This is a genomic window from Saccharospirillum alexandrii, from assembly GCF_043641555.1.
Lineage (GTDB): Bacteria > Pseudomonadota > Gammaproteobacteria > Pseudomonadales > Natronospirillaceae > Saccharospirillum > Saccharospirillum alexandrii_A.
Window position 1 is genome coordinate 344875 of the sequence record NZ_JBHZRJ010000002.1, and the last position, 56959, is coordinate 401833.

The 56959-nt window shown below is 56.7% G+C and carries 57 protein-coding genes and 1 tRNA gene (2 of these 58 running past the window's edge); 16 read left to right on the forward strand and 42 right to left on the reverse strand.

Annotated elements, in window-relative coordinates; genetic code table 11:
* Positions 1 to 1196, reverse strand: the 5' portion of a protein-coding gene (locus ACHUE7_RS07455; RefSeq protein ID WP_394169415.1) for a hypothetical protein. It extends 460 nt beyond the left edge of the window; the window shows 1196 of its 1656 coding nt (coding positions 1-1196); it begins with the start codon at positions 1194 to 1196; its stop codon lies off the left edge, out of view.
* A gap of 453 nt (positions 1197 to 1649) precedes the next feature.
* On the opposite strand from ACHUE7_RS07455, the gene nhaB reads away from it, so the two are divergent.
* The 4 genes from nhaB to ACHUE7_RS07475 all read left to right on the forward strand — a co-directional run bounded on the left by nhaB (position 1650) and on the right by ACHUE7_RS07475 (position 6242).
* Positions 1650 to 3161 carry a sodium/proton antiporter NhaB gene (gene nhaB / locus ACHUE7_RS07460; protein ID WP_127555287.1) on the forward strand — a complete coding sequence of 504 codons (1512 nt, stop codon included), beginning with the start codon at positions 1650 to 1652 and terminating at the stop codon, positions 3159 to 3161.
* 72 nt (positions 3162 to 3233) lie between these two features.
* Entirely contained in the window at positions 3234 to 4238 is a 1005-nt protein-coding gene (gene dusA, locus ACHUE7_RS07465) for a tRNA dihydrouridine(20/20a) synthase DusA (RefSeq protein WP_394169416.1), read from the forward strand.
* A 66-nt stretch (positions 4239 to 4304) separates the two neighbouring features.
* Positions 4305 to 5231 carry a transaldolase gene (gene tal / locus ACHUE7_RS07470; protein WP_394169417.1) on the forward strand — a complete coding sequence of 309 codons (927 nt, stop codon included), beginning with the start codon at positions 4305 to 4307 and terminating at the stop codon, positions 5229 to 5231.
* 153 nt (positions 5232 to 5384) lie between these two features.
* Positions 5385 to 6242, forward strand: coding sequence for a DNA replication terminus site-binding protein (locus tag ACHUE7_RS07475; protein ID WP_394169418.1), 858 nt, complete (start codon positions 5385 to 5387; stop codon positions 6240 to 6242).
* Between the two features lie 65 nt (positions 6243 to 6307).
* Here the strand turns inward: ACHUE7_RS07475 and sthA are convergent, their stop codons facing one another.
* The 9 genes from sthA to ACHUE7_RS07520 form a co-directional block, all read right to left on the reverse strand.
* Positions 6308 to 7702, reverse strand: coding sequence for a Si-specific NAD(P)(+) transhydrogenase (gene sthA / locus ACHUE7_RS07480; RefSeq protein ID WP_394169419.1), 1395 nt, complete (start codon positions 7700 to 7702; stop codon positions 6308 to 6310).
* A gap of 49 nt (positions 7703 to 7751) precedes the next feature.
* Positions 7752 to 7994: a (Na+)-NQR maturation NqrM gene (gene nqrM / locus ACHUE7_RS07485; protein ID WP_127555282.1), complete on the reverse strand. Its 243-nt coding sequence runs from the start codon at positions 7992 to 7994 to the stop codon at positions 7752 to 7754.
* A gap of 78 nt (positions 7995 to 8072) precedes the next feature.
* Positions 8073 to 9101: an FAD:protein FMN transferase gene (locus tag ACHUE7_RS07490; protein ID WP_394169420.1), complete on the reverse strand. Its 1029-nt coding sequence runs from the start codon at positions 9099 to 9101 to the stop codon at positions 8073 to 8075.
* A gap of 25 nt (positions 9102 to 9126) precedes the next feature.
* Positions 9127 to 10353, reverse strand: coding sequence for an NADH:ubiquinone reductase (Na(+)-transporting) subunit F (gene nqrF, locus ACHUE7_RS07495; protein ID WP_394169421.1), 1227 nt, complete (start codon positions 10351 to 10353; stop codon positions 9127 to 9129).
* 18 nt (positions 10354 to 10371) lie between these two features.
* Positions 10372 to 10980, reverse strand: a complete 609-nt coding sequence (gene nqrE, locus ACHUE7_RS07500) for an NADH:ubiquinone reductase (Na(+)-transporting) subunit E (RefSeq protein WP_394169422.1) — start codon at positions 10978 to 10980, stop codon at positions 10372 to 10374.
* Positions 10980 to 11639 (reverse strand): NADH:ubiquinone reductase (Na(+)-transporting) subunit D, encoded by a 660-nt coding sequence (locus ACHUE7_RS07505; protein WP_213678006.1) that lies wholly within the window; start codon positions 11637 to 11639, stop codon positions 10980 to 10982. Before ACHUE7_RS07505 ends, nqrE begins: the two co-directional genes overlap by 1 nt.
* 2 nt (positions 11640 to 11641) lie before the next feature.
* Positions 11642 to 12424 carry a Na(+)-translocating NADH-quinone reductase subunit C gene (locus tag ACHUE7_RS07510; RefSeq protein ID WP_394169423.1) on the reverse strand — a complete coding sequence of 261 codons (783 nt, stop codon included), beginning with the start codon at positions 12422 to 12424 and terminating at the stop codon, positions 11642 to 11644.
* Positions 12414 to 13616, reverse strand: a complete 1203-nt coding sequence (locus tag ACHUE7_RS07515) for an NADH:ubiquinone reductase (Na(+)-transporting) subunit B (protein WP_394169424.1) — start codon at positions 13614 to 13616, stop codon at positions 12414 to 12416. The genes ACHUE7_RS07510 and ACHUE7_RS07515 overlap by 11 nt, the downstream gene beginning before the upstream one ends.
* Positions 13617 to 13619: 3 nt before the next feature.
* A complete protein-coding gene (locus ACHUE7_RS07520; protein ID WP_394169425.1) occupies positions 13620 to 14957 on the reverse strand; it encodes a Na(+)-translocating NADH-quinone reductase subunit A in 1338 nt (445 codons plus the stop codon).
* Between the two features lie 338 nt (positions 14958 to 15295).
* Here ACHUE7_RS07520 and mfd point away from each other — a divergent pair, with 338 nt between their 5' ends.
* Both mfd and ACHUE7_RS07530 read left to right on the forward strand, forming a co-directional pair.
* Positions 15296 to 18754 (forward strand): transcription-repair coupling factor, encoded by a 3459-nt coding sequence (gene mfd / locus ACHUE7_RS07525; RefSeq protein ID WP_394169426.1) that lies wholly within the window; start codon positions 15296 to 15298, stop codon positions 18752 to 18754.
* Between the two features lie 8 nt (positions 18755 to 18762).
* Positions 18763 to 19560 carry a CsiV family protein gene (locus tag ACHUE7_RS07530; protein WP_394169427.1) on the forward strand — a complete coding sequence of 266 codons (798 nt, stop codon included), beginning with the start codon at positions 18763 to 18765 and terminating at the stop codon, positions 19558 to 19560.
* A 103-nt stretch (positions 19561 to 19663) separates the two neighbouring features.
* Here ACHUE7_RS07530 and ACHUE7_RS07535 read toward each other — a convergent pair whose 3' ends face one another.
* Complete coding sequence (locus ACHUE7_RS07535) at positions 19664 to 20416, reverse strand: S-methyl-5'-thioinosine phosphorylase (protein WP_394169428.1); 753 nt, start codon at positions 20414 to 20416, stop codon at positions 19664 to 19666.
* 126 nt (positions 20417 to 20542) lie between these two features.
* Positions 20543 to 20618 (reverse strand) — tRNA-Arg (locus ACHUE7_RS07540).
* A gap of 146 nt (positions 20619 to 20764) precedes the next feature.
* Between ACHUE7_RS07540 and ACHUE7_RS07545 the strand changes: the two genes are divergently transcribed.
* The gene (locus ACHUE7_RS07545; protein WP_394169429.1) at positions 20765 to 21310 is read left to right on the forward strand and encodes a YecA/YgfB family protein; all 546 of its coding nucleotides are present in this window, start codon (positions 20765 to 20767) and stop codon (positions 21308 to 21310) included.
* Here the strand turns inward: ACHUE7_RS07545 and ACHUE7_RS07550 are convergent.
* From ACHUE7_RS07550 to ACHUE7_RS07585, 8 genes are all read right to left on the reverse strand, one after another.
* Positions 21307 to 21609 carry a BolA family protein gene (locus ACHUE7_RS07550; protein WP_394169430.1) on the reverse strand — a complete coding sequence of 101 codons (303 nt, stop codon included), beginning with the start codon at positions 21607 to 21609 and terminating at the stop codon, positions 21307 to 21309. The two genes, ACHUE7_RS07545 and ACHUE7_RS07550, sit on opposite strands and share 4 nt — an antisense overlap.
* A gap of 97 nt (positions 21610 to 21706) precedes the next feature.
* Positions 21707 to 22219, reverse strand: a complete 513-nt coding sequence (locus ACHUE7_RS07555) for a 3'-5' exonuclease (protein WP_394169431.1) — start codon at positions 22217 to 22219, stop codon at positions 21707 to 21709.
* Positions 22220 to 22335: 116 nt separating this feature from the next.
* Positions 22336 to 24057 (reverse strand): protein-disulfide reductase DsbD family protein, encoded by a 1722-nt coding sequence (locus ACHUE7_RS07560; protein WP_394169432.1) that lies wholly within the window; start codon positions 24055 to 24057, stop codon positions 22336 to 22338.
* A gap of 37 nt (positions 24058 to 24094) precedes the next feature.
* On the reverse strand, positions 24095 to 24988 hold the full coding sequence (locus ACHUE7_RS07565) for an FAD:protein FMN transferase (RefSeq protein ID WP_394169433.1): 894 nt from the start codon (positions 24986 to 24988) through the stop codon (positions 24095 to 24097).
* A 72-nt stretch (positions 24989 to 25060) separates the two neighbouring features.
* The gene (locus ACHUE7_RS07570) at positions 25061 to 26305 is read right to left on the reverse strand and encodes a DUF3570 domain-containing protein (RefSeq protein ID WP_394169434.1); all 1245 of its coding nucleotides are present in this window, start codon (positions 26303 to 26305) and stop codon (positions 25061 to 25063) included.
* A gap of 9 nt (positions 26306 to 26314) precedes the next feature.
* Complete coding sequence (locus ACHUE7_RS07575; protein WP_394169435.1) at positions 26315 to 26551, reverse strand: DUF4266 domain-containing protein; 237 nt, start codon at positions 26549 to 26551, stop codon at positions 26315 to 26317.
* A 64-nt stretch (positions 26552 to 26615) separates the two neighbouring features.
* On the reverse strand, positions 26616 to 28244 hold the full coding sequence (locus tag ACHUE7_RS07580) for a DUF1501 domain-containing protein (protein WP_394169436.1): 1629 nt from the start codon (positions 28242 to 28244) through the stop codon (positions 26616 to 26618).
* An 11-nt stretch (positions 28245 to 28255) separates the two neighbouring features.
* Positions 28256 to 30700, reverse strand: a complete 2445-nt coding sequence (locus tag ACHUE7_RS07585; protein ID WP_394169437.1) for a c-type cytochrome — start codon at positions 30698 to 30700, stop codon at positions 28256 to 28258.
* Positions 30701 to 30975: 275 nt separating this feature from the next.
* On the opposite strand from ACHUE7_RS07585, the gene ACHUE7_RS07590 reads away from it, so the two are divergent.
* Positions 30976 to 32172: a DesA family fatty acid desaturase gene (locus tag ACHUE7_RS07590; RefSeq protein WP_394169438.1), complete on the forward strand. Its 1197-nt coding sequence runs from the start codon at positions 30976 to 30978 to the stop codon at positions 32170 to 32172.
* Entirely contained in the window at positions 32169 to 32513 is a 345-nt protein-coding gene (locus tag ACHUE7_RS07595) for a hypothetical protein (RefSeq protein WP_394169439.1), read from the forward strand. The genes ACHUE7_RS07590 and ACHUE7_RS07595 overlap by 4 nt, the downstream gene beginning before the upstream one ends.
* Here the strand turns inward: ACHUE7_RS07595 and ACHUE7_RS07600 are convergent.
* Complete coding sequence (locus ACHUE7_RS07600; RefSeq protein WP_394169440.1) at positions 32510 to 33058, reverse strand: sugar O-acetyltransferase; 549 nt, start codon at positions 33056 to 33058, stop codon at positions 32510 to 32512. The two genes, ACHUE7_RS07595 and ACHUE7_RS07600, sit on opposite strands and share 4 nt — an antisense overlap.
* Positions 33059 to 33200: 142 nt before the next feature.
* Between ACHUE7_RS07600 and arsC the strand changes: the two genes are divergently transcribed.
* From arsC to ACHUE7_RS07615, 3 genes are read left to right on the forward strand one after another with little or no spacing between them, the layout of a single operon-like run.
* The gene (gene arsC / locus ACHUE7_RS07605; protein ID WP_181952699.1) at positions 33201 to 33548 is read left to right on the forward strand and encodes an arsenate reductase (glutaredoxin); all 348 of its coding nucleotides are present in this window, start codon (positions 33201 to 33203) and stop codon (positions 33546 to 33548) included.
* Complete coding sequence (gene wrbA, locus ACHUE7_RS07610) at positions 33549 to 34148, forward strand: NAD(P)H:quinone oxidoreductase (RefSeq protein ID WP_394169441.1); 600 nt, start codon at positions 33549 to 33551, stop codon at positions 34146 to 34148.
* Positions 34138 to 34551, forward strand: coding sequence for a hypothetical protein (locus tag ACHUE7_RS07615; RefSeq protein WP_394169442.1), 414 nt, complete (start codon positions 34138 to 34140; stop codon positions 34549 to 34551). Before wrbA ends, ACHUE7_RS07615 begins: the two co-directional genes overlap by 11 nt.
* On the opposite strand, the gene ACHUE7_RS07620 is transcribed toward ACHUE7_RS07615, so the two are convergent.
* Positions 34548 to 35522: a GlxA family transcriptional regulator gene (locus tag ACHUE7_RS07620; RefSeq protein WP_394169443.1), complete on the reverse strand. Its 975-nt coding sequence runs from the start codon at positions 35520 to 35522 to the stop codon at positions 34548 to 34550. The two genes, ACHUE7_RS07615 and ACHUE7_RS07620, sit on opposite strands and share 4 nt — an antisense overlap.
* Positions 35523 to 35657: 135 nt before the next feature.
* Between ACHUE7_RS07620 and ACHUE7_RS07625 the strand changes: the two genes are divergently transcribed.
* The 3 genes from ACHUE7_RS07625 (at position 35658) to ACHUE7_RS07635 (ending at position 39439) form a co-directional block, all read left to right on the forward strand.
* A complete protein-coding gene (locus tag ACHUE7_RS07625; protein WP_394169444.1) occupies positions 35658 to 37499 on the forward strand; it encodes a beta-ketoacyl synthase in 1842 nt (613 codons plus the stop codon).
* A gap of 105 nt (positions 37500 to 37604) precedes the next feature.
* Entirely contained in the window at positions 37605 to 38282 is a 678-nt protein-coding gene (locus ACHUE7_RS07630; protein WP_394169445.1) for a TrmH family RNA methyltransferase, read from the forward strand.
* Complete coding sequence (locus ACHUE7_RS07635) at positions 38279 to 39439, forward strand: cation diffusion facilitator family transporter (RefSeq protein WP_394169446.1); 1161 nt, start codon at positions 38279 to 38281, stop codon at positions 39437 to 39439. Before ACHUE7_RS07630 ends, ACHUE7_RS07635 begins: the two co-directional genes overlap by 4 nt.
* Here ACHUE7_RS07635 and ACHUE7_RS07640 read toward each other — a convergent pair.
* The 11 genes from ACHUE7_RS07640 to ACHUE7_RS07690 form a co-directional block, all read right to left on the reverse strand.
* Complete coding sequence (locus tag ACHUE7_RS07640; protein WP_348475414.1) at positions 39417 to 39800, reverse strand: DUF2914 domain-containing protein; 384 nt, start codon at positions 39798 to 39800, stop codon at positions 39417 to 39419. The two genes, ACHUE7_RS07635 and ACHUE7_RS07640, sit on opposite strands and share 23 nt — an antisense overlap.
* Before the next feature lie 46 nt (positions 39801 to 39846).
* Positions 39847 to 40950 carry a chorismate synthase gene (gene aroC / locus ACHUE7_RS07645; RefSeq protein ID WP_394169447.1) on the reverse strand — a complete coding sequence of 368 codons (1104 nt, stop codon included), beginning with the start codon at positions 40948 to 40950 and terminating at the stop codon, positions 39847 to 39849.
* Positions 40951 to 41082: 132 nt separating this feature from the next.
* Positions 41083 to 42024 (reverse strand): 50S ribosomal protein L3 N(5)-glutamine methyltransferase, encoded by a 942-nt coding sequence (gene prmB, locus ACHUE7_RS07650; RefSeq protein WP_394169448.1) that lies wholly within the window; start codon positions 42022 to 42024, stop codon positions 41083 to 41085.
* A 107-nt stretch (positions 42025 to 42131) separates the two neighbouring features.
* Positions 42132 to 42761, reverse strand: a complete 630-nt coding sequence (locus tag ACHUE7_RS07655) for a methyltransferase domain-containing protein (RefSeq protein ID WP_394169449.1) — start codon at positions 42759 to 42761, stop codon at positions 42132 to 42134.
* 57 nt (positions 42762 to 42818) lie between these two features.
* The gene (locus tag ACHUE7_RS07660) at positions 42819 to 43655 is read right to left on the reverse strand and encodes an alpha/beta fold hydrolase (RefSeq protein ID WP_394169450.1); all 837 of its coding nucleotides are present in this window, start codon (positions 43653 to 43655) and stop codon (positions 42819 to 42821) included.
* Position 43656: 1 nt separating this feature from the next.
* Positions 43657 to 44460, reverse strand: coding sequence for an alpha/beta fold hydrolase (locus ACHUE7_RS07665; RefSeq protein WP_394169451.1), 804 nt, complete (start codon positions 44458 to 44460; stop codon positions 43657 to 43659).
* A 74-nt stretch (positions 44461 to 44534) separates the two neighbouring features.
* Positions 44535 to 44975: a phosphohistidine phosphatase SixA gene (sixA, locus tag ACHUE7_RS07670; protein WP_394169452.1), complete on the reverse strand. Its 441-nt coding sequence runs from the start codon at positions 44973 to 44975 to the stop codon at positions 44535 to 44537.
* Positions 44972 to 45268, reverse strand: a complete 297-nt coding sequence (locus ACHUE7_RS07675) for a DUF4389 domain-containing protein (RefSeq protein WP_394169453.1) — start codon at positions 45266 to 45268, stop codon at positions 44972 to 44974. Before ACHUE7_RS07675 ends, sixA begins: the two co-directional genes overlap by 4 nt.
* Positions 45268 to 46305 (reverse strand): NAD(P)H-dependent glycerol-3-phosphate dehydrogenase, encoded by a 1038-nt coding sequence (locus tag ACHUE7_RS07680; protein ID WP_127555247.1) that lies wholly within the window; start codon positions 46303 to 46305, stop codon positions 45268 to 45270. Before ACHUE7_RS07680 ends, ACHUE7_RS07675 begins: the two co-directional genes overlap by 1 nt.
* 91 nt (positions 46306 to 46396) lie before the next feature.
* Entirely contained in the window at positions 46397 to 46819 is a 423-nt protein-coding gene (locus ACHUE7_RS07685; RefSeq protein WP_246026202.1) for an STAS domain-containing protein, read from the reverse strand.
* Between the two features lie 84 nt (positions 46820 to 46903).
* Positions 46904 to 48088, reverse strand: a complete 1185-nt coding sequence (locus ACHUE7_RS07690; protein WP_394169454.1) for a response regulator — start codon at positions 48086 to 48088, stop codon at positions 46904 to 46906.
* Positions 48089 to 48221: 133 nt separating this feature from the next.
* Here ACHUE7_RS07690 and ACHUE7_RS07695 point away from each other — a divergent pair, with 133 nt between their 5' ends.
* Positions 48222 to 48527 (forward strand): PilZ domain-containing protein, encoded by a 306-nt coding sequence (locus tag ACHUE7_RS07695; protein WP_394169455.1) that lies wholly within the window; start codon positions 48222 to 48224, stop codon positions 48525 to 48527.
* A gap of 25 nt (positions 48528 to 48552) precedes the next feature.
* On the opposite strand, the gene ACHUE7_RS07700 is transcribed toward ACHUE7_RS07695, so the two are convergent.
* The 9 genes from ACHUE7_RS07700 to ACHUE7_RS07740 all read right to left on the reverse strand — a co-directional run.
* The gene (locus ACHUE7_RS07700) at positions 48553 to 49347 is read right to left on the reverse strand and encodes an MlaA family lipoprotein (RefSeq protein WP_394169456.1); all 795 of its coding nucleotides are present in this window, start codon (positions 49345 to 49347) and stop codon (positions 48553 to 48555) included.
* A gap of 9 nt (positions 49348 to 49356) precedes the next feature.
* A complete protein-coding gene (locus tag ACHUE7_RS07705; protein WP_394169457.1) occupies positions 49357 to 49779 on the reverse strand; it encodes a hypothetical protein in 423 nt (140 codons plus the stop codon).
* A 92-nt stretch (positions 49780 to 49871) separates the two neighbouring features.
* Positions 49872 to 50351 carry a chemotaxis protein CheW gene (locus ACHUE7_RS07710; RefSeq protein ID WP_127555241.1) on the reverse strand — a complete coding sequence of 160 codons (480 nt, stop codon included), beginning with the start codon at positions 50349 to 50351 and terminating at the stop codon, positions 49872 to 49874.
* Positions 50352 to 50455: 104 nt separating this feature from the next.
* The gene (locus tag ACHUE7_RS07715) at positions 50456 to 51340 is read right to left on the reverse strand and encodes a chemotaxis protein CheW (protein WP_394169458.1); all 885 of its coding nucleotides are present in this window, start codon (positions 51338 to 51340) and stop codon (positions 50456 to 50458) included.
* Between the two features lie 81 nt (positions 51341 to 51421).
* Positions 51422 to 52192 carry a ParA family protein gene (locus tag ACHUE7_RS07720; RefSeq protein WP_348475429.1) on the reverse strand — a complete coding sequence of 257 codons (771 nt, stop codon included), beginning with the start codon at positions 52190 to 52192 and terminating at the stop codon, positions 51422 to 51424.
* 35 nt (positions 52193 to 52227) lie between these two features.
* Positions 52228 to 53046 carry an OmpA family protein gene (locus ACHUE7_RS07725; RefSeq protein WP_394169459.1) on the reverse strand — a complete coding sequence of 273 codons (819 nt, stop codon included), beginning with the start codon at positions 53044 to 53046 and terminating at the stop codon, positions 52228 to 52230.
* Positions 53043 to 53777: a flagellar motor protein gene (locus tag ACHUE7_RS07730; RefSeq protein ID WP_127555238.1), complete on the reverse strand. Its 735-nt coding sequence runs from the start codon at positions 53775 to 53777 to the stop codon at positions 53043 to 53045. Before ACHUE7_RS07730 ends, ACHUE7_RS07725 begins: the two co-directional genes overlap by 4 nt.
* 118 nt (positions 53778 to 53895) lie before the next feature.
* Positions 53896 to 54942: a protein-glutamate methylesterase/protein-glutamine glutaminase gene (locus tag ACHUE7_RS07735; protein ID WP_394169460.1), complete on the reverse strand. Its 1047-nt coding sequence runs from the start codon at positions 54940 to 54942 to the stop codon at positions 53896 to 53898.
* 166 nt (positions 54943 to 55108) lie between these two features.
* A protein-coding gene (locus ACHUE7_RS07740; protein ID WP_394169461.1) for a chemotaxis protein CheA crosses the window boundary here: on the reverse strand, positions 55109 to 56959 show its 3' portion. It continues 384 nt past the right edge of the window; 1851 of the gene's 2235 nt are visible here — the last part of the coding sequence; its start codon lies beyond the right edge, outside the window; its stop codon occupies positions 55109 to 55111.

Here is a 56959-nt window from a genome sequence, read left to right on the forward strand (position 1 = left end):
AAGACCGCATCGGCTATGGTCAGCAACTGCTCGTTGGAGGGGGCTGCGTTGTCGGCCCAGCCTGCGATCACCTTCGCTTGCTGTTTCAGCACATTTGCCGGGCTTTGCAAGCCCAGCATAACGTACACATCGGCCACTTTGGTCATGCGCTCCTGCAAGGTGCGCGCTGAAAAGCCGCTATCACCGCGCGCCGCCTGATCAACCGTATCCTTGATGACCGATATGTCCTCTTTCAGGGCGTCGGATACACTCGACAGCACACTGCGGCCTGGACTGAACAGGATTTGCCGCTGTTCTTCGAGCATGTCATCGCTCTGCCCCAGGGTGGGCAGCTTGTAAAACTTGGCGACTTGGCGCGCCCTGAGGCTTTCGGCCGGATTCATGGCGAGCAGAAACAGAAATTCTTTCATTAGCGCGAGCGAAGGTTGTTTGCTCAGCGATTTGGGGGCGTGGCTGATCAGGTCTTTCAGATGGCGATCGAGCTGGGCAAACAGCATCTTGCGAGGCCCGGTCATCAGTGCACTGCGGTTGGCCATGGACTCCAGAGCGCCCGAAGCGACCCACCACAGCGGCGCGCAGGGAGCGTTGGCCAGCAGTTGATCAATCCGGTTTAATGCCAGACCCATGTACTTGAAGGCACCCACGGTGCGCTCGCCCCGCAACAGGTGCAACAAACCAGCCTGGTACATATGGCGAAATTTCTTGAGCTGACGAATCTTCTGAGGTGAAAACTCGAAGACTTTGTTGTCTGCCGGTTTGCCGGGTTTGAACGAGAACTGAAAGAAGTGCCCTTCTCCCAGCAAAGTCACACCCCGGGCCCGCCGAAGCTGATTGATGGTGGGCAACAGTACCGCAGGTATGGCTTTTTGGCCGAGGCTTAAAAACTCCAGATAACGGCTCAGGACTACCAGTCCGCCGCTCATGGCGTCCAGTTTCACGCGTACATCGTCGCTATCGACTGAATCACCGGTGGGAATGGCGTTAATCAGCGCATTAAACTCGTCGCACAGGGCGATGGCGCCCTCTTCTTCCAAAACCTGGAAGATGCCCCGCATTTGTCCAATCAGATCCTGTGATTGTTGTAATTGCACCAGATCGCTCGTGTCCGAGCTAAAACTCTCAAGTGCAGACTGCGCTTGCTGCAGCGTGGCTTCAAGCTCGGTCTTGATCGCTTCCTTAGATGTGGCTGTACTCATCGTTCACTAACCTTGTTGCGGGACTCACGTACGGGACGTGATCAACAACCGCCTGCTGCCTTGGCGGCGACTCCGGTGGGTGGCGTTACTGTCCGCCGGTCCTGGCCAATCATCATACTGTTGATCAGCCCGATTGCGCAGTGAACCAGCGAATAACGCATCCCTGCTGCCAGTATACCCAGCAACCACCCATTGCATCAGTGTTCCACACTCAATTTGTTAATAAAAGCACATATTTAGCGTCGATTTCTTAGGTTTTGTCTTAACGGGCAAGGGTTTCATGGCAACATCCGGTGGAATCGGCTTCCTGATTGGCGACCTGTCATTGTTGTTTTCCTACAAGCGGCTTGAATTTCCTGCAGAAACGGGTACTTTGGGCGCGCTTTGCGCGACCCGTACAGGCTATAACAGGGTTGTTGCAATACCGCTTTCACATTACCCGAAGAGCCTCTGATGAACACCTCGCTTAGTCAGTCCTTTGTTAAGAACTTTCTGGGGCACAGCCCCAACTGGTATAAAAAGACCATTGTCGCCTTCCTGGTCATCAACCCCATACTTTTTTTCAGTCTGGGAGACAGCGGGCCCCTGATCGTTGGCTGGATGCTGATTGGCCAGTTCATTTTCACCCTGGCCATGGCATTAAAATGCTATCCGCTACAACCTGGCGGCTTGCTGGCCATTGAAGCCGTTGTCATCGGCCTGACCAGCCCGGAAGTCGTTTACCACGAAGCGGTGACCAACTTCCCGGTGATCATGCTGCTGATGTTCATGGTTGCCGGCATCTACTTCATGAAAGACTTGCTGCTGTTCATTTTCACCAAGCTGTTACTGGGCATTCGCTCCAAAACTCTGCTTTCCCTGATGTTTTGCAGCGCAGCGGCCTTCCTGTCGGCCTTTCTGGATGCCCTGACCGTCACCGCCGTACTGATCAGCGTCGCCGTTGGTTTCTATTCGGTCTACCATAAAGTCGCCTCCGGAAAGCACTTCCACCACGACCACGACCATAATATGGACGAAGGGGTGGAAGACCTGCACCGGGAAGATCTCGACTCGTTCCGGGGCTTTCTGCGCTCTCTGCTGATGCACGGCGCCGTCGGCACCGCGCTGGGCGGTGTTTGCACCCTGGTGGGCGAACCGCAAAACCTGCTGATTGCGCGCATAGCGGGCTGGGACTTTGCAGAGTTCTTTCTCAGAATGGCTCCGGTAACCATGCCGGTGCTGTTCGCAGGCCTGACTACCTGTGTACTGCTCGAGAAGCTCAAATGGTTCGGTTATGGCTCCAAACTGCCCCAGGTCGTGCGCAGCATTCTGGAAGACTATGAGGAGCACCAGCAGGCCAAACGTACCCGCAAAGACGTCGCCAAGCTGATCGTCCAGGGCGTGGTCGCCATCTGGCTGATACTGGGCCTGGCGTTTCATCTTGCTGAAGTGGGTCTGATCGGCCTGAGCGTTATTGTGTTGTTAACAGCGTTCAACGGCATTACCGACGAACACAACATCGGCAAGGCGTTTGAGGAAGCATTGCCATTCACCGCCTTGCTGGTCGTTTTCTTTACCATCGTTGGTGTCATTCACAGTCAGCACCTGTTCGCGCCCATCATCGCCTGGGTACTCAGTCTGCCCATGGATATCCAGCCCGGGATGTTCTTTATTGCCAACGGCTTACTGTCCGCAATCAGCGACAATGTGTTCGTCGCCACGGTATACATCAACGAAGTGAAGCTGGCGCTTGAAGCCGGTGACATCAGCCGTGACCAGTTCAACCTGCTGACGGTTGCGATTAACACCGGTACCAACCTGCCATCGGTCGCCACGCCCAATGGTCAGGCGGCTTTCCTGTTCCTGCTGACGTCAGCCATCTCGCCGCTGGTGCGGCTGTCATACGGCCGGATGGTGGTGATGGCATTCCCTTATGCCGTGGTAATGGCGACTTTTGGTTATATTGGCGTCACATATTGGCTATGATGCGCACCTGAACGTTCTGGCGGGCGCTACCCGGAGTGCCGCCCGCCAGCCTGTCTGACGCTGCCACCGGAGATGAACTTGAGCTACCCACATCGCTTCAGCGTAGCCCCCATGATGGACTGGACGACCAGTGAGTGCCGTCAGTTTCACCGGCTGCTGACGCGCCGTGCCCTGCTTTACACCGAAATGGTTACGACTGGCGCGCTCATTCATGGTCAGCGCGACCGTTTTCTGGCCTATACCGAATCTGAACACCCGCTGGCCCTGCAACTGGGCGGTTCCGATGCACAAGATCTGGCCACCTGCGCTAAAATGGCGGAACAATGGGGCTATGATGAAGTCAACCTGAACGCAGGCTGCCCTTCCGACCGGGTCCAGAATGGCATGATCGGCGCCATACTCATGGCCCACGGCGCTTTGGTCCGCGACGGACTCAAAGCCATGCGCGACGCGGTTTCACTGCCCATCACGCTGAAACATCGCATTGGCATCGACGATTTCGACAGCTACGAATTCCTGCGCGACTTTGTTGGCATCACCGCCGAATCCGGCTGCGACACCTTCATCGTCCACGCACGCAAGGCCATTCTCAGCGGCCTCAGCCCCAAGGAAAACCGGGAGATACCGCCGCTCGACTACGATCGGGTGAGGCAGTTGAAGGCTGATTTCCCTGCCCTGAACATCATTATCAATGGCGGGCTCAAGGATCATGCCGCCTGCCTCTCCCTGCTCGATGAAGGCCTCGATGGTGTCATGCTCGGACGTGAGGCCTACCAGAATCCATTGATTCTGCAATCGGTTGACCCAACCTACTACGATCAGGCTACGGTCCTCCAAACCCAGTCAGAGCTGGTCTCTGCGTACGTGCAATGGGTTGACCATCATCTGCAGCAAGGCAAACCATTGAAATATGCCCTGCGACATACTCTGGGTTTATTTCAGGGGCAGCCGGGGGCACGGCGTTTCCGCCGTGTCTTGAGTGAAGGCATGCACAAACCCGGTGCCAGCCTGGAATTACTGGAGCGGGCACTGTCGGAAGTTGAATTGCTTGATGCTGAACCCCTGGAACACGCCTGACGGGGGCACCAGTACCTATCCCAGCCACCATCACTGGCCCCCGGGGTCAGCAAAAAGAGAGTTGACATGAGCAAACTTGAACAGCTGAAAGAATACACCGTCATCGTCGCAGACACCGGCGAACTCGAGTCCATCAAGAAGTTCAAACCCCAGGACGCAACCACCAACCCCTCGCTGGTATTAAAAGCCGTAGAGAGTGGGCTCTATGACAACCTAATCAAGCGCTGCATGGCTGAATCCAGCGATTTCGATGATGGCATCGACCGGCTGATCACCTCGATCGGTCAGGAAATCCTTCAGGAAGTGCCTGGCTACGTCTCCACAGAAGTCGATGCGCGCCTGTCGTTCGATACTGAGGCTACCCTCGCCAAAGCCCACCGACTGATTGAGCTGTACGAATCAGCAGGCTGGAGCCGTGACCGCATTCTGATCAAGATCGCCAGTACCTGGGAAGGCATTCAGGCCGCTCGAGTCCTGGAAAAAGAGGGCATCCACTGCAACATGACCCTTTTGTTCAGCATGGAACAAGCCCAGGCGTGCGCCGATGCCGGTGCAACCCTGATATCTCCCTTTGTCGGTCGCATTATGGACTGGTACAAAAAAGATACGGGCCAGACCTACACCGGTGAAAACGACCCTGGCGTCATCAGTGTTCGCGAGATCTTCAAGCACTATAAAGAACACGGCTATCCAACCATTGTGATGGGTGCCAGCTTCCGTAACACCGGAGAAATTGAAGCTCTGGCCGGTTGCGATCGCCTGACCATCAGCCCCGCTCTGCTGGAAGAGTTGAGTAACGACAGCGGTGAACTGAAACAAGCTCTGGTCGCACCAGCGGCGACTGGCAAGCAACCGGAAGCGATCAGGGAATCTGATTTCCGCCTGGGCATGAACAATAACCCGATGGCGACCGAGAAACTCGCGGAAGGTATTCGCAAGTTCATTGAAGACCAAATCAAGATGGAAGGCATCATCAAAGCCCACTCAGCCTGATATCACCGGCGGGCCCTCCCGGGCCCGTTTTCCTGTTCCATTAAGACTCATCCTGCACAACCTAATCCCGCCTGTCGGCTCTGACATGAATACCTTGGCAACCCCAGCCACATCCATTATGCTGAAGAACATGCGGTAGATAACGGTATAAGTATGAATGAAAAACAACTCTTTGATGAGTTCGAGCGATTGCGTCGCTCCATTTCTGCATTTTCCCGTTCGGTTCATCAGTACGACAGCGCGCACTGGATTGCGCCCTGGAACGGAGCCGTGCGTGCGCCCGACCTAGAGGATTTGCTGCTGGATCTCTGGTATCAGGACGACCAGGACGGCCGGGAAACTCGGATCTACCCGGGGCTGATTGCCCTGAACCGGGAACAGATTACGCTTGCGGCTGAAGTGAATATCGCCAAAGACCGGTTTCGCAACCGGGTACAGGCGATAAAAACAGCCGATTCCGTTCACTGGCGTGAGCTCCAGGGTCAACTGGCCCGCCGTTACAAGGGTCTGAACGAGGCCCTGGGTCGGGAAGGCCTGACCCGCTTGCACCTGAAACAGGTTTTTCGGCACATTCCTCTGGTGGTAAAACGTCCCGATCGTGTTGGCTTTAGTTGGTACACCAGCGGGCGCTCCATCCAGAAAATCACCAAAAAAGAGGCCTGGGAGCGGTTAATCAAACTCAATACCGAATCGGCACACATCCGCATCCAAATGGAACGCCTGGCTTCATTGCCAGATTCCGAACCCCTGGCCCGTGTGCAGAAACAGGCCCCGGTATTGCGTGCCAACCTGGTCTTTGCCGATGGCCGTCGTAAATCACTGAATGTCTCGCTGCCGCTGTTGTTTCCCAGTCAGGGCATTAATGAACTGCCCGACTTCTCAATCCCCACGGCCACCCCACCCGGCGAACGTCAGCGCCTGGTTCGCAGCGATAACCGGCTGGAAGACGACGCCTTTCTGCCCTCCATTCGCGTTCATCGCTATGTGCAGCCAAAACGAGGGGTTTACTGATTACAGCAACAAAAAAAGCAGCCCTGAGGCTGCTTTTTATTACAGGTCAAACACGGTAATCCGTGTCAGAAAATACGATTCAAGCCGTTCAGTGCCGCCACCCGATAGGCTTCAGCCATTGTCGGGTAATTGAACGTATGCTCGATGAAGTACTGGATGTTATTGCCGCCATTCTTTTGCGCCATAATGGCCTGGCCAATGTGCAGAATTTCAGCAGCCTGGTCGCCGAAACAATGGATCCCCAGCAGTTCGAGCGTATCCCGGTGGAACAATAACTTCAGCATCCCGACGTCTTCACCGGTGATTTGCGCCCGGGCCGTGTCTTTGAAATAGGCTTTACCCACTTCATAAGGCACCTTTGCCTGCGTCAGTTCGCGTTCGGTTTTGCCTACCGACGAAATTTCCGGAATGGTATAAATGCCAGTGGGCACATCGTTAATGTGCCGATAGGTGTTGTTGTCGACGATCACGCCAGAGGCACTGCGACCCTGATCGTACGCTGCACTGGCCAGACTCGGCCAGCCAATAACATCACCTACGGCATAAATGTGCGGCACCGATGTCCGGTAAAACTCATCCACCTCCAGTTGCCCCCGTCTATTGGCGGTCAGACCTGCCGCGGGCATGTTCAGCTTGTCGGTGTTACCAGAACGCCCATTGGCCCACATGAAGGCGTCAGCCTTGATCTTCTTGCCGGAAGCAAGTGTCAGCACAATATGGTCATCGAAACCATCGACACTGACAAATTCCTCATTGTGTCTCACCAATACGCCGTGACCGCGCAAGTGGTAACTCAGGCCATCGGAGATTTCATCATCCATAAAGGCCAGCAGGCGGTCACCCGGATTGATCAGATCCACCTTGCAACCCAGACCGTTGAAGATAGAGGCATACTCACTGCCAATAACACCCGCACCATAAATCACCAGATGCCGGGGTGTTTCTGTGGAGTCGAGAATGGTATCGCTATCGAACAGTCGGGGGTGGTTAAAATCAACTTCGGGTGGCCGGTAAGGCCGCGAACCGGTGGCTACGATGATCTCATGGGCTGTTAGAATATCGGCCTGATCGTCTGAGCGGTCCACCTTGATGGTATGCGGATCGATAAAGCTGGCAACACCGTAATACAGGTCGACGCCGTTGCGGCTATAGAAACGGGCTCGCATCGACACTTGCTTGTCAATGACCCGGTGTGCCGATTCCCTAACCTGACTGTACGACAACCACTTTTGTTCGGATATATGCCGGAACATCGGGCTGCGATTAAATTGCATGACCTGGTTTACCGCATGACGCAGTGCCTTGGATGGTATCGTGCCCTGGTGCGTGCAGTTGCCTCCCACCAGTTGGCGCAGGTCGACAACGGCCACCTTTTTACCCGCTTTTGCAGCGTTCATGGCTGCACTTTCACCGGCAGGTCCACTGCCGATGATCACCAGATCGTATTGTGCTTCCGACATGCTTACTCCTTAGAAACTGTCTGTGCAGGGTGATTACCGATCACCCTTATTACCGGGTTGCGTCGACACCCAGATCAGACAGGGCCTTTTGCCGGGCCGCCTTACGAGCGGACTTGATTTCAGTATCGCACTTGCCTTTATCGCCCCCGCAAACATCACACTCGGCTTCCATACCCACGGCAGCCATGCCACCACAAGAGCCTTTAATCGGCTGACGTCCGAAGATCACGCCCACCGCCATTGCTGCGATCACCAGCAGCATGAATACAAACACAGCGAAAAAGGTCGCCATAAGCACCTCCAATAAGGCCATACCGATTACCGGTTAATCACTCAATCCAGATCCGGTACAAGCCAGGTTTACTGCAGTTTAGTTGCTTTGCTCAAACAGTGCGTCGAATCGCTCGGAAAGGGTTTCCGTATCCCCTTTCCCGTTACGCTGAATCAGGTAGACCGCCAAATCCTGGTCACTGGCTAGCGCCATGGCTGCCTCGGCGCCCATCACCATAAACGCGGTAGCGTAGGCATCGCTTAATACACTGCGCTCACCCATAACGGTCGCGCTGACCAGGTCATGGCGAATAGGATACCCCGTTTGCGGATCCAGGGTGTGGGAGTAGCGCATCCCGTCCTGTTCGAAAAAATTCCGGTAGTCTCCGCTGGTCGCCATGGAACCCTCGGTAACTTCCAGTATTTTATATACCGAGCGGCGTTCACTGTCTGGCGATTCTATGGCAACACGCCATGCCTCACCTTCTGGCTTGGTGCCTGCGAAACGCATCTCTCCACCAATTTCAACCAGATAATTATTGATGCCTCTGGCTTCCAGCATGTCGGCTACCTGGTCTACTGCGTAGCCTTTGGCGATGGCCGACAAATCCAGTTCACGCGGCTCCGTTTTACGCAGCTTGTGGGCGGTACTATCGACTTCAATGGCCCGCCAGCCCACCATAGCCATTGCTGCTTCAATTTCTTCTTCAGACGGAACCTGATCCGTGGTTTCCTTAGGACCAAAGCCCCATAGATTAACCAGCGGCCCAATGGTCGGGTCAAAGGCCCCGTCACTGGCTTCGGCAACCTCGAGTGCCAGACTGACCACTTCGGCCGTCATCGGCGAGACGGCAACCCAGCTATCAACAGGGGCTTCATTGAAGCGGGATACATCAGAGCGCGGCAAATAGGTAGACATGGCGACGTTTACTTCGTCAATGGCCGTTCTTACTTCCCCGTCCAGAGCCCGGGCTTCAGATTCTTTGGCAACAATACTGACGGTGTAACTGGTTCCCATGGAGTAACCGCTGAGCTTGTGAACCTCGGCAGCGCCCCAACCAGAACAGCCTGAGAGCAGCCATGCCATCAGGCACAGCCACACTGCAGGCTTTTTCAAGGCATAAAACATCAATTCTCCAATAGCAGAGCCTGGTTTAGCCGCCAAAGTCGTCAAGCAGGATGTTGTCGCGCTCTACACCCAGATCTTCAAGCATCTTGATGCATGCAGCGTTCATCATCGGAGGACCACACATGTAGTACTCGACGTCTTCTGGCGCCTCATGATCTTTCAGATACTGCTCATAGAGGACGTTATGGATAAAGCCCGTATGGCCCGTCCAGTTGTCTTCCGGCAGCGCATCCGACAAGGCCAGGTGCCACTCGAAATTGTCGTTCTCTTCGGCAAGTGTATCGTACTCTTCCGAATAGAAGGTTTCGCGCAAGCTGCGGGCTCCGTACCAGAAGCTGATCTTGCGCTTTGAATTCAAACGCTTCAGCTGATCAAAAATATGGGACCGCATGGGTGCCATACCCGCACCACCACCAATAAACACCATTTCCGCATCGGTGTCCTTGGCGAAAAACTCGCCAAACGGTCCAAACACGGTGATTTTGTCACCCGGTTTCAGACTGAAAACGTATGAAGACATGATGCCCGGCGGATAGCTCGTTCCCGGTGGTGGAGAGGCGATCCGGATATTGAACTTGACGATGCCCTTCTCTTCCGGGTAATTCGCCATCGAATAGGCCCGGATGGTGGTCTCATTCACCTTGGAAGAGTATTGCCAGACATTGAATTTGTCCCAGTCTGAACGGAAACGTTCTTCAATATCGAAGTCCTTGTAGTGCACTTCATGTGGTGGTGCTTCCAGTTGGACGTAACCGCCGGCCCGGAAATCGACGTTCTCACCTTCAGGCAGTCGCAGCGTCAGCTCTTTAATGAAGGTGGCCACGTTCGGGTTGGATTCAACCGTACACTCCCAACGCTTTACACCGAAGAACTCAGGCTCGACTTCAATTTTCATGTCCTGCTTCACGGCTACCTGGCAAGCCAGGCGCCAGCCTTCACGCAATTCACCCTTGGTGAAATGCTGCTCTTCGGTTGGCAAAGCGGCGCCGCCGCCATCTAGTACTTTGCACTTGCACTGAGCGCAGGTTCCGCCGCCGCCGCAGGCTGAAGACAGGAAAATACCATCATTCGCAAGCGTACCCAGCAGCTTGCTTCCGGCCGGCACGGTAATGGCCTTGTCGGCATCTTCGTTTATTTCGATGGTTACATCACCGCTGCTCACCAGCTTGGAGCGGGCCGACAGAATAACGCCGACCAGCAACAGCACGATTACGGTGAACAGAACAACACCGAGTATAATTTCTGTAGTCATCTGTTCATTCCTTACCGGTTACAGGGAAACGCCCGAGAACGACATAAAGCCAAGAGACATCAGGCCAACGGTGACGAAGGTGATACCCAGACCACGCAAACCCGCTGGCACGTCACTGTATTTCAGCTTCTCCCGAATACCCGCCAGTGCGAGGATCGCAAGCGCCCAGCCCACACCGGCCCCAATGCCATAGACGACCGATTCGCTGAAAGTGTAGTCACGCTCTACCATGAACAGGGAAGCACCCAGGATGGCGCAGTTCACGGTAATCAGTGGCAAAAACACGCCCAGGGCGTTGTACAGTGCCGGAAAATATTTATCGAGCACCATTTCCAGAATCTGGACGATTGCCGCGATAACACCGATGTAGCTCAGGTAACCCAGGAAACTCAGGTCGGCCTCCGGAAAGCCAGCCCAGGCCAGTGCACCTTCACGTAACACGAAGTTAAACAACAGGTTGTTGACCGGCACCGTAATGGTTTGCACGACGATAACGGCAATACCAAGACCAATCGCCGCAGAGACTTTCTTGGACAACGCCAGGAAAGTACACATACCCAGAAAGAAGGCCAGGGCCATGTTTTCGACAAAAACTGCGCGAATAAAGAGGCTAATTAATGCTTCCATTACATGGCCTCCTTCTTGACGTGTGCTTTCATGGTAAAGTCATTTTCCTCAACCTGGTCCTTGTAAACCGTACGCAAGATCCAGATAAAACCACCAATAATAAAGAAGGCACTGGGTGGCAGCAGCAACAAGCCGTTTGGAATGTACCAGCCACCGTTGTTTACCGTGGCCAGAATTTCCACACCGAACAAGCTGCCGGCACCGAGAAACTCACGAATGACTGCTACAAACAGCAACACAACGCTATAGCCCAGTCCGTTGCCAACACCATCGATGAAACTCATGCCTGGCGGATTCTGCATGGCAAAGGCTTCCGCACGCCCCATCACAATGCAGTTGGTGATGATCAGACCGATGAAGACAGACAATTGCTTCGACATTTCGAACGCATAGGCCTTCAAGATCTGATCAACCACGATAACCAGCGAGGCAATAATGGTCATTTGCACAATGATCCGGATACTGCTTGGAATCTGATTGCGAATCATCGAGATAAAGAGGTTTGAAAACGCCGTGACCGACGTCAGTGCTATACACATCACAATGGTGACGTTCACACTGGTGGTGACCGCGAGTGCAGAGCAAATCCCGAGGATTTGCAGGGCAATGGGATTGTTGGCAAAAATAGGTGCCAGTAATACCTTACGTGTCTCAGACATGATCAGGCTTCTCCCGCTTCAAGTTTAGTAAGAAAAGGCTTGAACCCACGCTCGCCCAGCCAGTATTGAATCAGGCTGGTAACGCCGCGGCTGGTCAGCGTTGCACCGCTCAGGCCGTCGACCATGTGCGTCGCTTCCATATCATTGCTGCGGTTGACCGAGCCTTTCTTAACGGCTAATTCAACGCTGCCCTGATCGCCATAAACCTCTTTGCCGATGAACTGCTCTTTCCAGTTGGGGTTATCAACTTCGCCACCCAGCCCAGGAGTTTCAGCATGCTCATAAAACCCGAAACCACGTACCGTGTTGAGGTCACTGTCCAGGGCGATAAAGCCCCACAATGTAGACCACAGGCCATAGCCGCGAACAGGCAGAATCAGGGTTTGCAACTGCCCCTCACTGTCGTTGATCAGGTACACCTCGGTGAACTGCTCGCGACGCTTGATACCGGCAATGTCTTCAGAGGCCGGAATGGCTTCAGACAAGGCCGGGTCCCGAATGGCATCACGTGGTTCGTAGGTCGCGGTATCGAATTCGTCTGAGAACTCACCGGTTTCCAGGTTGATCAGGCGGGTGTCTACCTGTTCGAACTGCTCCTGAACCGAAACCCCATCCTGCAGCAAGCCAGCTGCTGCCAGAATGTTGCGACGCAAGTCCAACTGACGGTTTTCCTGCTGTATCGGTCTTAACGCTACAGCAGCAGTAGAAACGACGATTGCGCAGGCCAGACATACCAGCAAGGCAACCTTGAGAACATTGGTGATGGAGTCTTTGTTACTGGACACGAGCAAGCCTCCGTTTGATGTTTCGCTCAACCACGAAATAGTCGATGGTCGGTGCAAAAATATTGGCGAACAAAATGGCCAGCATAATGCCTTCCGGGAAGGCCGGGTTAACGACGCGAATCAACACCGTCATAACGCCGATCAGAATGCCGAACCAGATTTTACCGGTATTGGTCATGGAGCTCGAAACCGGGTCTGTGGCCATGAACATCATGCCAAAGGCAAAACCACCAATCACCAGGTGCCAGTACCAGGGCAGACCGAACATGGGGTTGGTGTCAGACCCGATCATATTAAACAGGCTCGACAACAAGATCATGCCCACCAGCGTACCCAGTACAATCCGCCAGCTGGCAATACCCATTATCAGCAATACCGCGCCACCAAGCAGAATCATCAGCGTGGACACTTCACCAACAGAGCCCTGCTGAATACCCAGGAAGGCGTCCAACCAGGTCAGGCTGCCCAGCATGCCGTCCACCAGGCCGTTGCTGAACGCGTAGCTCAGCGCCGTTGCGCCCGAAAAACCATCAACGGCTGTCCATACCGCATCGCCCGACATGCTTGCCGGGTAGGCAAAGTACAGGAACGCACGTCCGGTCAGTGCCGGGTTCAGGAAGTTTTTGCCCGTGCCACCAAAGATTTCCTTTCCGACCACCACACCGAAGGTGATACCCAGCGCAACTGCCCATAAAGGCAGCGTTGGCGGACAGATCAGGGCGAACAGTACCGACGTCACGAAGAAGCCTTCGTTGACTTCGTGGCCACGCACCATGGCGAAGGTTACTTCCCAGAAGCCGCCCACAATGAACGTAACCGCATAGATGGGGACAAAATAAGCTGCCCCGTAGATCAGGTTATCCCAGATGCTAGCAGGATCATGACCGGCAAAAAGGCTGATCAGCGCTTCGCGCCAGCCGTCATTGACGGCCATGCCTGCTTCAATGGCGGTGTTGGCCTGGAAGCCAAGGTTCCACATCCCCCAGATCATGGCTGGAAAGGTGCACAGCCATACGGTAATCATGATGCGCTTCAGGTCCATACCATCACGCACGTGAGCCGTGGTGCGGGTAACGGAGTTGGGCATATAGAAAATGGTATCTACCGCTTCATAAAGCGCATACCACTTTTCATACTTGCCGCCTTTTTCAAACAGCGGCGCCATATTGTCTAGCGTTGTACGTAAACCCATGCCTTACCCCTCCAGCTCGATGCGAGTCAGATTTTCCCGCAGGATCGGGCCATATTCATACTTGCCGGCACATACATAGGTGCACAGCGCCAGATCTTCTTCATCCAGCTCCAGTGCGCCCAGCTTTTCCGCCGAATCCAGATCGCCCACAATCAGCGCACGCAGCAGCTGAGTTGGCAGAATATCCAGAGGCATCACCTTCTCATACTGCCCCACCGGAACCATTGCCCGTTCAGAGCCATTAGTGGTGGTGTTGAAATCGAAGGTTTTTCCGCGCATCAGCTTGGACAAATAAATGTTCAGTATCGAATGGCGGTTTTTACCGGCATGCAGGTAATGCAAAATCGGGCGTGCGCGACCTTCGGCCAGCACACTGACCTGAGTGTGATAGCGACCGAGATAGGCGGCTTCTTCAAGCCCACCACGCCCCCCAAATACCGAGCCGGAAATCAGGCGGTTCTCACCCTCTTTCAACTCATCACGGGTCAGTTCGACCAGGGATGCGCCCAGACGTGTCCGAACCAGACGCGGTTCTTTCACCTGAGGACCGGCCAGCGCGACGATACGGTCGGTTGGCAGTACACCGGTAACAATCAATTTGGCCAGGGCAATCACTTCCTGATAACCAATGGTCCATACGACTTTGCCAGCGTGCACAGGGTCGAGGAAGTGGATATGAGTACCAGCATTGCCAGCCGGGTGGACACCGCCGAATTCTTCAACGGAAACCCCTTCAGCCGTGGGAATCTGACTGCCCGGCGCCTTGCACACCCACACCTTGCCCTGAGTGAGCTTGGTCAGCAGTGTCAGGCCTTGAGTAAAAGCGTCGGTATCGGTCGCAATCACTGCTGCCGGATCAGCCGCCAGCGGGTTGGTATCCATCGCCTGTACAAAAATGGCTGTCGGCTCGGAATCGATAGCGGGCACCTTGGAATAGGGCCGTGTCCGAAAAGCGGTCCAGGCGCCTGATTTTACCAGAGTTTCACGCAACGCTTCGGTGCTCAGCGAACTGAACTGATCTGCCGGTGTTGCCTCGAACTGCTCATGGTCGTCGCCATCGAGCTCGATAACCAGAGACTGGAACAGACGGCGCGCACCGCGATTGATGGCCTTAACCAGGCCGGAAGCCGGAGCCGTGTAGACAACCCCTTCGTTTTTCTTGTCGGTGAAGACGGCTTGACCCAGCTTGACCCGGTCACCCTCCTTTACCAACATGGTCGGTTTCATCCCGTTGTAGTCGTAACCGACCAAAGCCACTGTGTTGACCGGCTGACCATCCGAAATTTCCTGACGCGGAGCGCCGGAAATGGGCAAGTCGAGCCCTTTCTTGATCGTTATCATAGTGTGCTCTGTCCAATGATTAGCGCCGTCATACCGGGTCCGCACGGCCCCCCGGTTAACGACACAAACCAAATATTGCTTTCAGGCTGGCCAAATCCGAACCGATTAATGCCCAATACGACACAATGTCGGCACGACGGCAAACCCACCCCAAAAAATCGTGCATAAGTATAAAGATCAGTGGTTTGGATGGCTACCATAGTATGAGATTCCTTTTTTTGCCGACTTCCCATAAAACCGGGCCTGACAGGCTGATCGGCTCGCTACAGCGCTGGGCGCTGCCAACCAAGTCTGCTAGCATTCGCGCCCTGTTCCGACTGACTTGATAACCCTAGCCCATGTACAACCCTTCGCTGAATATCCCCCTGAAGCCCGGTGATCACCGTCACATCGGCCAGATCAACGGTGCCGCCACGGGCTGGTACCTCGCTCACGTCATGAAACACCACGACGGCACCCTGCTGCTCATTGCCGATACACCGGCCGATGTCGACCGTCTGGCGCAGGAGTTGACGGTATTCAAAGGAACAGACACCTGGGAAATTCTGGTATTCCCGGACTGGGAAACCCTGCCTTACGATAACTTTTCGCCGCATGAAGACATCATTTCGGATCGACTCAGCGTGCTCAATGCGCTGGCAAAGAACCCGAGAGTGATCTGCATTGCCAGTGCCGCCAACCTCAGTCACCGGCTGGCGCCCAAAGAAGCCATTATCGGCACGGCCTTTGACTGGCACCTGGGCCAGACCATCGACATCGCCCAGCAGCGCCGGCAACTGGAATCAGCAGGTTACCGGGCCACCGACACCGTATACCAGCACGGCGAGTTTGCAGTCAGGGGCTCGATTCTCGACATTTTCCCGATGGGTTCTGAACAGCCGGTTCGCGTTGACCTGTTCGATGAAGACATCGAGTCAATCCGGTACTTCGATCCGGAAACGCAGCGTTCCGGCGAGCCCATCCAACGCATCACCCTGTTGCCTGGCCGGGAAGTGCCACTGACAGAGACCGGCATTGCCCGGTTCCGGCAAGCCTTCCGGGAACGCTTTGCTGCCGATTTCTCCCGCTGCCGCACCTATACCGAGGTCAGCGAAGGCATTGCCCCGGGTGGCATCGAATATTTCCTGCCCCTGTTTTATGAGCGTACCGATTCATTTTGGGATTACCTGCCTGAGCATGCACTGGTTGTCCACCAGTCAACTCTGGTCAGTCAACTGGACCACTTCTGGCAGGAAGTTGAAAGCCGGTACGAAAATCGCCGCCACGACATTACTCAACCCATTCTGACACCGAGGGAGCTGTTTACGCCGAGTGACGAAGTATTCACCCGGCTCAACCAGTTCCGGCGGCTATCGCTCAGCACGGCTCCGGTCCGCGAACAAAGCGGACACCTGAACCTGAGCACCGAGCCGCCGGCTGACTACCCGGTGGATCACCGGGCACAGGAACCCCTGAACCGCCTGGAATGTTTTCTCAAGGAAACCGGTCACCGGGTACTGTTTTGTGCCGAGTCACTGGGCAGGCGCGAAGCGCTCAAAGAGCTGCTTGGGCGCATCCGGATTAAGCCGGAACCCTTCGACACGGTATCCGGATTCCTGGATCATTCCGATTCAGCCATTGGCCTGACCGTCGCGCCGCTGGGCCAGGGCCTGGTACTGACCGATGCCGGCACCACCCTGATCAGCGAGCCCCAGTTATTCGGCGACTACGTCGTTCAGAAGAAGCGCAGAGACCGTGCTCAGTCCGATCAATCCGACCAGGTTATTCGCAACCTGACCGAACTGAACCCGGGCAGCGCCGTCGTTCACCTGGATCATGGCGTTGGCCGCTACCAGGGCCTGGAAACCCTCGAACTTGACGGACAAGCCCAGGAATTTCTGAAACTCAGCTATGCCGAAGGCAGCCATCTATACGTGCCGGTCAGCAACTTGCACATGATCAGCCGGTATTCCGGGGCCGATACCGACAGCGCGCCGCTGCACAAGCTGGGGCATGACCGCTGGAGCAAAACCAAGCACAAGGCCGCCGAAAAGATTCGCGATACGGCCGCAGAACTGTTAGCCCTGTACGCCACGCGTGAGGCCCGCCGGGGGCATGCCTTCCCGTTCGATGAAACCGAGTACGCTCAGTTCAGCGCCGGCTTCGGGTTTGAACCGACAGACGATCAGGCCGACGCCATCGACGCCGTAATCAAAGACATGCGTCGCCCCCAGCCGATGGACCGCCTGGTCTGCGGCGATGTTGGCTTCGGCAAGACCGAAGTCGCCATGCGCGCGGCCTTCATTGCCGCTAACGCCGGGCGCCAGGTCGCCATACTGGTACCAACCACCCTGCTCGCCCAGCAACATTACGAGAACTTCAACGACCGTTTTGCCAACTGGCCGGTGCGAGTCGAGGTGCTCAGCCGCTTTCGCAACACGGGCGATACCAAATCGGTGATCGATGGCATCACAGACGGCAATGTCGATGTTGTGGTCGGCACCCACAAGTTGCTGCAAAAAGACATTCGCTTCAAGGACCTGGGATTGCTGATCATCGATGAGGAACATCGCTTTGGTGTCACCCAGAAAGAACGCATAAAAGCCCTGCGGGCCAACGTTGACATCCTGACCCTGACGGCAACCCCTATTCCGCGCACCCTGAATATGTCGATGTCCGGGGTACGGGATCTGAGCATCATTGCCACACCTCCGGCACGGCGCCTGTCGGTAAAAACGTTCGTGCGCGAACGCGATGACGCCCAGGTCAAGGAAGCCTTGCTGCGCGAGATCCTCCGCGGTGGCCAGGTTTATTACCTGTACAATGAAGTCAGTACCATTGAGCGAACTGCCCAGGCGTTGCGTGAACTGGTGCCGGAGGCCCGAATTGTAACCGCCCATGGTCAGATGCCCGAACGCCAGCTTGAACGCATCATGTCAGACTTTTACCACAAACGGTTCAACGTTCTGCTGTGTACCACCATTATTGAAACCGGCATCGATGTACCCACCGCCAACACCATTCTGATCGAGCGGGCCGACCGGTTCGGGCTGGCTCAGCTGCATCAGTTACGGGGACGGGTTGGCCGGTCTCACCACCAGGCCTATGCGTACATGATGACACCCCCCTGGAAAACGCTGACCAAGGATGCGCAAAAGCGATTGGAAGCCATTGGCGAAGCGCAGGACCTGGGAGCTGGCTTTACACTGGCCACCCACGACCTGGAAATTCGCGGTGCCGGTGAATTGCTGGGCGAGGAACAAAGCGGCCACATTGAAGGCATCGGCTTTTCGCTGTACATGGACATGCTGAACAAGGCGGTCAAGGCCATCCAGAGAGGCGAGACGTTCAACCCGGAAGATCTGGACAACCCCGGTGTCGAGGTCAACCTGCGCATACCAGCACTGATCCCGGCCGATTACATTGGCGACATCAACACTCGCCTCACCCTCTACAAGCGCATCGCGTCCAGTGAAGATGCCGATCAGCTGCGCGATTTGCAGGTCGAGATGATCGACCGCTTCGGCTTATTGCCGGAACCGGTAAACCATCTCTTTAAAGTGACTGAATTGCGACAGAAGCTCGAACCTCTGGGCGTGCAACGTATTGATATCGGCTTGTCCGGCGGCACCATTGAGTTCAGCAAAAACACCACGATTGATCCATTCACCCTGGTCCAGCTGATTCAGTCGCAGCCACACCGCTTCAAATTGAAAAATGGCACCATGCTGCATGTCATTGCCGACAGCCCGACGCCTGCGTCAAGGTTTGACACGGTTGAAGAAATCATCACACTGATCAGCAGGAAATCCCAATGAGACACGTCATGACGTTTCGAACGACTTGCATTACCTTGCTGGCCGGCCTGATTTCGCTGCCCGCCGCTGCTGAATTCGAGGGCAGCTGGTTTCAGGTGGAAGTGCTGATTTTCGAACACACAGGCAGTCGCCCGGAAAACCCGGAACGCTGGCCAACCTACCCCAGCCTGGAGCGGCGCTCTCCAGCCGTCGCAATCACCGACGGTAATGAGCAAACGGAAGGCTCCGGCAATGCCGAACAATCACCCATTCCGTTCAGGCCACTGAGCGAACCCGAGTGGACCCTGGCAAAGGAAAAAGCAGCACTGGAAAGTAGCCGTAATTACCGGGTGCTGTATCACCAGAGCTGGGTACAACCGGTTCCGGGACGAAACGACATTGTCCCTATTCGCATTGACGCTGGCGATGTCTATGGCAGCCAGCACGAGCTACAGGGCTACCTGGACCTTTACGTTGAACGCTATCTGCACCTCAACACCGACCTGCAACTGGTCCGGTACGCTCAGACCGACAACCCGTTTCGACTCATCGACGAAAATGCCAACACTGGCCCAACTGACGAGTCGATGCCCTTCATGGGGCTGAGTCTCGACCAGGAAGCCAGCGCCCTGGGCAGCAACGTCTTCGATACCAATATCATCACGTCAAACAATAATCAGTATTATGTCGCCACAGAAAGCATCGAGATGAAGCAGCGACGGCGTATGCGCAGCACCGAGTTGCACTACATTGACAATCCGGAACTGGGTCTGCTGATCTACATTGTGCCGCTCGAATTCGATGCACCGGAAGGCGAAGCACCCTAAGCAACGCGCTTTCGACCCAGGATCTGACCATAAAAAAAAGCCAGCAATTGCTGGCTTTTTTTTATGCGATGCTCGATCCGCAAACCGATTTACCGACGCTTAACTACTCGGTATAGAAGCGATTGACGGACGTCTCTACGATGCGCTTTACCCGCTCCATGCCCGCGGCCAGGTTCTCGTCAATTTCCTTGATGGTAATAACCCCTTCACCCTTGCCTGCTGCCGGGTTCACCACCACCGACAAACTGGCGTAGCGTAATTTCAGCTCCCGGGCGAGCGCTGCCTCAGGCATGCCGGTCATGCCCACCAGGTCACAGCCATCCTGCTCCATGCGGAATATCTCGGCAACCGTCTCCAGTCTCGGCCCCTGGGTCGCACCATAGACCCCACCGTTAATAACCGGTTCAGACACGTCCTTGGCGGACTTGAGCAATAATTGACGCAAGCTTTCTGTATAGGGGTAACTGAAATCAACGTGGGTCACTCCGGAGAGTTCGCCTTCAAAGATGGTCGATTCCCGGCCGTGGGTGTAGTCGATGATCTGCACCGGCACCACAAGCGCCTGACTGGTCATATTGCGGGTAATACCGCCCACTGCATTAATGGCGATCACATCGGTCGCATAGAGATTCTGCAGCGCCCACAAATTGGCACGATAGTTTACCTGATGCGGTGGTACACGGTGCGGATGCCCGTGCCGGGCCAGAAACAAAACCCGATAGCCGTTGAGCTCGCCTTCCAGTATGGGGGCCGACGGTGAGCCATAAGGCGTCTGTACATCGTGTGCGTTGGAAATGGTAAGCCCCGGTAACTGCGTCAGACCGGTTCCGCCTATGATTGCCAGTGTATCAGACATACCCTACCTCGTTTCCATTGACTGAAGCCGCTGACTGCGCCGGGTTACCGGTGTGACCAGACGGGCTGGGCGATTCAGAGGGTGGTATCGACCGAATGGTAGGAACCCGCTCCTCATCAATAATCCTGGTCTCCCCGCCTGGACTCGAACCAGGATTTAAGCCTTAGGAGGGCCTCGTTCTATCCAGTTGAACTACGGGGAGAATCCGGGCCATTGTAACGGCCCTCGCCAAACATGGAAACCCGTTTGCGAACAGAGACTTACCGCCGTTCACCTACCAGCGGTGCGTATTCAATCGGGTCACTAACCCGGTATACTGCGTGCATTGAACTCAACGGAGCCTGCTCAATGACCTCAGAGACCGATCTGGATGCCCTGGCCGACTGGCTGGAAGACGACCACCGCAGTGAGGACTGTCTCGACATTCACGGCCTGCACGGTTACCTGACTGCGCTGGTCATCGTTCAGGAGCCCCTGTCGGACGACTGGCTCAACGACACCCTCGGCCAACCGCTGTCCGACTTGCCGGAAGCCGAAGCGCAGCAGTTTGCTGACAGCTGCGTAACGCTCTACCGGGAAATTTCAGACGAGCTCTATTCCGACGATCAGGTCGCACTCAGTTTCGAGCCGGACATAGAATGGGAAGACTCAGACATGCAGGCCTGGGCTGTGGGTTTTATGGAGGTGGTCTTTGCTCTGCCCGACCGGTTTATTCACACCAGTGAAGACGATCTGGCCACCTTGCTGTTACCAATCGAAGTGGCCTCAGGGCTTTTTGCCGACGAAGCCGACTACCGTCCGTTTTACCGCAACAAGACCTTGCTCAGCCAGATGTTCAATGACATACCGGACATTTTGACCGACCTGTATCTGCTGCTGAACAGCCCGGCCTAGTTGCGGCTACCACCCCGGCAATCGGGAGATGCCGGGGCTTCACCCTGCCACTCATCAGGCGAATAGGCGTGAATGGCCAACGCATGAACGGGCCCGGCCAGTTCTTCTTGAAGTAACTGGTAGACCTTCTGGTGACGCTGAACTGCCCGCACGCCTGCAAACGCCTCGCTGACAATCTCCACCCGGAAATGGGTTTCGCTGTTCTCGGGCACCGAATGTTTATGACTCTCGTTATCGACGCTCAGATGACGGGGCGACAGCGCCGCCAGTTTATTCTTGATCGCAAGTGCAACAGACATGATCGGGCTCGCTTGGGTTGGCGTGAAGAACAGTATTTGATGCAAACAAGATCGGGGTGAAAAAGACGGATTCAAGAGGCCCGGCAGTGAGTCAAACTCAAGAACGTTTCAACTGGGCCTGGTATTCCATCAGCGCCGTGGCTTCATAAGTCATCTGCAACAAACGGGCATCTTCACCAGCCCGATGATGGCTGAGCGCATGCTCTGACCGGATGCGCAGCTTCGTGTCATCCCACACCGAGAGCTGGTACTCGGTGAGTATGCGCGGCAGGGTTTCCAGCCGGAACGTCATGGTCCGGCGGGCACAATAGTACAACAGTGCCAGCCAGCCGGAATCGAAACCCCAGCCGTCACTGTACAATATCTGCCCTTCCAGCATTTCATTCAGATGGTCGGCAATGCTATCGACACCCAAACCGTCCCGAACCAGTTGCTCCCGGGTAATCCCATGCAACTGAGCTGCATTGTCGTCCCAGTGATCCCAGTCAGACTCGGGTCGAACCAGCCAGGACATCGCTTCGCCAGATTCCGTTGCCACCCCTATTTCGATCGGATAACTGCCCCGCCCAAATCCGGAAGCTTCAATGTCGATAATGCCTGGCAATAACATCGGTGTGGGTATCTCTCTCCGTACGGTGGCGTTAGGGCCTGCTGTGCAAGCCCCTGTTGCGAGTGGTTCCTGGCATCTTCAGATGCCTAAAGCACGCGCCCGGGAACGGGCGACCGTCAGGATGCGGAAAAAGTGCGCTCAATCAACCCGGGCGTTAACACCTGGGGCAACAATTGCACCGGTCCACCGTCACCGGGAAAGTAAGCATAGAGAGGAACGCCCTGGCGGTCAAAGCGTGCGATCAGCGCATCGACTTCAGGCGAGGGGTTGGTCCAGTCGGCTTTCATCAGCTGGACCCCCTGTTGTTTGACCAGCGCTTCGAACCGGTCACCCGACAAAGCCACCCGCTCATTAGCCTTGCAGGTGATGCACCAGGCGGCCGTAACGTCCAGAAAAACGGGCTGACCAAGCATCTGGTAACTGTCGAGCATGGCAGCATCGTAAGGCTGCCAGATATCAATCTGCTGGCGCTGGTCGAACACCATCACAAAGGCAATCGCCACAAAAGCAACCCGGAGGCCGCGTTTGAGGAAGCGAGCTATCAGCCCGTTACCAGAGGTCACAGCCAACGCTGGCCAAATTGCCATGGTCAGCAGAATCAGGCCGATACCCACCGACAACAGCACCGTTGTCCCCTGAATTTCAATCAATACCCAAAGCAGCCAGAGCACCGTGGCGAACAGGGGAAACGCCATCAATTGACGGAAAACGTTCATCCAGGCACCCGGCTTCGGCAGTCGGCGAGCCAGGCCCGGCAAATAAGTAATCGCCAGTATGGGCAAGGCCATACCAAAACCCATGGTCGCGAAAATCAGCAGACCCACGGCGGGCGGTTGCAACAGGGCAAACCCGATTGCCGACCCCATAAAGGGGGCCGTGCACGGCGTGGCCACCAGCGTCGCCAGTACGCCGGTAAAGAAAGTACCGGAGGCACCGGGTTTCTGCGTAAGGGTTTGCCCGGCCCCCATTAACCGCTGGCCAACTTCAACGTAACCGGCCATGGCCAGTGCCAGGACATAGAACAGCATGATCAGGCCGGCAACAAAGATCGGCGACTGTAGCTGAAAGCCCCAGCCCACCCAGGTTCCAAACTGGCGCAACAGCAACAATACAGCCGCAACCGCCATAAAACTGAGTACTACACCCAAGGTGTAGATCCAGCCATGCAGTCGCGAATGGTGTGTGTCTTGTCCCCACTGAGCCAGGTGCATTGCCTTGAGCGACAGCACCGGAAACACACAGGGCATGAGATTGAGGACCATGCCACCAAGCAGAGCGAATACCAGCGCCAGTGCCAGCGACAGACTGGCTACATCGGAGCCTGGCTGCCCCTCTGTATCAAAGGCGCTGCGAGTGAGGGCTGAACCCGCTGCAGTGGTGGTGGCTGTGCCTGAAACCGATGTGGCCATGGCGGTGCCATTAATATCGAATACACGGGTCTGAGGCGGGTAACACAAGCCGGCATCGGCGCAGCCCTGATAGACAACTTCAATAACACCCTGGTCGGCCAATACCGCGTAGTCCGCCGTCATGGTGTCGTAGTAGACCGGCATGATTTCCTTGAACGTATCGTCGTACTTTTCCAATACATTGAAAGATAGCTGGCCTTCAGCGACTTCAGCGCCATCACGGGTATTTACCCGGTGCTGATCGCGGTACAGATAGTATTCATCGGCGATGTCCCAGTGCAACTTCAACTGGTCGCCATTGCGCTCAACGGTTAACTCGAAAGCTTCGTCTACCGGTAAAAACTCCGATGCAACGGCATTGCCCAGTGTTGCCATGCATACCAGCATGAAAGAACAGAGCATTGAAATTCTGGTCAGGTGCTTAATCATCGGGTAGGAACCTTGAACCTTTTTGCAGTTAACATTATTAAGGAGTGACCAGCGTACCAGACACATTCATCGCCGCATCACATAGTAAAAAAGGTACTTCCAGCTTCACCAGCCAGCTTTCGGCATCTTTACCTTTGAGCATGGCAATAGTGGCCAGGCTACCAGCCATAATACAGTGGTCGGCAATCACGGTAACAGCGCGTGGAGCATCCGAAACCGGCCAGCCGGTGTGCGGGTTCAGAATATGACTGTAACGTACACCCTTGTGGGTAAACCCCCGCTCGTAATCCCCGCTGCTGGCCAGACCACCCTTGTTCAGCGCAACGCTGGCCATGGCCTGATTGGTCCCCTGCGGGTCTCTTACACTCAACATCCAGGGGCGGCCATCTGCCTGTGGCCCGGTTACAGCAATATCACCAGCTAGGTTGGCCATACCACGGTATCCGGCTTCGGTTATCAGAGCCACCAGGCGGTCGGCAGCAAACTCTTTCACGATGCCACCGAAGTCGAGTTCCATGCCGGGTTCCAGCCGTAACTGCTCTCCGTTCCACTCGACCCGCTCCCAACCGACAGCGGCCCGGGCCGCTGCTATCTCGGCTGGGCTGGGGATGCGTTGCCGCCTGAAATCCCAGGCCCGCCGCAGAGCACCGGCCGTGACATCAAAAACGCCGTCGCTAAGCCGGTAGCAATGTTCGGCATAATTCAGCAACCCTGCACACTCTGCATCGACAGACTGAACGGTACCCGCCTTCCGGTTAATATCACTGACCAGGCTATCTGGCAGGTAACGGGAATAACGCTGTTCCAGCCTTACAACTTCGCTTCTAAGTCGCTCCAGCAAGCTATCCGGAGCACCAAAAACGGCCAGATCACAGGGGCCACCCATGCCCTTGAAATGGCACAGTCGGGGCTCGGGGTTAGGTTCTATCATAACCAAATGCCTGTGGCCTTTGCCTGAGGGCAGTTGAGCCACACCCTCCCCTGATTTTCCAGCATGCGCCGGTCAAAAACGGAAATCCAGACCCGTTGTCAGTCGCCAAAAGGCTGGCAAACCCGGCGTTTCATCATCGAAGTTAAACCCATAGGAGGGGTTCGCAGCGTAACGCTCGCCGGTGATGGTCCAGGAGTAGTTCCTAAAATCCGTTTTTAATGCCAGCCCCATGCTCAACGCCCCATACTTCGACAAACGGGGATCGCTGGAATAATAGGTGGTTGTATCGGCGGTGTAGTAAGGGTCTGCCACACCATGATCGGGTATTTCATAGAAGTAAGCCTGAGTCTGCTGGTAATACCGCAGCGAAGGTATCAGCTGAAAATCCACTTCATTGCGTACGAACCAGTCCCAGCCGGGTGCGTAATTCTGGTACCAGGAAAGATCGGTTGTTGTCGACCAGATATCCCAGCTATCGGCCAGAAAACGGAAATCCAGATGCAGGGCGCCGTCAATGCCCGGGAAATACTTCCGACCACCCGCCGAGAGCGTTACCAGAGTTCGGCTGTCCGGGCGAATATCGTAAGGCACCTCGGCCCCCGCCCGCTCACGGTAGGGGTCTGACATGTAGCCGGAACGATGGGTCACACTGACACCCGCCTGAACGACGGTGTTCATATCAATGATCTGGCTGATGCCTTCAAAGATGGAGGCCTGCCATTTGGTCTGGTCTTTGGCTGCAAAACGCCCTGGGGTGTTTGCCTGCTGATCGGCCGGATCGGAATAGTCCTGAGTGGGGTCCAGGAAATCATACCCCAGCGTCGCCCCGCCACTGAGCGTTGTCATTTGATCATTGATTTGCAGCGAACCATCGATGCCGGAACTCAGCGCCAGATAATCCTGTTCAACGGATATACCCGCCTGTGCACCAATATCAGCTTGCGACCAGTAATAACGGCCGGTCCCGTACAAATCGAAACGGCGCTCAATGGAAGCGCCAGCCATATACACCCGAGTGACGTCTTCATCATCCAGGTAGGTGTATACCGGAGAGGCACCCGACATGGTTTCGAAGCTGCCTTCGACATCCCAGCTCATGTTGGAACCATAAGGCATCATCAGGTAAAACTGATGCACTTGAATAGTATAACGCTCCTGAGCGCCACCGTCGGTGCGACTTTCCGGGGAATCATCTTCGGTGTAATAGGTGTACTGATACCCCGCTTCTGACTCTGCCGGGGCGGCAGCCTGTGCCATTGAAACCAGCCCGGGAATGGCCAGTGCACTGCGGGCCAACTGCTTTACTGCTTCAGACATCCGTTATCCTCAATTACAACCGCAACCACCACCGGCAGCGGCACCGCCACCCGATGACGCTTCTTTTGAAAAATACACATGGCCGTTCAGTGTCGATTCGAGCCGGTTCGGAGACCAGCTCATTTCCTCTTTAGCCAGCACACCGCGCTCCCAGGGTTGAACGGTTGTACAGCCGCCCAGTGCAACGAGGCAGAGCATCGCCAATCCACTCGTCTTTGCTGCCTTTACCAATGTTATGTCTGTCATCTGCACTATCCGTTTACCGCAAGCAATGCGCCCCGGGGGGCACACTGCCAAAGGATTGTTTTTGTTAGCCGAGTATCGGCAGATCTGCGTCAACGTCAATCGGGAAACGTTGCGAAAAGGCGTGGTTCTGGATATTACCAGCTGCCCGCAATTGCCGGTGCAGGTGAGCGGGCGTCATCCGGATACCGCTGCTGTTCGAGGCAGTTGGTACAAGCCGACCACCCTGAACCTGGACATTTCTCGGTCCGACCAATGCATCCGTAGCGTTGACCACGCTGCCTCCGGCCACATCACGCCCCAGCAACACATAGCTGGTAACGGCCCAGTGATCTTTGCCGTTACCGCCGTTGAACCAAGGCGTACGACCGAAGTCCGATCCTAGAATGACGGTTGTCTTATCCGTAATATTGTAGACATCCATCGCCTGCCACAGGTAATGCAAGTCGACTAGGACATCCCGTATTCTCGGGAACTGATTGTTGTCGTGGTTGTTGTGCGTATCGAACCCACCGAAACCGATTTGCATGGATGAGGCCATGCCGGCATCCATCGACGCAGCCCCGATGCGCATCTGCCGTTGGCGGTTATTCCGGGCCCGATCATCCAGGGCTCTTTGGGGAGTCCCCTCAGGTGGCGTAGCCAACTGGGCGGCGACACCAGAAAACGCAACGCCTTCGTCGCGCACCATATACAACTGGCTTTTCAAACGCACCCGTCTGGGCAGTGTTTCTTTTTCGGCCAGCACTTGCCGACGCTGATCCTTCGCCTGTTCGATCAGTGAATCCAGGCCATTTTGCAGGTAATTGCCTTCAGGGTTGGCCAGTGCATTAAATACACCCACATCACTGGCGCTAGACCGTGCGACCAGGCCAGCCGTTTCGTTATTGCCACCGCCATTGGTGATATAGGCCAGAGGCATTTCCGCTCCCTTGGCCGCAGCGTACAAGGCACTGAAATCAGGGTAGGACGTATCCATACTGCCGGTATCCGCAAAGCGGGTGCCGGTGTCGTGGCCGTTGGTACGATTGTCTACCCCATTTAGCACGCGTGCATGCTGGGCATACAGGCAGTAAAAGGCATCGTAAACAAACAGGTTAGCCGCCATATTGGTGTTGTTACGCACCAGGCCGTTAAAGAACCCCGGGGAACCGGCGACCAGGGTGTCAAAATTAACGGTATTGACCGACCCTTCCAGAATGGCGGCAGCGTTATTGCGTATGGTTGCCGCATTAGTGGATTTTTGCGTTGCCCAGCTAAAGCCACCTTCAGTATTTGCGGTCAGCACATCGCCCGCTATGGTACCGGCTAGCATCCGCTGGATCATCTCGATAGGCAGGCCTGAATTCTCGCTACCCTCGTCATCGTCATTGAAGGTGCCAATGTAAGGCGCATAGCGCATATCTTCATCGATACCCGCTTCCAACGCGACATCGACAGCCCGGCGAATGGCCCCTTCGCTGTATCGATTGACAGGCGAGCCACCCTCCCTTGCACCCGGGTCAATGGTCTGGCGCAACCGGTTACCTTTAGGGTCACAGAGGGAGGTTGGATCCCAGCCTCCGCCCAGATGCAGGAATACGAAATACCTGTTTACGGGGGTCGATTCAGCATAAACCCGTTGCGTCATGACCATGGGACTGCATACGGCCATTCCGGTTGCACTGAGTGTTTTAATAAAATCACGGCGTTTCATCTGGGTGACCCTTATCCGTAAATAAAGCGATAGTCGTTCATCAGATACACCAGCACGGCAAACCAGGCGTGCTCGGCGTCACTCAGTCCGTTACAACCAGACTGAATCCCCTCATTTACAACGGTACTGAACAACTCAAACGCGATGTCTACATCTTCACTGTTGAGTTCAACTTCTTCATGCAGCAAAGCAAGATAGAGCGACTGAATCGTCGTACGAATTGCCATGGCTTCCGCGCGCCGGTTGATGCCCGATTCGCTCACAAGATCGGTTGACGTCTCTACCAGACGGAAGAGGTTTCGTTCCGAACGCGGCTGGTCGAATTCGTATTGCACCACATCACAGGACTCTTCAACCGCCATTGCTTGCGTCAGTGTTGCAATAATACCACTGGCTGATTCGGCGTCTTCCACGACTTCGCGCGAATCCTTGCCGCCCATAAAGCGACGACCGGTGCGGGAATAGAGATTCACAGTGCCGTTGTTCCGCCAGCCTCCCGAATTAATGGCACGCAGCTTTTGATTCAGCAAATGAGCCGGAACCAGCCGCGCAGTACCCAGGCTGTCGTATTCATCAGACATACCCGGCTGATACAACCCACGAGCGCGGTAATACCCACTTTTGGTAATGGCATATACCAGCTCTTTGATGTCATACCCGGCCGCTGAAAACTCGGACGCAGCATTGGTAATCAGTCGGGCTTGTTGGGCGTAGGCATCACGATAAGCCTGAGGTGAATCCGGGTTCGGGGCACCCATAATTGGCTGACCGATCAGCCCCCTGACAACTATTTGGCTAATACCCCGGGCATAAGCAGCATCTTGCGCAATGGTTTCACCCAGCCACTGAACTTCGCGACCGTTATAGTTATTGCTGGTACTGAATTGATCGAAACCCGCACCCAGTTGCGACCAGCCGACTTCGACGCCTGGCGTCAGAGGCACTTCACCTTGGTCCAGGACCTGCAGTTCTTCATCGGTCTGATACACACCATCGAGACGGAAATGGCTGAACGCTTCTGCAACCGGATCCATGATCTTGTGGCACACCACGCAATCGGAATTGGTCTTGGTCGGATCGCTCACCCCGACAGAGGTATTAGAAGCCTCATCCAGCTCCAGTGCAGCCACGTCGCGGTTACCTTCAATGGCCAGTAAATCCTTGCCACCGAAGAACCAGTAGACCATGCGTGCACGATGACGATGGCGGTTGGTGTCCATTGCAGTGAACTTGTTCAGAAAAACCAGATCCGTTAGTACACCTGAGTGTGGAATACCGGAATTCTTAACATTGCCACCCACATCGTTGTAGTAAAGCTGTACTGCCCGAATATCACGCGGATCATAGGGAAAGGCTTCCATAACATACTGGGCAGTGAGATTGCCATTGGTGCGCGTTGAGTTTCCGTTGGTATCGCGCCCGACCAAATCAGCGACATCCAGATAGCTGTTCAGCGATTCGACATTTGGCCAGGTTTCCCATTCAGGTTCTGGCAGAACCGGTAATGCGCCGTTATTGGCACTGGCATCCGGGTCAACAGCCCGAATGTTGGGCTGGTCGGTATCTCCGGCAAAGGCATGCCAGGAGAAGGCGTTGGCAACGGTGTATTTACCGCTGACCAGCTCACGGAAATCCCGGTCATTGCGTGCCAGGTACTCGACGAACATCAGGGGCTTGCGTGACAGGGCTTCATCTGAAAAATGACGCAGATAGGCAGAGCTCAGCGGAAAATCTGCCATATCGTCGTTGTCGGGATCAAGCACCCGGTCATACCAGTCCATTGCATTAAAAATGTCCTGGTTGTCGTTGTCGTTTACATCGCGGTTATAGACTTCACCCGGGTTACCCCCATTGGTGCGACGGTACTGATCGGTCTGGAAGCTGTCATTGAACACGTCTTTCAAGCGTTCATAGAAGTAATCTTCTTCCATGAATCCAGCCACGACTTCGCGCTCGCCTTCCAGACTTTCTGAAAAGCGGGTGACCTCTTCGGGTTCCGGCAAACGACCGGCCAGCTCAAACGCCAGCTTGTAGACCGCCTCGCGCGGTGTCAGCGTTGCAACACCGGGAATGGCCCGATCGACACTGCCTCTGGTGGATTCATTGAAGGCGACATAGACATACTCGGCAACATCTTGTGCATTCTGACCACGCAATGGGCTGGACGCACTGGGCATGTCCTTTTTAATTTTGGCAATCAGCGACTCGGTACTGCCGCAAGATGCACAGCCGACCAGTGGACCGCCAGAGCCGCCGGCGCCACTGCCGCCATGACAGGAGGCGCATTCTTTGGCATAGAGTGACTTGCCGGCCTCGTTTAGGGACCGGGCTGACGTATCATCGCCGTCGAAATCCTGGGCGCAGCCGACCAGCATGGTCAGCAGACTGGCCAGCGCCAATCCACCCAATCGCCGGACCCACCCGGAAACATCACTGTTTGATTGTTGCAATTCCATAGTTGTTCGCTCCACCCAGCCGAGGGCCATTGGTAATTTGGCGAACATAGCAATAAAGGCGAAGACGCAAGCGGAACGGCTTCACACTCTCTTTACAAATTGCCGTGCATGTGACCTCTGTCACACTTTTAAATTAGATCCCCTTCCGCAAGAGTGACCCTGTACGTCGCTTATTGCCGCGTTCCTGTCATTAGTCGGGGGCCAGCGGGCAAACCGGGTTGGAGGTGGGCCCGGCCCGACCTATACTGAGGGTTGAAACTCAAGAGGAAACACGAATGTCCCTGGCAACCGGCCTGCTGCAATGGCAGTGGTGGCATCCACTGGTTTATACGTTGGTTCTGACTCACATCACCATTATCGCTGTTACCGTATTTCTGCACCGGCATTCAGCGCACAGAGCGCTTCAATTGCACCCAATCGTGAAACACGCTTTCCGGTTCTGGCTGTGGCTGACCACATCAATCAAGACAAAAGAGTGGACGGCTATCCACCGGCGCCATCACGCGACCTGTGAAACCGAACAAGACCCTCACAGCCCACAAGTGCTGGGTATTAAAAAAGTGTTGCTGGAAGGCTCTGAACTCTACAAGCAAGCCGCTGACCCGGCGACGCTCTCGCGTTATGGCAATGGCACCCCGGACGACTGGCTGGAGCGTAAGGTATACAGCCACCCGATAGGCAATTACCTGGGCATCGCCCTGATGGCTGGCCTCAATATCGCTCTGTTCGGCCCGATCGGTCTGACCATCTGGGCCGCACAAATGCTGTGGATTCCGATCTGGGCTGCGGGTGTTATCAATGGTCTGGCGCACTACTGGGGCTACCGGAATTTTGAAAGCCCTGATGCCGCGCGCAATCTGGTGCCCATCGCCGCCTTCATTGGCGGTGAAGAGTTGCACAACAATCACCACACCTACCCCAACTCCGCCCGGCTCTCTTCGCGCTGGTATGAATTCGACATTGGCTGGTTTTACATCAGAACCCTGCAGCTAATGGGTCTGGCATGGGACATTCGCCGCGGCCCGGTGGTGCACAAGGTGGCCAGCAAATCCCTGATCGACGCCGATACCGCGCTGGCTGCGGCCAACGACCGCTTTCGCATCATGGCCCAGTTCAAGCGGCAGGTGTTGCGTCGCACCATTCGAAGTGACCGCCGCATCAAGGCATCGGCCGGGGCGCATTACCGAGGTCTGGTGCAGTGGCTGTCGCAAAACCAGGAACACTGGGATGACGCACGGCACGACTGGATGAACACTTTCTTTGAAAAACACCCGGAGCTGCGCACGCTGCACAGCCTGAAAGAAGAGCTCAATCACATCTGGTCGTTGCGCACCCGCTCGAAAGAGGAATTAATGGCAGCATTCAAAGCCTGGTGCGAAAAAGCCGATGCAGCCGGTGTAGAGGCGCTCTCGGAGTTCTCCGCCATGCTGCGTCAATACACCTTGAAGCCGGCCGCGATTGGCGCACGATGACCGATACCAACGCCCTGCTGCATGTACTGGAAGGCTTGCGCTTACGACGCATGACAGCCACTTACAAGGTCGTGGCTGATGCCATTGGCCTCACCCCGCCAGGGCAAATTCAGGCGCTGGCGGCCTTGCTCGAAGCAATACAGGAAGACGATGCCCACCTTGAGCGGCCGCAGCGGGCCGCCCTGGTCATACAGAACGGCAAAGATCCGATTCCACGCCCTGGGTTTTTTCAACAACTCACGGCCCTCGGCGTCTATCAGGGCAATGACCGGGGTGCGGAAGCCGCCATGTGGCATCAAAATGAAATTGAGCGCTTGTACGGGCTCGGGCCGTTGGGTTAAGCCGGTAACTTCTTAACCCAACGGGCCGGGTTACCCGCCACCAGTGTCCTTGCTGGAACCGATTCCCGAACCACCGAGCCGGCCGCCACTACCGCGCCATCGCCAAGGGTAACGCCCGGCAAAATGATCGTCTGACCACCCACCCATACGTTTCGCCCCAGGGTAATGGGGCGTGCAAATTCTTCACCGCGAGCACGTTGCTCCGTATGGAGCGGGTGCGACACGGTATAAAGGTGGACGCCGGGCCCGACCAGGCTGCCCTCGCCGATTTCGATCCAGGCGCTGTCGAGCAACACGCACCCGAAATTCAGATACACCCGGTCCGCCAGCCGTATCTGAGTGCCGTAATCGACCTGTATGCCCGGTTCGATAAAGGTGTGTTGACCGCAGGCTTCAAACAGGGCCGTCAGTCGCCTCAGGTTGCCAGGGGTGGGCGCATGGGCAAACCGGGCGCAACGCTCCCTCGCCTGAAAGCGTAACTGCCGAAGTTCAGGGTCAAGCGGGTTAAATACCGCACCGCTGCGCATCTTATCCAGTTCAGTCATTGGGTCTCCTTGAGCCCGGTGGTGTCACTCTGCTGCGTTACTCATTACAATCCCCACAGATCTTTCGCCCTGTTTCCTCATTCAAGTACCCGAGGGCCCCGGGCCAGAGTCGCCTTTCAAGTTGACTGACAGGATATCCGCCATGACCACCCCCGTCTTGTATCACAATCCGCGTTGTTCCAAATCCCGCGAAGCCAAAGCTTTGCTTGACGACGCGGGCATCGATTACCAGGTCAGACTGTATCTCACCGACCCCCTGTCCGTCGCGGAACTGAAAACCCTGCTGAAGCAACTGGGTCTCTCTGCCGCCGATGTACTGCGTCGCAAGGAGGCCGATGCAAAGGCGGCAGGCCTCGACAGCAACAGCAGCGATGAACAGATACTGGATGCCATGGCCCGGTTCCCAAAATTGCTGGAGCGACCCATCCTGGTAACCGGCAAAGGGGCACGTATTGGTCGCCCGCCCGAAGCCATTCGGGAGATTCTGTAAGTGCCCTATTTGCTGATTCTGTATTACAGCCGCCACGGCAGCCTGGCGCAACTGGCTGAAGCCATCGCCTCCGGCGTCGATGAAGTGGCTGGCATCGAGTCGCGACTGCGAACCGTGCCGGCAGTGCGCGCCGACCATGAAGTAACGGGCAGCGACATTCCTGACGATGGCCCCTTGTTCTGCACACTCGACGATCTCGCCAACTGTCACGGTCTGGCACTCGGCTCACCCGGTCGCTTTGGCAATATGGCTGCGTCGCTGAAATATTTTCTCGAACAAAGCTCCTCACTCTGGGTATCGGGCAAACTGGTGGGCAAACCCGCCGGTGTGTTTACCAGCACCACGACCCCGCATGGCGGTCAGGAGTCGACCCTGTTGTCGATGATGATCCCTCTGCTGCACCATGGCATGATCATCACCGGGCTGCCGTTCACCGAGAAGTCCCTGCACGACGGCTTTCAGGGGGGTACGCCCTATGGCAGCTCTCACGTAGCCGGACCCTCACACCAGCCACTAACCGATGAGGTTCGCCAACTGGCCAGACACCAGGGCAAACGCCTGGCTCAACTTGCACTGAAGGTAGGTACTGATGACGAATGAAAAAGGCCAGACGGTTAATCTGAACCGTCGACTGCGCACCAGCTACTGGCTGATGTTACTGAGTATCTATGCCGGGGCCTTTCTGTACGGACCAGCCTTTGGCAGCATGCCGGTGGGCGAATGGATTGCCTCCTGCCTGGTCGTTGGTTTCTTTGTCAGCCTGCCTCTGTTGTTGGTTGTTCTGGTCGCACTGCGCCCTACCCCGGGCGGCGTCAGTTGGATGAGTTTTTTGCTGTTGGGTTACCTGATCTACGGCATCGTGCTGATCTTCTCACCGCGCGGTCTGCTCGGCGGTTTGCTGCTGACGGGTACCACGCTCGCCACCTTCATCTATGCCGTCGCCTGGCTACGCCCACTCAAGAAAGCTGCCAAAGCACGCGCGAAAAGCGAACCGTCGCGCTAACCGGCGGCAAACACCTTGCTGCGCACTACCTTGCGATAAGCGCCCGGTGTCAGTGACAGTTTTTGCCGGAAAATCTTGCCGAAATAGGCCGGGTTGCGGTAACCACTCAGCTCGGCGACTTCGGCCACGGTCAGGTTGCTGTCGCGCAGCAATTCTCGGGCGTGCTCCAGACGCAGACGTTGCACATATTCCATCGGGCTCTCGCCGGTCGCCTGGGTGAACCGGCGACTGAAATTTCGCACCGATTGATCGAGCAGGCCCGCCAAAGCATCAACGGTAATCTCCTCCGCCAGATGCTGGCGAACCCACGACTGCACCAGGCTCACCCCCTCATCGTGATGAATGGCCCCGCCCGGTTCAAAATACGGCGTTGAAAAGGTGCGTTTCAGCTCATGCATGAACTGTCGTTCCACCAGGGCCAGCGCTTCCTCGCCGAAGGACTGTTCAATCAGAAACAGTACCAGATCGGTCTGGGCATTGATCGAGCCAGCACAATAGATCCCATCTTCATGGGTCACGAAATGGTGCCCCTCGAAGCGGATAGCCGGATAGCGGCGGGCAAAGCGCTCCAGGTAATACCAATGCGTTGTCGCCACCCGGCCAGCCAGTAAGCCAGCTTCGGCCAGATGCCCGACGCCGGTTCCTGTCGCCGCCAGCCGCGCCCCGGCCTGGTATTGTCTGGCCAGCCAGCGCTGCAGCGGCTGACTGCCTTGCAGCACCGGCCAGGGAGTTCCCCACAAAGGGGGCACAAACACCAGGTCAGCCTGGTCGGCCTGGTCAAAGTTGGTATCGGGCACGATGCGCAGGCCACCGGTCAGTACCGTTGTCGTCGCCTCGCCCACCACTTGCAGCGTCAGCTTCTCCTGGCGCCGGTGGCGTACCCGGTGTCGGCTGGCGGCGTAAAACATCTCCAGCGGCAGGGCCAGTCCCGTCATCAGGGCCTGTTCGCAAACGACAAAAGCTATTTTCATGAACAACCGCTCTCAATACGCGAATTATGGCTTATAAGTTACATCATTCGGCATGATAGTAATACCTTAGCGCCGAAACAGGCACTATAGTCATGCACACTGACTTTTAAGCGAACGAATCACAGGCGTTTAACCATGAGAAAACTTCCCGTCATCACCGGATTTGGAGGCATCAACCCTGCTGGCCGGGTCTCCCTGCATCACGCTTATCGTCGCATGGTGCACGAAGCACTCGATGACCAGAAGATGGCAGCCACCTGGCAGGACCTGTCGCGTCTGATGAAGCTCGATCCGGCCAGTACCGATCATCAGGCATTGCTCGACGGTACCCTGATTCGTCGCATCAACCCGGCCAGTCACTTCGACCCGGATGCCGTGCCGACGCACCGCAAAGCCACCCTGAAGCACCCCGATGGCCTCCACTTTCAGCTCAAACGATCCCAACTGCCGAAGCCACTGCCGGCTGGCTGGCAGGTTACGGATGCCAGCGCCGACCCGGTTGACGTTCAAGTTGATCAGGCAATGGCAGTGTTGCTGCCGGAGACTTATCAGTCCAAGGTCTCATCGGCAGGCACACTGCCTGAAGGCTTTAACCCGGCCGACTACTACAACGCGGCGCACCACCCGCGCGGACTGCAAATGGCGGTTTATGGCGCGTCAGATGCCGTCCGGTCGCTAGGCATGCCCTGGCAATCGGTGCTCGATCGCATCCACCCGGACCAGGTCTCGGTGTATGCCGGCTCTTCCATCTCGCAAATGGACCAGGCCGGCCTGAAAGGCCTGTACCAGTCTCCGTTAACCGGAAATCGCATCACCTCCAAAATGATGCCCCTGTCGATGCCGGAAATGACCGCCGACTTTATCAACAGCTACATTCTCAACAGCGTCGGCAATACCGGCTCCAACGCCGGTGCTTGCGCTACCTTTCTGTACAACCTGCGCCAGGGTATTGCCGACATTGAAGCGGGCAAGTGCCGCGTTGCCATCGTTGGTAATTCAGAGGCACCGGTCGTCCCCGAGATCATGGAAGGCTTTCGTATCATGGGAGCGCTGGCCGAAGACGAGCAACTCAGACAGCTCGATAACAGCGATGTCACCGACAACCGACGCGCCTGCCGCCCGTTCTCGTCCAATGCGGGTTTTACCATGGCCGAGTCCAGCCAGTTCGTGGTGCTGATGGACGACGAGCTGGCACTGGAAACCGGCGCCACCGTCCATGGCAGCGTCGCCGATGTGTTCGTCAACGCCGATGCCAACAAGAAGTCCATTTCCGGACCCGGCGTCGGCAACTACATCACGCTGGCCAAAGCCACCTCCCTGGCCCGTGCCATACTCGGGGATGCCGGTCTCCAGCGCACCTTTGTAATGGCACACGGCACCGGAACGCCTCAGAATCGCGTCACTGAATCGCATATTTTCAATGAAGTCGCCAAAACCTTCGGCATCGACCATTGGGCCATCTCAGCCATCAAATCCTACGTTGGCCATTCACTGGGCCCGGCAGCCGGTGATCAGCTCACCGCGGCACTGGGTGTCTGGGCTGAAGGCTGGATACCCGGTATTCGCACCATCGATCACATTGCTGACGACGTGAACCAGTCGCATTTGAACATTTTGATGAACCACCATTACGCCGGACACCAGGGTGCCGACATGCTGGGCACCCTGATCAACTCGAAAGGCTTTGGCGGCAACAATGCCAGCGCGCTGATTCTGTCACCAGCCAGCACCCTGTCGCTGATGACCGAACGCCACGGCGAACGGGCCATTACCGAATGGCAACACCGTAACGAAGCGGTGAGCGAAGCACAGCAACAGTACGATGCCGACACCCGGACACATGGCTTGAAAGTCATGTATTCGTTCGGAGAGTCAGTCATGTCCGATAAGGACCTCTCATTCGGTCGCGACAGCCTGACACTGAGCCAGTTCAAAAACGCAATCGACCTGCCCACGGCAAACCCTTTCACCCGATAAACCAAAGCCTCAACGCGCTGCCAGCTTAGCCGGCTGCAGCGCTCAAATTCCCCGGGCGACTGCGGTATACTGCGTGCCGAACTCAGTCAGCCCCGATACCACACCATGAGCCGTTCCCGTTTCGACAAATTCAAGACCGTCTTGCAACAGCGCCAGCCCGATATGGCGCTGGTGACCGACCAGGTGCACAAGGCGCAAAACATCTCCGCCATGCTGCGCACCGCCGATGCCGTCGGCATCACCACTGTTCACATGGTACAACCGGCCCGGGGCCGGCTGGTCTATCATCATACCGCCGGCGGCAGTTCCCGCTTTGTCACCTCAATTGGTCACCCCAGCATTGAAGCGGCGCTGCAGGCAGCCCGCGACCAGGGCTTAAAACTCTATGCCGCCCAATGGTCTGAGCGAGCCATCAGCTACCGGGACGCCGATTACACCCAGCCCTTCGCCCTGGTCATGGGTGCCGAAAAATATGGACTGAGCGAAACGGCCAGCGCCGAGGCTGACGTGCATCTGACCATACCGATGGTGGGCATGGTGGAGAGCTACAATGTGTCAGTCGCAGCCGCCATCATTCTTCAGGAAGCACTGCATCAGCGCCAGGCAGCAGGCCACTACCAGCGCCCGGTATCTGAAGGTGAAGGCTATCACCGTACCCTGTTTCGCTGGGCACAACCCAAAATGGCGCGCTATTGTGACCAGAGAGGGCTACCCTACCCGGAACTGGATGAAGATGGCGACATGATCCCGCCTACCGATGCAGCTTACCGGGGACGCGCATGACCACTAGCAACGACCAACCTGTACTGAGCCAAGAAGCACGTAAGAAAGTGATCGACCGCACCAACTGGATTTGCGTTGCTGTCGATGCCATCGCCTTCGTGATCAAGATCGTGGTCGGTGTCAGCGTCAAGTCACCGGCCCTGATTGCCGACGCCATGCACAGCCTCAGCGACCTGGCCGCCGATGTACCACTGATTATTCTGGCCAAGGTGTCCCATCACGATGCCGATGCCGAGCACCCCTATGGGCACGCCCGGTTCGAAACGCTGGGTACCGTTATGCTCGGCGGCTTATTGTTGGCGGTGGCCGCTGGCATCGCCTACGAAAGCATTCATTTGTTTTTTGAAGCTACCCGGCCTGAGCCAAGCCTCGCCGCTCTGGTGACCATTCTGATTGCTCTGGCACTCAAGGAAGGACTGTTTCACTACGCCCTGTTTCAATCGCGCCGGGCACGCTCGCCGTTGCTTGCGGCCAATGCCTGGCATGCCCGCTCCGACAGTCTTTCCTCGCTGGTGGTACTGGTAGGCGTTGTTGCCACGATGCTGGGTTACCCAACCGTGGAAATCATAGCCGCTGTTGTCGTTGCCGGTTTGATTGGGCATATGGGCATCAGTCTTACCTGGAATGCCCTGCAGGAGCTGGTCGACCGGGGCGTCGACCCGGAACAGCAACAGGCCTTCAAGCAGGTACTGGCCTCGGTACCTGGGGTGAAAGACGTTCACATGCTGCGCACCCGAATGATGGGGCCGAGCGTCTTTATTGACGCCCATATTCAGGTAGGCGGGTATTTGAGTGTATCAGAGGGGCATCAGATTAATGAGTGGGCCTTGCGGTCTATCAAGGAACAGTTCAGCAATGTCACTGACGTTACCCTGCACATAGACCACGAGCCGGACTTGCCAGACGCAACGCCTGCGCCGCTGGCCCCGTTGCGCCCGGCGATCGAGAACCTGTTGTTCGAGCGCGCCATACGCGGTTATGAACAGCTGAACATTCACTATCACCAGCAAAAAACGACACTGGAACTGACGGTATTACCCGGTCAGCTCACCGACGGTTGGCAGGCGACGTTTGCCGCCATTGTGCGGGAAGTCCCCTGGGTGGATGCCATCACCCTCAGCACACGGGTCTGTGTTATCGATCAATCAGAACGCTGATGCTGCTGCGGGTCAGGGGGTTGCCCTGGGGGCCGAGCACCTCAACCGTCCAGAGGCCATTCCATTCGGGCACCAGCTCTTTGCTGGAATAAACCCGCCAGCGTGGCCCCTCTACCTGAAAGGTTACGTCCGCCATTATTTGCCCCTCGAACCGCCAGCGGTGTGTCACTTCGGTTCCGGCCATGTCCACCAGTTCGGTGAAGAAGAACAGCGGGTTGATGTTGCTGGCTGTCGTTAGATGATCGACCGGCTCCCGGTCCGTGATGCCCCGGGTGAAATGGCTTCTGGCTACATCGGCCATGGCCGTGCCCGCGATACCCAATGCCAGCACTGCCACCATCAATTTTTTGGTTATTGTCATTCCCAACTCCCGCTTCGTCGTCACTGGGTGAGCACCTCAGTGTCGGTCAGTTATCCGCAACCTGCCCTGCGATAGGCGGCAACGGCGGCACCACATCTGCATTCTGCGCCCGGTGACGCAACAGATGGTCCATCAGCACAATGGCCATCATGGCCTCGGCGATGGGCACGGCGCGTATGCCCACACAGGGATCATGCCGCCCCTTGGTAATCATTTCAATTGGCTCGCCACTGCGGGTAATGCTTTTGCCAGGTACGGTTATGCTTGAGGTCGGTTTCAGCGCAATGTGCGCCTCAATCGCCTGCCCGGTAGAGATACCGCCGACTATGCCGCCCGCATGATTGCTCAGAAACCCTTGCGGCGACAATTCATCGCGATGATGACTGCCCTTCTGGTTAACGACCTCAAAACCATCACCGATCTCGACGCCTTTTACCGCATTGATGCTCATCAGGGCGTGGGCAAGGTCTGCATCGAGCCGGTCAAAAATGGGCTCGCCCAACCCAGGCATCAGACCGGTAGCACGCACACTGATGCGTGCACCAATGGAATCACCCTCTTTGCGCAGGGCCTGCATGTAGGCTTCCATTTCCGGTACTTTATCCGGGTCGGGACAGAAGAAGGGGTTGGTTTCAACCGCGTCCCAGTCAATCCGTTCAGCCCGAATCGGGCCGAGCTGGCTGAGGTAGCCCTGAATCTGAATGCCTCGTAACGCCAGGTACTGCTTGGCAATGGCACCGGCGGCAACGCGCATGGCGGTCTCCCGCGCCGAGCTGCGACCACCGCCGCGATAATCACGAAAGCCATATTTCTGGTCGTACCCATAGTCGGCATGAGCCGGCCGGTAGGTGTTCATGATGTCGCTGTAATCGTTGCTGCGCTGATTGGTGTTTTCAATCATCAGGCCGATGGGCGTTCCCGTGGTACGGCCTTCAAACACACCGCTTAGAATGCGCACCGCATCGTCTTCCCGTCGCTGGGTGGTGTAGCGACTGGTGCCCGGCCTGCGCCGATCCAGATCGCGTTGCAGCACGGCTTCATTGAGCTCCAGCCCAGGTGGGCAGCCATCGACAATGGCGCCCAGAGCCGGGCCATGGCTTTCACCAAAGGTCGTGACAGTAAAAAGGGTGCCAAAGGTATTTCCAGACATGAGCGTGTATCACTCCATTAAAACAGGCCCGATACCGGGCCATATAAAAGGTGGGGCTGCGGTTGCTGGCTACGGGACTCGCAGTCACCGTCATGCTGGCTTGCGCCCGAGTGTCTTATTCGCCGGCGGCTATCAAGCAAAATGCAACCTGAGTTCAGCCGCCGAGACCAGAAAAACACCGTGCCCGCCCCGCTCAAAATCGGGCCAGTGCAGGTCCATATCCGGGTAGGCGGTCGTCAGGGCGCCAAAGCTGTTGCCGACCTCACAGACCAGCCAGCCATCGTCAGTCAGGTATTGAGGCGCTTCGCGCAGAATGCGGTGCACCAGCTCCAGGCCATCATGGCCGGCCGCCAGGCCAAGTCTCGGCTCGTGATGAAACTCGGCTGGCATGGTCGCCAGATCGTCTTCATCGACGTACGGCGGATTGGCGACAATCAAATCGTATTGCTCGCCTTCCAGTGTGGCAAACAGATCGCCCTGAAGCACCCGCACCTGATACCCCAGGTCTTTTTGATCCACGTTATCGACAGCAATGGAAACGGCGGCATCGCTGAGATCACTCAGGTCGACACTGGCATCCGGGAAAGCACGCGCCATCGCAATACCAATACAACCACTGCCAGTGCACAGATCCAGAATCCGGTTTGGTGATTGCGGCAACCAGGGCGAAAAACGGGCCTCTATCAGCTCGGCAATGGGCGACCGGGGAATCAGCACATCCGGCGTGACCCTAAACGGCTCGCCACAAAACCAGGCTTCTTCCAGCAGATAGGCTGTTGGAATCCGCTCGAGACAACGTCTGCCAATCAGCGTCCAGAGCAGTCTGCGCTCTCTTGGCAACAGGGTTGCCGACAACACCTCGGGCGGCGCATCCCAGTCGAGATCCAGCGCACGCAAGCACAGAAACACCGATTCATCCCAGCCAGATTCGAAGCCGTGTCCGAAAAAGACCTGGTGGGCGTCCATGGCGCTGGCGGCAAACCGCACCCAGTCGCCCAGGCGGGTAAAGTGCTCGATGCAGTCGGTTTGGTCGTCGGTACTGGATAAGTTGACCGCGCTGTCGATTAAAGCCATTGAAATTGAGGTTCCGAACGGTGACAAGTAAGGCACAGTATACCCTGAGCCGACCGATAACTTTAACCGGTCTTCAACATTGGTTAACCGTATGTCGGCATGGCCGGTCAGGCAGGCAGCGAGAACGTGGCTGTCTGGGTCGGCGCTCCGAGCTCCGGGTCGGCCTCACCGATACCCGCGAAGCGCACAGCATAGCCGTTGCGAGCCGCCACCCCGCGCGACCACTGCATGAACTTCTGCCGGTCCCACTCAAACTTGTGGTCAGGCTCCCGAAATTCGCCGTGCGCAAGGCCCAGCAAGGGGTTGTACTCCCGGTTTGGCGTGGTCATGATCAGGCGGTGTGGGCGCATCTGCCCAAACACGGCCTGCTCCACCCGGGATAAATCGCTCGGTTTAACATGCTCAATGGTTTCTACCATGGCCGCCATGTCAAAACCGGTCAGCGCCGGGTGCGGCTCTGCGTAGGAACCGGCGACCAGCCTGAGCCGGCCACTGGACAGGCTGTCGGCGAACATATTTCGCGCGACCGCCAACCCCACGCCGGAGGATTCCAGACCCACAATGTGTGAAAACTGTGGATCGTTGATCAATCGGACCAACAATGAACCGGAACCGCACCCCAGATCCAGAACCCGCCGCGCACCGCTTTGCCGGATGCGCTTATAAACGCTGTCGAGGCGTTCTTCATGCAAGGGCGACGTTCCGGGAACTGCGTTGGAAAGGCCGGCTAACTTCACGTTCAACTTACTCCCGGAGGTTCAGGTTTATGGGCGTTTGAAGGCGCTATGACAAGCTTAGGACAATGGTACCAACAGACGCGAACGCACCCATCTGGCCAACGGCTGCGGGGTTTCCATATGCGCATGATGCCCTCCGGGAAACCGAGCCACACTGAGGTTTGGTACGCAAGCCAGCCGGTCGTCGAGCACTGACCCCGCCCCACCAAGCGGGCTGTCATCGAACAGCGCCAGATCCAGCGGGCATTCTATACGACGCAACAGCGCCTGTACCTGATTTTCCGTCATGCGCCAGGCACTGTCCTGCCGCAGCCGCCGATCATACCGATGGAACCAGCCGCGGTCATTCAACCCCACGCCCCGGCTCGACAAAACCCGGGCACTGGCCGGTGACAGGGGAAACCGGCCACCAACCCGAACCTGCCACAGGGCATCGGTTGACGAGTAGTAGCGACGTCCGCCCGGGCTATCCTGACGTTGCTGATAGCTGCGCTGCATCCGGTCCAGATTGCCGTCATCGGTCTCGGTCAGCGGGCCGAGCGCATCCAGGCAGATCAGTCGCTTGATGCGGGGATCCACCACCGCCAGCATTTGCGCCAGAATGGCCCCCAGCGAATGCCCGAGCAATGTATAGGTGTCCCAGTTCAGTTCATCCATGACACGCCCCAGCACCGGCAACCACTGGGTAATAGACCACCCCTCAGCCATGGCCAGTGCTGCCGAGTTGCCATGGCCGGGCAGGTCCAGCGCCCAGATTTCGACTTCCGGCATGGCGGCGGACAGAGGTTTGAAACTGAAGGCGTTATCCAGAAAGCCGTGCAACGCCAGCACAGGTTGCCCCTGCCCCATAACGACACCCTGAACCTGCCCGCCCAGCAGGGAAATGGATTTCATATCAGGCAGCCTGGTGCGAATGCAATCGATGAATGAGAGACAGCACCTCGGCTGCGGTTTCATCCGGGTGCTCCAGCGGGAACATATGGCTGCCCCGCAAACGCGACCCAACCAGATTCAGCTTGTGCTTCATACGCAGATACTGATGTTTGCGCACAGTATCGGTATCCCGTCCAAGGATAACGCCTCCGGGCACCTGCAACTGACCGGGCTGCACCCAGAGGGTGTGCGGGACGGTGCGGAAAATGGCCAGCTCAACCGGTACTTCATAAGACAATTCGACACTTCCATCGGCCCCGGTACGGGTCGCACAGGCCAGATAGTCCCGGATGCACTCGGGATGAAAATGCCGGAATAGCCCTCGAGTCTGGAAGTAGGCCAAGGCGTCATCAGCGCTGGGCCAGGTGCGTCGCCGGTGTTTTGATCGGCCGGCCGGCGTCAGGTTGTCAATCAGACCTAGCGCTTTGACGCTGCGCACCACCCAGCTTTCGAACCGGCTGAACAGTGGCACGTCGAGCATAATAATGCTGGAGAACAAGTCGGGACGCTCCAGTGCTGCCATGATGGTCAGACCACCCCCCAGGGAATGGCCGAGGCCAATTACCGGCCGGTCGCACTGCCGCTCGATGCTGTCGATTAGCTGTCGCTTAAGATGTGGCCAGTTGTTGGTCACCGGATACTCCGGGTCGTGACCGATCAGCGGCAGCGTCTTCAATTCGACATGAGGCGCCAGGCCATCGAGCATGCGACGGTAACTTGCTGACGGAAAGCCATTGGCGTGTGCAAAATGGAGTTGGGGTTTCATAACAACCAGGGATCAACAGACCAACGACCAATCTACCCGAGTCATCCGGCAAATTCAAACGCTCGTTTGAACCCCTACTTTACCCAGAGCAGTTCAGCGCCGCCGGGCAGGAAATCGGATACATCCAGACAGGCAAGATTGGCGGTGCTTAGCGCCACGCCGCCCGGTAAACCGGTCAGTTGGCTCGCCAGTGAACTGAGCAGTGGGTTGTGCGCGACCAGCAATAGCCGCTCTGATTTTATCGTCTCCAGCCAGGCCATAAGTGCCGGTACCGAGCTATCTGGCGTCAGCCCATCGTTCAGCTGGTATGCCTGCTGACCGGTCGCCGACAACACCAGATCCGCCGTTTGGCGGGCCCGAAGATAAGGGCTGCAGTACACCGCATCAAGCGGAGCCAGTTTCGCGGCAACCTGTTTAACGGCTTTCATTCCGGCCGGCACCAGCGCTCGCGATGCATCATCGGACGCCCGGCCATAGGGCTCGGCTTCTCCGTGGCGCAGTAAATACAGAATCATGCAGCCTCGTCGAACTCGCTTTGCGGGTCATCCGGCCAGTCACGAAACGGAAAGGGTTTGTCATTGCTGATGAAGGTGAGGTAATCGAGCAACTGCTTCTGGTAGAGCGCCAGACGGCGGCAAAACTTCGCCAGTTGCGGGTTGGGATCGTCGTCAAACCAGGCCAGCACCCACTGCACGATAGCAAGCACGCCGGTTACCAGCAGGCTGATACGCAGGACGACCCAGAACAGAATCATGCACAGCGCCCGGATAACCTGGTGTTCCTTTTCTTCCCGATTTAACGATGCCATCAGATACCCGCTCCCATGAATTCAACATCCTGCGCCAGATCACCCGCCATCAGCTGGCCAGCGACCGCGGCTATCGGTTTATCTTCATAAATGATCGCATAAAGCCCGCTTGCCAGTGGCATGTAGATCCCCATTTCACCGGCCTTTTCATGCACCATGCGCAGGGTATTAATGCCCTCGGCGGTCTCGCCTACCCGCTTGATCGCCTGCTTAAGCGAATCGCCCTCACCAATATAGTAGCCGACCCGATAATTGCGACTGAGCTTGGAACTGCAGGTAACAATAAGGTCACCGACACCGGCCAGACCCAGAAAGGTCATCGGGTTGGCACCCAGCCGCACCGCAAACCGCGACATCTCTGCCAGCGAACGGGTAATAATGGCGGCCCGGGTGTTTTCAGCCATCCCCAGCGCCGACGCCAGACCGGTAATGATCGCATAGATGTTTTTCAGCGCACCGGCCAGCTCGACGCCGTAGATATCGGGGTTGCCATAGACCCGGAAATACTGGCTGCTCAGCATGGTTTGAACCCGGGCGCGCAGCGGTTGGCTATAGGACGCTATCACCGTGGCGGAGATCTGGTGATCGGCAATTTCTTTGGCCAGGTTAGGCCCACTGATGCAACCGATATCATGCGCCGGCGCCAGATCATGCAGGATCTGACTCATCAGACGGAAGCTGCCGGGCTCTATTCCCTTGGTTAAACTGACCAGGGCTGTGTGAGGCTGCAACAGCGGTACCGCCTGCTCAACCACCGAGCGAAAGGCCTTACTGGGCACCGCAACAAAGACACAGTCGGCATCGGATACGGCCTCGTTCAGATCCAGCACCGGGGTCAGGTTGGCACTGAGCGCATAACCCGGCAAGTAACGGCTGTTCTCACCCTGGGTGCGAATGTCCTCCGCCTGTTTCTCACTGCGCATCCACAACCTGACGCGGTGGCCATTGGTTGCGGCGATGTTGGCAATGGCGGTGCCAAAACTGCCACCGCCGAGGACGGCAATCGTCTGTGGTGACCCTTCGTTGGCGTGTGTCACAAAAATGGTTCTCCCTAAACAAAGACGCGCAACGGGTTAGCGTCGCGCGTTCAAGACCTTTTGTACACCGCTGACCGGCCGTTGCCGGTAATCAGTGCGGCTGATTCTCCATACACTCAACCAGTTCCCGGAAGGTTTGCCGGTTCTGATCGTTCAGTGACATCAGAATTTTGTGCGCTTCCAGCACCCGTTCGTGGGCAGACCACTCATCGAGCGGTTCCTGGCTTTGTTCGCTCAGGGCATCCTGAGCCTCGACATCGGCATTGGGAACAATCACGAACACTCTGTCCCGGAACCCCATGGTATCGACGATGCGAGTGATATCGGCTTTGCTGGAAATCAGCGTTGGCACATGCCCCATCACCGGCGTTGCCAGACGGGAAATTTTTGCCAGAAGTCCGAGACTGGTGCTGTCGATGCCTTCGGCATCGCTGAGATCAACAATCACAGAAGTAAAGGCGGGATCTTCAACCATATTTTTCAGGCAGGTATCGAGTGTCGTGCACAACGTCATGCGCACGTCTCCTGTCAATTTAATGACATAAGAGCCCGACTTGTTCGCCATTAAAACGCGACCGGTACTCATCTATTATCCGACCTACTTAACCCTTTCAACCGTAAGGACTGTAATGTCGTCTGAAGCAGACCGGGTTTTCCCCTCGCTCGTCATCTGCATCAAAACGTGCTGCATAGTATGGGTTGGGTCAGCGCCTAACTCAAGCAAATGCGCCTCCTTTTCTTGCAAAGATACGTCAGCCAGCAACTCGAGAAAGCCATCGGATACGACAGAAAGTCGCTCGAATCCGTCCAGTTTCTGACGCCTGTTTTCAAACATCGCATCGTCGAACAGGCCCACCGCCAGGCTTTCCGGTTCAATGGCGCGGCAGACCTCACGGGTACAGAGTACCGGCGCCGGAAAGTGCGCTGCCGAGGCGTAATCGAGGGTGTTATCTTCGGTATCAATTACCCCATAGAACATGGTGGCATGCTTGCCGGTCTGGGTGCGAATCAACTCCAGGTTGATCTGCCGCAGCACCTGGGCCGGAATGAGCACCACGTCGGACGCATCGTTTTCCATTTCATCACGCAGCCGGTCTATCTGATTCTTGATAAGCAAGGTGATCAGGGCCGAACTGGCCCCATGCCCCGACACGTCGGCCATGTAAAACACCAGCTTGCCGGGGATGACCTGGAAATAATCGACCAGGTCGCCACTTAAGTAGTTGGAAGGCACCATCTGATGGCTGATGCGATAGTGATCGTGAGTCAGGGCAAATTCAGGCAGCAACCGCTGCTGCACTGCTCTGCCCGCCTGCAGATCGAGCTTGAGCCGATCCACGTGGTCCTGCAATTCCTGATTGCGGGATTCCAATTCCACCCGGTAGCGGTAATTTTCCTTGACCAGAAAGGAGCGCTCCAGCGCCCGTTCAACCGAATGCTCAAGCACACCCAGATCGACTATGGGCTTCATCAGGTAATCGCTGGCGCCGAGGCGCAGTGCCTCAACCACGTCGGTCATCACACCGGCACCGGATACAACAATGACCGGCACTTCATCGGTCAGCTCCATAATGCGGCGTAACAGTGACAGGCCATCCATAACCGGCATGCGCAGGTCACAGATGATCAGATCCGGTGATTTCTTTTCGTATAAGGCCAGCGCTTGCTGGCCATTCTCGGCTTCCAGCACGTTATAGCCGCTGTCTTCCAGGTAGGCGACAATCGAGTCCCGGATGGCTTGTTCGTCATCAACAACCAAAAGTGTGGCATCTGTGAGTGGCATCTTGTTGACTTCCCCAGGGTAGTGCAGGCAACTTAACGGGGTGGGTCAGCGAACGCAACCACTGAATGGCGTGGTGATCCCGAAACAGCTTGTCCAAACCGACGCACGACCCGAACGGGACAGAGAGGTGACCATGAGCACAGCGGACAAAGACTATGGTGAAAAGCGCGACTTCATACGCATGACCCTTAACGCGGAAGCCCTGATACACCTGGCCGATCAAACCCCGCCCCTGACCGCCCAGTGCACCGACCTGAGCGCCACCGGCATCAGCCTGGTGGCCGCACAGCCGCTGGCAAAGGGAACCGAGGTGAGGGTAACGATCGAATCACCCAACGAACAGTTTCGCTCTCTGGATGCCAGGGCCCGATTACTGCGATGCGAAGCGAGGGATGATCAGAGCTATCAGTTGGGCATGGAGATACTCAGCCTGCGATAACCGCTTGTCGTCGGTTCGGGGTAGCTTAGAACGACTCGTCAATAAAGGCGTCGTCCGGGTTTTCTGCTCCCCCGAAACCACCCTCGTCAACAAAGTCTTCATCGGAAGTGGATGAGCCAACCGGCTCATCCAAAAAGCTGTCGGAGACGTTTTTGCCATCAGACACATCATAATTGCGTTTCGACAAATAAGCCTCGCGCAGTACCAGATACCCGTCTCCGCTCATCAGCCGATCAGACCCCAGCAAGTCGGCACGGGTCTGCAAGCCGTCCAGCGTTGCCAGTCCGCTGCGCTCAACCAGGTTGAAATCGGAGTACTGCAACGGGCTCAGCCAGATATCGCCCAGGAAGCCTGAGCTGTCGCGAACGCTGGAGGGTCCCAGCAGGGGCAATACCAGGTAAGGCCCTGGCCCCAGGCCCCAGACACCCAGTGTTTGCCCGAAGTCTTCGACTTTACGTTCGATCCCGATGTGACGCGCGACGTCGAATACCCCCAGCAAGCCCACCGTGGAGTTGATCAGAAAACGTCCCGTTGAGGAGCCGGTCGCACGCCATTTACCCTGCAACAGGTTATTGGTCGCGTTACGTACTTCACCAATGTTCTGAAAGAAGTTGCGCACACCCCGCTCCATCGGATCGGGGGTGACGGTCTGGTAGGTCACCGACAACGGTCTCAATACGGCCTGGTCCAGGCCGTCGTTGACCCGGTATATGACCCGATTGGTCGACTCGAAGGGGTCGTGACTCTGAGCCGCAGCCAGCGGTGTCAATGCCACAAGGGAGAGGCTGGCAGCGATTCGAATAGCCTGGATCAGAGTCAAGGGGTGTCCTTATGCGGTATGTCGGGTGTCGCTCATCCATTGCGCCAGAGCTTGCTCTGCCCGGCTTTGTGAGCGTGCTGGGGCTGGCTTCTCAATGGGCGCCACCTTCGGCTGTGCCCTGGGCCGTTCTGCTTCGGGCGCGGGTTCGGGGGCTTTGGCAGATTGCATCAGCAGTTGTTCAAACGGGCTTGGCTGGGTACGCATCTGTTTTTCCAGATGTTTTACCCGGTGACCCACACCAATGGCGCCCTGCCCCATCATTTTGACTTCCTGGCGCAATGCCTGATGGGTTTGCCCCAGCCGGGCTTCCAGCTGACGCAGTTTACGCCCGTGGCGCCAATGTACCAGAGCCAGCAGGATGATCAAACCACCGATAACCAGTGTTGGCCCTAGCGAAAACCCCTGTGCGACCCAAAGTTCTGTGAATGCCATGCGATGCTACCCCCTGTCCAGTCAGACTCTTGACGTTTCAGAGGGTCATGCATAAGTTGCGCCATCGCGCCTGGTTATTCAGTCAGTGATGCTCAGAGGTCAGCTATTTCCGCCCATTCGCGCTCGGTCAGCAGTTTCTCAATTTCAATAAGAATCAGCAGCTCATCGTTTTTATGGCAGACGCCCTGTATGTAACGGGCACTCTCGTTACTGCCGACATTGGGGGCCGTTTCGATTTCTGACTGACGCAGGTAGACCACTTCCGCCACCGCATCGACCATAATCCCGACGACCTGATCCTCCGATTCCAGAATCACAATACGGGTATTGTCGGTCACATCGGCCGGTGCCAGACCAAAGCGCTCACGGGTATCCACCACAGTGACCACGTTACCGCGCAGGTTGATAATGCCGATCACATAACTGGGCGCACCGGGCACTGGCGCAATTTCGGAGTAACGCAGTACTTCACGTACTTGCATCACATTTATACCGTATGTCTCCTCGCCCAGACGGAAGGTCACCCATTGCAGAATCGGGTCGTTTCCGGTCTTCGCTGTTTGCGCTGTCATAGCTCACCCTCATAAATGCTGTTGCGACTGCGTTTCGTCACTATAGTGTACTCCAGTTGCCCGTCCAGCGCCTGATTCCGATTCGCCGCAAAGCCCCGGTCGGGTCAGGCACTGCGAGCCTTGAATGCGGTTCTGGCGAATTCGTGTAAATCCACCAGGGCACACATCCGGTCAATGATGGTGCCGGCAAGCCAGGGGCGGCTGGTGCGGGCACTGCGCCATTTGACGGCGTCGGGCTCCAGTGAAATTGAGCCTTCGATCTGATGACAGCCAAAGGCCCAGTCCGAGCCATAGACGCCTACGCCAAAGGCCAGCTCTTCAACACTCTCCGGGCGATACCGCTCTGGCATCACCAGTCGCGCGGTATCCACCACTCTCAGGTTGCGTCCGTTTTGCACTGGCAACAGCCCCAGAAACCACTCAGGCTGATCAAACAACGGAGTCAGATCCCGGTCCAGAGGGTGAATGTTGCCCAGCAAGATAAGTGGTACGGCCAGTTTCAGGCCGTCGACCACAAAGACCAGGCAATCAAACCGCTGCTGTGCCCAAACCGGCCTGCCATTCTCGAGCCAGCGACTGAGGTCGTTCTCATCCGACTCCGATTCCGGTGCGGTGATTGCCGCTGAGGCGGGCTCCTCAATCTCAATTGAAGGGATATCGTCAGCCAGGGGTTCGGCAGGTGTTGTTTCCACCGTCGGTAGCGTCGCTTCCCGTGTTTTCAACTCCGGGAGTTGAATGTCCACCATGTCGGGCGCTGGCGCAGGGGTTTCTAGCGGGGGTGCCACATTAACCGCAGGCGCTGTAACCGGTGGGTCAACGACCGGCACTGGCTCTGCCGGTTTCGCCAGCACCTCGGGTTCCGGGTCAGGATCGGGCCAACGCGCGTCATCTGCCTCGGTCGCGGTGTGCAACATAGCATCCAGATAATTGGCCAGTGCCACATCGGTAGCCGATACTTTTACGTCGGTCGTGCGCGTTGTCTTTACCATACCAGGCACCCGTTACCCCGGGCTTTCACGCCAGCAGACGGCACACTGCGACAAGACTCTTCAGTATAAAGACTCATCACCCTACCCCAACGCCATCAGCGACTTTAGCAAGGACTGATAGGCACGGGCACCCCGGGAATCCGGCGCTAGCTGGTTGATACCCACCCCTTCCCGGCTGGCATCGCGCAGCCGGGTATCCACCGGTATGGCAGATTGCCAGATATGCCCTTCGTGCTGCTCACGCAGCGTCCGCAATGCCTTAAGCGACGCCTGGGTCCGCCGATCAAACATCGTCGGAATCACCAGATAATCGAGCGTTCGTTTTTGCGAAGCGGTGACCATGGCGATGGTATGCACCATTCGCTCCAGCCCCTTGATGGCCAGAAACTCGGTCTGCACCGGAACCAGCAAGCGTTTGCAGGCCGCCAGGGAGTTAATCAGCAAGACGCCGAGAATCGGCGGTGTATCGATAATGGCGTAGTCAAAATCGTCCCACAGGTGCGCCAGCGTCTTGGACACGACCAGGCCCATGCCATCTTGCTGGCTGACGTTACGTTCCAGGGTGGCCAGCGCGGTTGAGGCTGGCAGCAGGAATAAACCGGGTTGCGAGGTTTCCAGTAACAGCTGGCCAGGCAGGTCTTCCGCTACTTTGCCCTTGTTCGCAAACAGGTTGAAGGCGCTGTTGTCCATGTCGTCCGGGTTATGGCCAAAATAGCTGGTCAGAGACCCCTGGGGATCAAGGTCAAATATCAGCACCCGCTTGCCTTTTTCGGCCAGCATGGCGCCCAGAGAAACCACTGTTGTGGTTTTTCCAACACCCCCTTTTTGATTGGCTACCGACCAAACGTGCATGACAACTCCTCAACCTATCTGCTCAACCTGGCCTATCAATTAGCCGGATCATCATTCACCGGTGCGGCAGTTGGCGGCACCAGAACATTGGGCGTATTCAGCCGGGTTATGACGATGCTTACCCGGCGATTGCGCTCTGCACGCGCTGCATTGGTTTCATCAAAGCGCGGCTGATACTGGCCAAACCCCAGTGCTGACAACCGCTCCGGGGCAACCCCACCCTGCTCCAGGTATTCAACGACACTGACCGCCCGCAACGCCGAAAGGCCCCAATTGCTGAGCTCGTCGTTTCCGGTGGGCGACGAGTCGGTATACCCCTCAACCGCCACCGGATTTCGCAACGGCGCCAGAACCTTGGCCACTTCGTACAAAACCGCTTCGGCGCTGGCTGTTATATCGGCCGATCCGGGAGAAAATAAAACGGGCTCTTCCAAATTTATCGCCAGCCAGTTTTCCGTGCCACTGACACTGATCAACTGATCCTGAATAAGTTGCTGAAATTGCTCGTCGACTTGCTGCCGCACCTGCAGCAAGGTCGATTCCTGCTGATAAGTCTCGGTATCAGACACGTCTTCACGGGTAGACGGTATCGGCTCGGGCCGGAACAGAGGGTTGAACACATCGGGGCCCTGCGGGGTCGCGGTCAACTCAATGGGATCGACGCTGCTAGGTCGCACATCGAATATCTGTAACAGGTTCTGGCTCACCGCCTGAAATTTGGACTCATCAATGGATGAGATGGCATAGAGAAAAACAAAAAAAGCAAATAGCAGAGTCAGGAAATCCGCGTAGGAAATCATCCAGCGGTGCGTCTGGGCGCCCTGAAACCGGGTACGGCGACGGTGACGCCTCACGGCCGATATTCCTTCAGCCGGCGTTCAAGCACCCGAGGGTTTTCGCTATCGGCAATGGCCAGAATACCGTCCAGCACCATGTCTTCGAAGCCAAAACGCGCTTCGGCCATGCTTCTCAGACGCGCTGCAACGGGCAGAAAGAACAGATTGGCCAGCCCCACCCCATAGATCGTGGCGACAAAGGCGGTGGCAATACCGGCGCCGAGTGCGGCCGTATCTTCAATCTGGGTCATCACCTGTATCAGCCCCAACACCGCGCCGATAATCCCCATGGTGGGTGCGTAGCCACCCAGAGAGTCAAACAGATGAGCAGCCCGGAGGGTACGACTCTCGCGACTGTCCATCGACACCTCCAGGCTGTGACGGATTTTTGTCACGCTCTCGCCATCGACCAGCAACTGCAACCCAAGGCGGACAAAGTCGTCCTGTTCACGGTTCGAATCCGCTTCCAGTGACAAAAGCCCCTGGCGACGGGCAATCTGGCACCAGCGAACAAGCTTCGCCTCAGTAGCTTCCGTTTGCCATTGAGCGTGACTGAAAATACCGGGAAAGAGGCGCCAGGCCAGGCGCCAGGTGGCAAAATCGGACTGGATCATACCCGCCGCCAGCGTGCCGCCCAGCACGATCAGGGCTGCCGGGATATTGGTCAGCGAACCTGCTTGTCCGCCTTCCAGCAAATGACCGCCAAATACGGCGATCCAGGCCAGAATAAGGCCAGCCAGCGCTATCATCTCTACCCCTTTTGTCTTATTGGCGGACGGTGTTTGCCCTTTTACATCCATTCCGGTAAATAAAGCAATGCCCGCGCCAAGTATCAATTCTGCTCGACGGAAGAGGAAATTGAACCGGTCAGGTCAGGACCTCGACCAGGCGCCGCGCAACGTCGGACAGTGGAATGATTTCATCGGCCAGGTTCGCCTTGACGATAGCAGAGGGCATGCCATCAATAACGCAGGTACTGGACTCCTGAGCCCAGACCACACCGTTGGATTGTTTGATCAGACGAGCCCCTTCACGACCGTCGGCCCCCATACCAGTCAGCACAACCGCCAGCACATGGGCGCCGTAATACTTAACGGCACTGCCAAAGGTTACGTCGACCGAAGGCTTGTAATTAAGCCGTTCATCGCCCTCAAAAATTTTGATGCGACCCTTGCCGTTCAGCATCATCTGCATGCCACCCGGTCCCAGCAGGGCCTCTCCGGGGCGCAGTGCATCGCCATCTTTGGCCTCACGGATGCTGAGCGGGCACTGGCGATTCAACCGGTCCGCAAAGGCACCGGTAAAGGTTCCGGGCATGTGCTGAATCATCAGGATGGGCGCAGGAAAATTCGCGGGTATTTGCGTCAGAATCTTTTGCAGAGCTACCGGGCCGCCGGTCGAGGTTCCCAGCATCACCAGATCAAAGCGCTGGGTGTAGCGCTTGCGGGCACTCGGCCTGGCCGGGGGCGCAGGCGCTGGCCTGGACAGCGTTGACACCGGCACCCGATGGCGCCGGGCTTGTCCGGCCATGGCCAGAATTTTTTCGCACAAGGCGCGCTTGAGGGCGTTGGGGCCGCCTCCTACGTCTTCGTAACTCTTGGGCAGAAAATCCACCGCGCCGGCGTCGAGCGCGTCGAGGGTGACACGGGCACCGGCCTGAGTCAGCGACGAGAACATCAGAATCGGGGTCGGCTGTTTCGCCATGATTTCGCGAACCGCTGAAATACCATCCATCAGCGGCATTTCGTAATCCATGGTCACGACATCGGGTTTCAGGCGGACGGTCTTGTCGACGGCTTCACGGCCATTGGTCGCTTCACCTATGACATTCAATTCAGGGTGGGAATTGATCAATCCGCGAATTCGGGTTCGGAAAAAGCTGGAATCGTCTACGATCAGCACCGAAATGGGCATTTACTTCTCCCTGGAAGGAAGTGTGTCCTGGCGGACGCCCTGGCATGCCGAGTGGGGTTCCGCCTCTCTTGTTGTATTGGGTCGAGGGTGCGCGGCCGGGGACGAGCCTGCCATCAACGCCCCCACTCTACCGCCCGACCTTGTATCACGCCACTAACCCCTCGATTCAGGGCCGGGCGTAGGCCTTGAGCAAACCGGGCACGTCCAGAATCAGGGCGATGCGGCCATCTCCGGTAATGGTTGCACCGGACATGCCTTCCGTACCCTGTAACATCTGACCCAGGGGCTTGATCACCACTTCTTCCTGGCCGACCAGTTGGTCCACCACAAACCCGACCTTCTGGGTGCCTACCGTCACGACTACAACGTGCCCGGTCTCTTCGCCCTCGGGCATCGATTCCCGGGTGAGCCAACGTTTAAGATAGTACAGCGGTATGGGCTTGCCACGCACCATCACCACTTCTTTACCGTCAACAACGTTGGTGCGGGTCAGATCGAGATGGAATATCTCGTTAACGTTAACCAGGGGCAGTGCAAACGCCTGGTCGCCCAACATCACCATCAGCGTTGGCATGATCGCCAGCGTCAGCGGTACCTTGATGGAAATGATGGTACCAACGCCCATTTGCGAGTCGATGTCGATTGACCCGTTCAACTGGGTAATTTTGGTTTTCACCACGTCCATGCCGACACCCCGGCCGGAGACGTCAGAAATCTCGGTCTTGGTACTGAAGCCCGGGGCAAAAATCAGGTTAAAGCATTCGGCATTGCTGAGACGGTCGGCGGCTTCCTGATCCATAACGCCACGTTTGACGGCAATTCCGCGGAGTTTATCCGGGTCCATCCCGCCGCCGTCGTCGCGAATGATCAGCAGGATATGGTCGCCCTCCTGCTCGGCCGACAATACGACCTTGCCGGTGCGGGGTTTTCCGGCGGCTTCACGGACTTCCGGAGTTTCGATACCGTGATCCACCGAATTGCGCACCAGGTGAACCAGCGGGTCAGCCAGGGCATCCACGAGATTTTTATCGAGGTCGGTTTCTTCGCCGATCAGCTCCAGCACAATGTCTTTTTTCAGGCTGCGAGCCAGATCCCGTACAACGCGGGGGAAGCGTCCGAAGACCTTCTTGATCGGTTGCATGCGAGTCTTCATGACCGACGCCTGCAAGTCGGCCGTCACCACATTCAGGTTGCCAACGGCTTTCTGCAGGGTCTCGTCATCCAGCTCGACTCCCAACCGAACCAGACGGTTACGCACCAGCACCAGTTCGCCCACCATGTTCATGATGTCGTCCAGCCGCTTGGTATCAACCCGAACGGTTGTGTCCTGGGCGTTGGCCCGTTCCGGCGCGGCCGGTGCTGGCTCTGCCTTCGCGGGACGGGGCGCCTCGGCTTTAGCCGCCGGTGCAGCTGGTGCAGGCGCCTTCTTTGCGGGCTCAGTTTTGGCGGGCTCGGGTTTCACAGGTTCAGCGCCGGCAGGCTCAATAGCCTCTGCTTTGTCGACCGGCGTCTTAGCACTGGTTGCGGCGTCGTCAGCGGGCTGGGCCGCCTTGGGAATCGCCTCTACCTTGAATTGGCCTTTGCCGTGAAGTTGATCCAGCAAGGCTTCAAATTCATCATCTGAGATTTCATCGTTGTTTGCCGGGGAACCTGCTGTCGCCTCCGCTTTCGGTTTCTCAGGCGGTTCAGGAGGCTTTGCGGCAGGCTGTTCTGCGGCAGCGGCCGCCGTGCCATCGGCATTGAATTTACCCTTGCCATGCAGTTGGTCGAGCAGTGCTTCAAATTCATCGTCGGAAATTTCTTCGCCACTACCGCTGGCCGACTCAGCCGCGGGCTCGGCTGGTGATGCCGGTGTGGTTTCAGCGCCGCCTTTGCCGGCCTCCAGAGCATCGAGCAAGGCTTCGAACTCATCGTCGGTAATATCGTCGCCCGCCGCTGGTTCTGGCGACTGGGCCGGTACTTCAGGCGCCGGTGCCTCATCGCTGACTACACCGATCTGCTCACCCGGCACCTGAGG

Bases quoted from the DNA above. Each gene is read 5' to 3' on its own strand.
- nhaB (WP_127555287.1), top strand. From the start codon at position 1,650: ATGAACACCTCGCTTAGTCAGTCCTTTGTTAAGAACTTTCTGGGGCAC.
- dusA (WP_394169416.1), top strand. From the start codon at position 3,234: ATGAACTTGAGCTACCCACATCGCTTCAGCGTAGCCCCCATGATGGAC.
- tal (WP_394169417.1), top strand. From the start codon at position 4,305: ATGAGCAAACTTGAACAGCTGAAAGAATACACCGTCATCGTCGCAGAC.
- ACHUE7_RS07475 (WP_394169418.1), top strand. From the start codon at position 5,385: ATGAATGAAAAACAACTCTTTGATGAGTTCGAGCGATTGCGTCGCTCC.
- sthA (WP_394169419.1), bottom strand. From the start codon at position 7,702: ATGTCGGAAGCACAATACGATCTGGTGATCATCGGCAGTGGACCTGCC.
- nqrM (WP_127555282.1), bottom strand. From the start codon at position 7,994: ATGGCGACCTTTTTCGCTGTGTTTGTATTCATGCTGCTGGTGATCGCA.
- ACHUE7_RS07490 (WP_394169420.1), bottom strand. From the start codon at position 9,101: ATGTTTTATGCCTTGAAAAAGCCTGCAGTGTGGCTGTGCCTGATGGCA.
- nqrF (WP_394169421.1), bottom strand. From the start codon at position 10,353: ATGACTACAGAAATTATACTCGGTGTTGTTCTGTTCACCGTAATCGTG.
- nqrE (WP_394169422.1), bottom strand. From the start codon at position 10,980: ATGGAAGCATTAATTAGCCTCTTTATTCGCGCAGTTTTTGTCGAAAAC.
- ACHUE7_RS07505 (WP_213678006.1), bottom strand. From the start codon at position 11,639: ATGTCTGAGACACGTAAGGTATTACTGGCACCTATTTTTGCCAACAAT.
- ACHUE7_RS07515 (WP_394169424.1), bottom strand. From the start codon at position 13,616: ATGGGTTTACGTACAACGCTAGACAATATGGCGCCGCTGTTTGAAAAA.
- ACHUE7_RS07520 (WP_394169425.1), bottom strand. From the start codon at position 14,957: ATGATAACGATCAAGAAAGGGCTCGACTTGCCCATTTCCGGCGCTCCG.
- mfd (WP_394169426.1), top strand. From the start codon at position 15,296: ATGTACAACCCTTCGCTGAATATCCCCCTGAAGCCCGGTGATCACCGT.
- ACHUE7_RS07530 (WP_394169427.1), top strand. From the start codon at position 18,763: ATGACGTTTCGAACGACTTGCATTACCTTGCTGGCCGGCCTGATTTCG.
- ACHUE7_RS07535 (WP_394169428.1), bottom strand. From the start codon at position 20,416: ATGTCTGATACACTGGCAATCATAGGCGGAACCGGTCTGACGCAGTTA.
- ACHUE7_RS07545 (WP_394169429.1), top strand. From the start codon at position 20,765: ATGACCTCAGAGACCGATCTGGATGCCCTGGCCGACTGGCTGGAAGAC.
- ACHUE7_RS07550 (WP_394169430.1), bottom strand. From the start codon at position 21,609: ATGTCTGTTGCACTTGCGATCAAGAATAAACTGGCGGCGCTGTCGCCC.
- ACHUE7_RS07555 (WP_394169431.1), bottom strand. From the start codon at position 22,219: ATGTTATTGCCAGGCATTATCGACATTGAAGCTTCCGGATTTGGGCGG.
- ACHUE7_RS07560 (WP_394169432.1), bottom strand. From the start codon at position 24,057: ATGATTAAGCACCTGACCAGAATTTCAATGCTCTGTTCTTTCATGCTG.
- ACHUE7_RS07565 (WP_394169433.1), bottom strand. From the start codon at position 24,988: ATGATAGAACCTAACCCCGAGCCCCGACTGTGCCATTTCAAGGGCATG.
- ACHUE7_RS07570 (WP_394169434.1), bottom strand. From the start codon at position 26,305: ATGTCTGAAGCAGTAAAGCAGTTGGCCCGCAGTGCACTGGCCATTCCC.
- ACHUE7_RS07575 (WP_394169435.1), bottom strand. From the start codon at position 26,551: ATGACAGACATAACATTGGTAAAGGCAGCAAAGACGAGTGGATTGGCG.
- ACHUE7_RS07580 (WP_394169436.1), bottom strand. From the start codon at position 28,244: ATGAAACGCCGTGATTTTATTAAAACACTCAGTGCAACCGGAATGGCC.
- ACHUE7_RS07585 (WP_394169437.1), bottom strand. From the start codon at position 30,700: ATGGAATTGCAACAATCAAACAGTGATGTTTCCGGGTGGGTCCGGCGA.
- ACHUE7_RS07590 (WP_394169438.1), top strand. From the start codon at position 30,976: ATGTCCCTGGCAACCGGCCTGCTGCAATGGCAGTGGTGGCATCCACTG.
- ACHUE7_RS07595 (WP_394169439.1), top strand. From the start codon at position 32,169: ATGACCGATACCAACGCCCTGCTGCATGTACTGGAAGGCTTGCGCTTA.
- ACHUE7_RS07600 (WP_394169440.1), bottom strand. From the start codon at position 33,058: ATGACTGAACTGGATAAGATGCGCAGCGGTGCGGTATTTAACCCGCTT.
- arsC (WP_181952699.1), top strand. From the start codon at position 33,201: ATGACCACCCCCGTCTTGTATCACAATCCGCGTTGTTCCAAATCCCGC.
- ACHUE7_RS07615 (WP_394169442.1), top strand. From the start codon at position 34,138: ATGACGAATGAAAAAGGCCAGACGGTTAATCTGAACCGTCGACTGCGC.
- ACHUE7_RS07620 (WP_394169443.1), bottom strand. From the start codon at position 35,522: ATGAAAATAGCTTTTGTCGTTTGCGAACAGGCCCTGATGACGGGACTG.
- ACHUE7_RS07625 (WP_394169444.1), top strand. From the start codon at position 35,658: ATGAGAAAACTTCCCGTCATCACCGGATTTGGAGGCATCAACCCTGCT.
- ACHUE7_RS07630 (WP_394169445.1), top strand. From the start codon at position 37,605: ATGAGCCGTTCCCGTTTCGACAAATTCAAGACCGTCTTGCAACAGCGC.
- ACHUE7_RS07635 (WP_394169446.1), top strand. From the start codon at position 38,279: ATGACCACTAGCAACGACCAACCTGTACTGAGCCAAGAAGCACGTAAG.
- ACHUE7_RS07640 (WP_348475414.1), bottom strand. From the start codon at position 39,800: ATGACAATAACCAAAAAATTGATGGTGGCAGTGCTGGCATTGGGTATC.
- aroC (WP_394169447.1), bottom strand. From the start codon at position 40,950: ATGTCTGGAAATACCTTTGGCACCCTTTTTACTGTCACGACCTTTGGT.
- prmB (WP_394169448.1), bottom strand. From the start codon at position 42,024: ATGGCTTTAATCGACAGCGCGGTCAACTTATCCAGTACCGACGACCAA.
- ACHUE7_RS07660 (WP_394169450.1), bottom strand. From the start codon at position 43,655: ATGAAATCCATTTCCCTGCTGGGCGGGCAGGTTCAGGGTGTCGTTATG.
- ACHUE7_RS07665 (WP_394169451.1), bottom strand. From the start codon at position 44,460: ATGAAACCCCAACTCCATTTTGCACACGCCAATGGCTTTCCGTCAGCA.
- sixA (WP_394169452.1), bottom strand. From the start codon at position 44,975: ATGATTCTGTATTTACTGCGCCACGGAGAAGCCGAGCCCTATGGCCGG.
- ACHUE7_RS07675 (WP_394169453.1), bottom strand. From the start codon at position 45,268: ATGGCATCGTTAAATCGGGAAGAAAAGGAACACCAGGTTATCCGGGCG.
- ACHUE7_RS07685 (WP_246026202.1), bottom strand. From the start codon at position 46,819: ATGACGTTGTGCACGACACTCGATACCTGCCTGAAAAATATGGTTGAA.
- ACHUE7_RS07690 (WP_394169454.1), bottom strand. From the start codon at position 48,088: ATGCCACTCACAGATGCCACACTTTTGGTTGTTGATGACGAACAAGCC.
- ACHUE7_RS07695 (WP_394169455.1), top strand. From the start codon at position 48,222: ATGAGCACAGCGGACAAAGACTATGGTGAAAAGCGCGACTTCATACGC.
- ACHUE7_RS07705 (WP_394169457.1), bottom strand. From the start codon at position 49,779: ATGGCATTCACAGAACTTTGGGTCGCACAGGGGTTTTCGCTAGGGCCA.
- ACHUE7_RS07710 (WP_127555241.1), bottom strand. From the start codon at position 50,351: ATGACAGCGCAAACAGCGAAGACCGGAAACGACCCGATTCTGCAATGG.
- ACHUE7_RS07715 (WP_394169458.1), bottom strand. From the start codon at position 51,340: ATGGTAAAGACAACGCGCACGACCGACGTAAAAGTATCGGCTACCGAT.
- ACHUE7_RS07720 (WP_348475429.1), bottom strand. From the start codon at position 52,192: ATGCACGTTTGGTCGGTAGCCAATCAAAAAGGGGGTGTTGGAAAAACC.
- ACHUE7_RS07730 (WP_127555238.1), bottom strand. From the start codon at position 53,777: ATGATAGCGCTGGCTGGCCTTATTCTGGCCTGGATCGCCGTATTTGGC.
- ACHUE7_RS07735 (WP_394169460.1), bottom strand. From the start codon at position 54,942: ATGCCCATTTCGGTGCTGATCGTAGACGATTCCAGCTTTTTCCGAACC.